Annotated in this window: 48 protein-coding genes, 3 tRNA genes and 2 pseudogenes (1 of these 53 running past the window's edge); 32 read left to right on the top strand and 21 right to left on the bottom strand. The window is 44.8% G+C overall.

The window, feature by feature from the left end; all coding sequences use genetic code 11:
- From sucD to pgaD, 5 genes are all read left to right on the top strand, one after another.
- A protein-coding gene (gene sucD / locus FTT63_RS01205; protein WP_104471739.1) for a succinate--CoA ligase subunit alpha crosses the window boundary here: on the top strand, positions 1 to 169 show its 3' portion. Its footprint begins 722 nt before the window's first position; the window shows 169 of its 891 coding nt (coding positions 723-891); its start codon lies beyond the left edge, outside the window; the stop codon is at positions 167 to 169.
- A 188-nt stretch (positions 170 to 357) separates the two neighbouring features.
- Positions 358 to 2,817, top strand: a complete 2,460-nt coding sequence (gene pgaA, locus FTT63_RS01200) for a poly-beta-1,6 N-acetyl-D-glucosamine export porin PgaA (protein ID WP_163169967.1) — start codon at positions 358 to 360, stop codon at positions 2,815 to 2,817.
- Positions 2,817 to 4,667, top strand: coding sequence for a poly-beta-1,6-N-acetyl-D-glucosamine N-deacetylase PgaB (pgaB, locus tag FTT63_RS01195; RefSeq protein WP_180191905.1), 1,851 nt, complete (start codon positions 2,817 to 2,819; stop codon positions 4,665 to 4,667). Before pgaA ends, pgaB begins: the two co-directional genes overlap by 1 nt.
- Positions 4,664 to 5,935, top strand: a complete 1,272-nt coding sequence (gene pgaC, locus FTT63_RS01190; protein WP_168396324.1) for a poly-beta-1,6-N-acetyl-D-glucosamine synthase — start codon at positions 4,664 to 4,666, stop codon at positions 5,933 to 5,935. The genes pgaB and pgaC overlap by 4 nt, the downstream gene beginning before the upstream one ends.
- Positions 5,928 to 6,413, top strand: coding sequence for a poly-beta-1,6-N-acetyl-D-glucosamine biosynthesis protein PgaD (gene pgaD / locus FTT63_RS01185; protein WP_168396323.1), 486 nt, complete (start codon positions 5,928 to 5,930; stop codon positions 6,411 to 6,413). Before pgaC ends, pgaD begins: the two co-directional genes overlap by 8 nt.
- A gap of 62 nt (positions 6,414 to 6,475) precedes the next feature.
- Here pgaD and FTT63_RS01180 read toward each other — a convergent pair whose 3' ends face one another.
- The 3 genes from FTT63_RS01180 to trpS all read right to left on the bottom strand — a co-directional run bounded on the left by FTT63_RS01180 (position 6,476) and on the right by trpS (position 10,298).
- Positions 6,476 to 8,206 carry a flotillin family protein gene (locus FTT63_RS01180; protein ID WP_168396322.1) on the bottom strand — a complete coding sequence of 577 codons (1,731 nt, stop codon included), beginning with the start codon at positions 8,204 to 8,206 and terminating at the stop codon, positions 6,476 to 6,478.
- Between the two features lie 25 nt (positions 8,207 to 8,231).
- Positions 8,232 to 8,879: a YqiJ family protein gene (locus tag FTT63_RS01175; RefSeq protein WP_005176281.1), complete on the bottom strand. Its 648-nt coding sequence runs from the start codon at positions 8,877 to 8,879 to the stop codon at positions 8,232 to 8,234.
- Between the two features lie 405 nt (positions 8,880 to 9,284).
- Positions 9,285 to 10,298 carry a tryptophan--tRNA ligase gene (trpS, locus tag FTT63_RS01170; protein WP_005176282.1) on the bottom strand — a complete coding sequence of 338 codons (1,014 nt, stop codon included), beginning with the start codon at positions 10,296 to 10,298 and terminating at the stop codon, positions 9,285 to 9,287.
- A gap of 203 nt (positions 10,299 to 10,501) precedes the next feature.
- Here trpS and FTT63_RS01165 point away from each other — a divergent pair, with 203 nt between their 5' ends.
- The 3 genes from FTT63_RS01165 to FTT63_RS01155 all read left to right on the top strand — a co-directional run bounded on the left by FTT63_RS01165 (position 10,502) and on the right by FTT63_RS01155 (position 12,848).
- Positions 10,502 to 11,428 carry a DUF808 domain-containing protein gene (locus tag FTT63_RS01165; protein ID WP_104487924.1) on the top strand — a complete coding sequence of 309 codons (927 nt, stop codon included), beginning with the start codon at positions 10,502 to 10,504 and terminating at the stop codon, positions 11,426 to 11,428.
- Positions 11,429 to 11,475: 47 nt separating this feature from the next.
- The gene (locus FTT63_RS01160) at positions 11,476 to 12,381 is read left to right on the top strand and encodes a neutral zinc metallopeptidase (RefSeq protein ID WP_005176288.1); all 906 of its coding nucleotides are present in this window, start codon (positions 11,476 to 11,478) and stop codon (positions 12,379 to 12,381) included.
- Between the two features lie 137 nt (positions 12,382 to 12,518).
- Positions 12,519 to 12,848 carry an MGMT family protein gene (locus tag FTT63_RS01155; protein WP_194088149.1) on the top strand — a complete coding sequence of 110 codons (330 nt, stop codon included), beginning with the start codon at positions 12,519 to 12,521 and terminating at the stop codon, positions 12,846 to 12,848.
- Between the two features lie 52 nt (positions 12,849 to 12,900).
- Here FTT63_RS01155 and FTT63_RS01150 read toward each other — a convergent pair whose 3' ends face one another.
- The 6 genes from FTT63_RS01150 to carA form a co-directional block, all read right to left on the bottom strand.
- Positions 12,901 to 13,338 carry a universal stress protein gene (locus tag FTT63_RS01150; protein ID WP_005176293.1) on the bottom strand — a complete coding sequence of 146 codons (438 nt, stop codon included), beginning with the start codon at positions 13,336 to 13,338 and terminating at the stop codon, positions 12,901 to 12,903.
- Positions 13,339 to 13,657: 319 nt separating this feature from the next.
- Positions 13,658 to 14,281, bottom strand: coding sequence for a CatB-related O-acetyltransferase (locus tag FTT63_RS01145; RefSeq protein ID WP_005176296.1), 624 nt, complete (start codon positions 14,279 to 14,281; stop codon positions 13,658 to 13,660).
- A gap of 42 nt (positions 14,282 to 14,323) precedes the next feature.
- Entirely contained in the window at positions 14,324 to 15,760 is a 1,437-nt protein-coding gene (locus tag FTT63_RS01140; protein WP_016659939.1) for a deoxyribodipyrimidine photo-lyase, read from the bottom strand.
- Between the two features lie 131 nt (positions 15,761 to 15,891).
- Positions 15,892 to 16,368: a transcription elongation factor GreA gene (greA, locus tag FTT63_RS01135; protein ID WP_163146045.1), complete on the bottom strand. Its 477-nt coding sequence runs from the start codon at positions 16,366 to 16,368 to the stop codon at positions 15,892 to 15,894.
- 92 nt (positions 16,369 to 16,460) lie between these two features.
- Positions 16,461 to 19,691 (bottom strand): carbamoyl-phosphate synthase large subunit, encoded by a 3,231-nt coding sequence (gene carB, locus FTT63_RS01130; RefSeq protein WP_016659941.1) that lies wholly within the window; start codon positions 19,689 to 19,691, stop codon positions 16,461 to 16,463.
- A 14-nt stretch (positions 19,692 to 19,705) separates the two neighbouring features.
- Positions 19,706 to 20,845: a glutamine-hydrolyzing carbamoyl-phosphate synthase small subunit gene (gene carA / locus FTT63_RS01125; RefSeq protein ID WP_005176309.1), complete on the bottom strand. Its 1,140-nt coding sequence runs from the start codon at positions 20,843 to 20,845 to the stop codon at positions 19,706 to 19,708.
- 310 nt (positions 20,846 to 21,155) lie between these two features.
- Here carA and FTT63_RS01120 point away from each other — a divergent pair, with 310 nt between their 5' ends.
- Complete coding sequence (locus tag FTT63_RS01120; RefSeq protein ID WP_160243447.1) at positions 21,156 to 21,647, top strand: hypothetical protein; 492 nt, start codon at positions 21,156 to 21,158, stop codon at positions 21,645 to 21,647.
- Positions 21,648 to 21,742: 95 nt separating this feature from the next.
- Here FTT63_RS01120 and FTT63_RS01115 read toward each other — a convergent pair whose 3' ends face one another.
- Together FTT63_RS01115 and yhbY are read right to left on the bottom strand one after the other, a co-directional pair.
- The gene (locus tag FTT63_RS01115; protein WP_075167187.1) at positions 21,743 to 22,282 is read right to left on the bottom strand and encodes a DOMON-like domain-containing protein; all 540 of its coding nucleotides are present in this window, start codon (positions 22,280 to 22,282) and stop codon (positions 21,743 to 21,745) included.
- Positions 22,283 to 22,291: 9 nt separating this feature from the next.
- Positions 22,292 to 22,615: a ribosome assembly RNA-binding protein YhbY gene (yhbY, locus tag FTT63_RS01110; protein WP_005176314.1), complete on the bottom strand. Its 324-nt coding sequence runs from the start codon at positions 22,613 to 22,615 to the stop codon at positions 22,292 to 22,294.
- Between the two features lie 196 nt (positions 22,616 to 22,811).
- Between yhbY and rlmE the strand changes: the two genes are divergently transcribed.
- The 5 genes from rlmE to FTT63_RS01085 all read left to right on the top strand — a co-directional run bounded on the left by rlmE (position 22,812) and on the right by FTT63_RS01085 (position 27,880).
- Positions 22,812 to 23,462, top strand: coding sequence for a 23S rRNA (uridine(2552)-2'-O)-methyltransferase RlmE (gene rlmE / locus FTT63_RS01105; protein ID WP_005176316.1), 651 nt, complete (start codon positions 22,812 to 22,814; stop codon positions 23,460 to 23,462).
- 134 nt (positions 23,463 to 23,596) lie between these two features.
- The gene (ftsH, locus tag FTT63_RS01100) at positions 23,597 to 25,486 is read left to right on the top strand and encodes an ATP-dependent zinc metalloprotease FtsH (RefSeq protein WP_005176319.1); all 1,890 of its coding nucleotides are present in this window, start codon (positions 23,597 to 23,599) and stop codon (positions 25,484 to 25,486) included.
- Positions 25,487 to 25,745: 259 nt separating this feature from the next.
- A complete protein-coding gene (locus tag FTT63_RS01095; protein WP_104471726.1) occupies positions 25,746 to 26,399 on the top strand; it encodes a YitT family protein in 654 nt (217 codons plus the stop codon).
- Positions 26,400 to 26,587: 188 nt separating this feature from the next.
- A complete protein-coding gene (folP, locus tag FTT63_RS01090; protein WP_160243446.1) occupies positions 26,588 to 27,439 on the top strand; it encodes a dihydropteroate synthase in 852 nt (283 codons plus the stop codon).
- A gap of 126 nt (positions 27,440 to 27,565) precedes the next feature.
- Positions 27,566 to 27,880, top strand: coding sequence for a DUF5713 family protein (locus tag FTT63_RS01085; protein ID WP_045796482.1), 315 nt, complete (start codon positions 27,566 to 27,568; stop codon positions 27,878 to 27,880).
- 363 nt (positions 27,881 to 28,243) lie between these two features.
- Here the strand turns inward: FTT63_RS01085 and FTT63_RS01080 are convergent.
- Positions 28,244 to 28,329: transfer RNA gene (locus tag FTT63_RS01080), tRNA-Leu, on the bottom strand.
- Between the two features lie 199 nt (positions 28,330 to 28,528).
- Here FTT63_RS01080 and FTT63_RS01075 point away from each other — a divergent pair.
- Positions 28,529 to 30,298, top strand: coding sequence for an alkaline phosphatase (locus tag FTT63_RS01075; protein ID WP_180191904.1), 1,770 nt, complete (start codon positions 28,529 to 28,531; stop codon positions 30,296 to 30,298).
- Between the two features lie 39 nt (positions 30,299 to 30,337).
- Here the strand turns inward: FTT63_RS01075 and FTT63_RS01070 are convergent, their stop codons facing one another.
- The 3 genes from FTT63_RS01070 to FTT63_RS01060 form a co-directional block, all read right to left on the bottom strand.
- Positions 30,338 to 31,069: a hypothetical protein gene (locus tag FTT63_RS01070; RefSeq protein ID WP_180191903.1), complete on the bottom strand. Its 732-nt coding sequence runs from the start codon at positions 31,067 to 31,069 to the stop codon at positions 30,338 to 30,340.
- A 91-nt stretch (positions 31,070 to 31,160) separates the two neighbouring features.
- Positions 31,161 to 31,246, bottom strand: a tRNA-Leu gene (locus tag FTT63_RS01065).
- Positions 31,247 to 31,260: 14 nt separating this feature from the next.
- Positions 31,261 to 31,334, bottom strand: a tRNA-Cys gene (locus FTT63_RS01060).
- 153 nt (positions 31,335 to 31,487) lie between these two features.
- Here FTT63_RS01060 and folD point away from each other — a divergent pair.
- Together folD and FTT63_RS01050 are read left to right on the top strand one after the other, a co-directional pair.
- Positions 31,488 to 32,336: a bifunctional methylenetetrahydrofolate dehydrogenase/methenyltetrahydrofolate cyclohydrolase FolD gene (gene folD / locus FTT63_RS01055; RefSeq protein WP_005176331.1), complete on the top strand. Its 849-nt coding sequence runs from the start codon at positions 31,488 to 31,490 to the stop codon at positions 32,334 to 32,336.
- Positions 32,337 to 32,537: 201 nt separating this feature from the next.
- Positions 32,538 to 33,206, top strand: coding sequence for a methyltransferase (locus FTT63_RS01050; protein WP_180191902.1), 669 nt, complete (start codon positions 32,538 to 32,540; stop codon positions 33,204 to 33,206).
- 30 nt (positions 33,207 to 33,236) lie between these two features.
- Here the strand turns inward: FTT63_RS01050 and FTT63_RS01045 are convergent, their stop codons facing one another.
- Positions 33,237 to 33,671 (bottom strand): hypothetical protein, encoded by a 435-nt coding sequence (locus FTT63_RS01045; RefSeq protein WP_168381648.1) that lies wholly within the window; start codon positions 33,669 to 33,671, stop codon positions 33,237 to 33,239.
- 175 nt (positions 33,672 to 33,846) lie between these two features.
- Positions 33,847 to 35,676 carry a phosphoenolpyruvate carboxykinase (GTP) gene (locus tag FTT63_RS01040; protein WP_005176337.1) on the bottom strand — a complete coding sequence of 610 codons (1,830 nt, stop codon included), beginning with the start codon at positions 35,674 to 35,676 and terminating at the stop codon, positions 33,847 to 33,849.
- Positions 35,677 to 36,092: 416 nt separating this feature from the next.
- Between FTT63_RS01040 and FTT63_RS01035 the strand changes: the two genes are divergently transcribed.
- From FTT63_RS01035 to FTT63_RS01015, 5 genes are all read left to right on the top strand, one after another.
- A complete protein-coding gene (locus FTT63_RS01035; protein WP_180191901.1) occupies positions 36,093 to 37,031 on the top strand; it encodes a diacylglycerol kinase family protein in 939 nt (312 codons plus the stop codon).
- Positions 37,012 to 37,770 (top strand): metallophosphoesterase, encoded by a 759-nt coding sequence (locus FTT63_RS01030; RefSeq protein ID WP_180191900.1) that lies wholly within the window; start codon positions 37,012 to 37,014, stop codon positions 37,768 to 37,770. The genes FTT63_RS01035 and FTT63_RS01030 overlap by 20 nt, the downstream gene beginning before the upstream one ends.
- Before the next feature lie 200 nt (positions 37,771 to 37,970).
- Positions 37,971 to 38,261: a co-chaperone GroES gene (groES, locus tag FTT63_RS01025; protein WP_004810787.1), complete on the top strand. Its 291-nt coding sequence runs from the start codon at positions 37,971 to 37,973 to the stop codon at positions 38,259 to 38,261.
- A 57-nt stretch (positions 38,262 to 38,318) separates the two neighbouring features.
- On the top strand, positions 38,319 to 39,953 hold the full coding sequence (groL, locus tag FTT63_RS01020) for a chaperonin GroEL (protein WP_127798938.1): 1,635 nt from the start codon (positions 38,319 to 38,321) through the stop codon (positions 39,951 to 39,953).
- A 202-nt stretch (positions 39,954 to 40,155) separates the two neighbouring features.
- On the top strand, positions 40,156 to 41,310 hold the full coding sequence (locus tag FTT63_RS01015; RefSeq protein WP_163146040.1) for a LuxR C-terminal-related transcriptional regulator: 1,155 nt from the start codon (positions 40,156 to 40,158) through the stop codon (positions 41,308 to 41,310).
- Between the two features lie 62 nt (positions 41,311 to 41,372).
- Here FTT63_RS01015 and FTT63_RS01010 read toward each other — a convergent pair whose 3' ends face one another.
- Positions 41,373 to 42,512, bottom strand: coding sequence for a glycerophosphodiester phosphodiesterase (locus FTT63_RS01010; RefSeq protein ID WP_180191899.1), 1,140 nt, complete (start codon positions 42,510 to 42,512; stop codon positions 41,373 to 41,375).
- A 289-nt stretch (positions 42,513 to 42,801) separates the two neighbouring features.
- Here FTT63_RS01010 and FTT63_RS01005 point away from each other — a divergent pair, with 289 nt between their 5' ends.
- From FTT63_RS01005 to FTT63_RS00995, 3 genes are all read left to right on the top strand, one after another.
- The gene (locus FTT63_RS01005; RefSeq protein ID WP_180191898.1) at positions 42,802 to 45,894 is read left to right on the top strand and encodes a multidrug efflux RND transporter permease subunit; all 3,093 of its coding nucleotides are present in this window, start codon (positions 42,802 to 42,804) and stop codon (positions 45,892 to 45,894) included.
- A 117-nt stretch (positions 45,895 to 46,011) separates the two neighbouring features.
- Positions 46,012 to 47,349 (top strand): magnesium transporter, encoded by a 1,338-nt coding sequence (gene mgtE / locus FTT63_RS01000; protein WP_163146037.1) that lies wholly within the window; start codon positions 46,012 to 46,014, stop codon positions 47,347 to 47,349.
- Positions 47,350 to 47,437: 88 nt separating this feature from the next.
- Positions 47,438 to 48,031: a DUF4112 domain-containing protein gene (locus FTT63_RS00995; RefSeq protein WP_005176362.1), complete on the top strand. Its 594-nt coding sequence runs from the start codon at positions 47,438 to 47,440 to the stop codon at positions 48,029 to 48,031.
- Positions 48,032 to 48,125: 94 nt separating this feature from the next.
- Here FTT63_RS00995 and htpX read toward each other — a convergent pair whose 3' ends face one another.
- Both htpX and FTT63_RS00985 read right to left on the bottom strand, forming a co-directional pair.
- On the bottom strand, positions 48,126 to 49,031 hold the full coding sequence (htpX, locus tag FTT63_RS00990; protein ID WP_180191897.1) for a protease HtpX: 906 nt from the start codon (positions 49,029 to 49,031) through the stop codon (positions 48,126 to 48,128).
- 115 nt (positions 49,032 to 49,146) lie between these two features.
- Positions 49,147 to 49,989, bottom strand: coding sequence for a lytic transglycosylase domain-containing protein (locus tag FTT63_RS00985; protein ID WP_180191896.1), 843 nt, complete (start codon positions 49,987 to 49,989; stop codon positions 49,147 to 49,149).
- A gap of 509 nt (positions 49,990 to 50,498) precedes the next feature.
- Here FTT63_RS00985 and ttcA point away from each other — a divergent pair.
- Positions 50,499 to 51,422: a tRNA 2-thiocytidine(32) synthetase TtcA gene (gene ttcA, locus FTT63_RS00980; RefSeq protein WP_005176370.1), complete on the top strand. Its 924-nt coding sequence runs from the start codon at positions 50,499 to 50,501 to the stop codon at positions 51,420 to 51,422.
- Positions 51,423 to 51,638: 216 nt separating this feature from the next.
- On the top strand, positions 51,639 to 52,022 hold the full coding sequence (locus FTT63_RS00975; protein ID WP_016659963.1) for an SCP2 sterol-binding domain-containing protein: 384 nt from the start codon (positions 51,639 to 51,641) through the stop codon (positions 52,020 to 52,022).
- Positions 52,023 to 52,093: 71 nt separating this feature from the next.
- Here FTT63_RS00975 and FTT63_RS00970 read toward each other — a convergent pair whose 3' ends face one another.
- Positions 52,094 to 53,209, bottom strand: a complete 1,116-nt coding sequence (locus FTT63_RS00970) for a transglycosylase SLT domain-containing protein (RefSeq protein ID WP_005176374.1) — start codon at positions 53,207 to 53,209, stop codon at positions 52,094 to 52,096.
- A gap of 366 nt (positions 53,210 to 53,575) precedes the next feature.
- Here FTT63_RS00970 and FTT63_RS00965 point away from each other — a divergent pair.
- The 5 genes and pseudogenes from FTT63_RS00965 to FTT63_RS00945 form a co-directional block, all read left to right on the top strand.
- Positions 53,576 to 53,722, top strand: a pseudogene (locus tag FTT63_RS00965) (transcription elongation factor GreB); the annotation flags it as partial.
- Between the two features lie 110 nt (positions 53,723 to 53,832).
- On the top strand, positions 53,833 to 55,086 hold the full coding sequence (locus FTT63_RS00960) for a hypothetical protein (RefSeq protein WP_160232556.1): 1,254 nt from the start codon (positions 53,833 to 53,835) through the stop codon (positions 55,084 to 55,086).
- Positions 55,087 to 55,256: 170 nt separating this feature from the next.
- Positions 55,257 to 55,466 (top strand): annotated as a pseudogene (locus FTT63_RS00955) (site-specific DNA-methyltransferase); the annotation flags it as partial.
- 90 nt (positions 55,467 to 55,556) lie between these two features.
- On the top strand, positions 55,557 to 56,858 hold the full coding sequence (locus FTT63_RS00950; RefSeq protein ID WP_227554671.1) for a tyrosine-type recombinase/integrase: 1,302 nt from the start codon (positions 55,557 to 55,559) through the stop codon (positions 56,856 to 56,858).
- 172 nt (positions 56,859 to 57,030) lie between these two features.
- A complete protein-coding gene (locus FTT63_RS00945) occupies positions 57,031 to 57,594 on the top strand; it encodes a hypothetical protein (protein WP_180191895.1) in 564 nt (187 codons plus the stop codon).
- Positions 57,595 to 57,671: the final 77 nt, after the last annotated feature.

The raw sequence follows: 57,671 nt of genomic DNA, 5'->3' as shown, positions 1-57,671 counted from the left end.
ACCAAAAGGCAAACGCATGGGCCATGCTGGCGCGATTATTTCTGGTGGTAAAGGAACCGCAGAGGAGAAATTTGCTGCCTTTGAACGTGCCGGAATGGCTTATACCCGTAGCCCGGCCGAGCTCGGTTCAACCATGCTGAAAGTATTGCAGGCCAAAGGTTTGGTGTAAAACCTACCTGACTAAAAAACCCCAGTTCTTGGGGTTTTTTATGGCAAAGAACATAGATAATGATGACGCTTCTATTGAGGAAAAAGTAAAGCATACAAAACAAATAAAATGATTGTTTTAGTAATTGTGATTTACATCGCACTTTAATAGATTATCGAGCAATAATTATCAGAAACTTGAGAATTTATATGATCAAAATAACAACGATCATGCCGATTCAGTGTCTGTCGCTTTGCTCTTTTTTATTTTTTTCTTCTGCTCATGCCAATACGCTTGATCAGCAACGTGAGCACGCGGTGGAGATGGTTCGGTCCGGGCAGGTGGTCTCTGGACTCAATCGCTTGCAGGCGTTATTAGCTCAATTTCCCACAGATCAAAAGTTAATTGCGGATTATCTAGTTTTGGCCTATGGTCAGCCTGTGGTACATCCACAGGATTTATACCGCCTAACGCAGCAGATTCAACCTAAAACCTTTCCTGCCTATGCCCAGGTCAGCGCTATCAAGGTGCTCCGTGATGCCAAGCAGTACGCTCAGGCCAAAGCGTATCTGGCCCGGTTTCAGCCTTTAAATACCCAGGCCAGCGGCAAAGTCTGGCACGCGGTACTGGAAGCCGAGTCGGGTCAGGCAGCAGCCGCTAAAACGTTGCTGAAAAACCTGCAATGGCAACAGCTTAGTGCCGATGAACTGAGTTTATTGTCTTATACCTATCGTATCCTGAATATGCCGGTACAAGCCTTGCAGGCAGCCGAAGCCGGATTAAAAAAGCAAAGCAGCATTGCAGGCCATGAACAATATGTACTGTCGCTGATGCTTAATGGCAAGCATCATGCAGCAGAGAACTATCTGCTGCAACAACAGTTAGCACAGAGCCATACTCGTTTATTATTGCAAGTCAAACAGCACCAGTTTTCTACCCGGATTCAGAATGCAGTACAGGCCTATAAAACGGCACAACTGCGCAGTGAATATGCAACAGCCTATACCGAGCTGGATGCGGTACTGGCCGATATGGCTGCACATGAACCACAGGTGGCAGCTGACGCCGAACTGCAGCGCGCATTCTATGCCGATTATCTGTATGCCTTGGGACAGCGTAAGCGTCATCAGCAGGTCTTGAAAATTGTGCAACAGCAGCATCAGCCAATTGCAAACTGGCCGGCTTATGTACGCCATGCCATTGCCGATGCCTATCTGGCCACCCGACAACCGGAACTGGCTGAACCGGTGTATTTAAGCCTGTTTCAGGAAAAGAACTATGCAGACTATACGGTGTATGCCGGTTTGTATTATGCCTATATCGAACAGGAAAAATTCAAGCAGGCTGATCAGCTGATTCAGGACATGGACCGTCAGTTACCGCGTTATCGTTATAGCGAGGCCAAAGGCGTGGACCGCAGTACCCATGAAGACCGGGAGCAGTATCTGGCTTTAAAAGGGCTGAACTATGCCTACCGCAACGAACATGCCAAAGCCGAGCAGTATTTTGAAACCCTGGTTTCAATTGCACCGAATAATCTGGCCTATCAGAACAATCTGGCACAAATTCAGCGCTGGCGTGAAAAACCACTGACTTCCCAACAAACGCTGGAGCAGTGGAATGGCCTGGATCAGGTCAGTCAAATCACCCAGATTAACCAGATGCAAAATGCCCAAGCCCTGTATGATATTAGGGGCTGGCGTCAGCTGAATCAGGCCTTGTTACAGACGGCTGCAGATGATACCGGTGTGCAATTAAGCCGCAAAGAATTAAAGGATCGCGATCATTTCAGCATTCAGCATGAAAGTTATTTTTCTGAAAGTCGTTCCGATCAGGAACAGTTGCTGAACCGTTTAAAAGGTTCAGAAGAGCGTACCCATTGGACCCGTCTTAACAGCCCGTGGCTAAATGAGCATTATCAGGTTTTTATTGACCATCAGCATCGGCAGGGGCGTTATGAAGATGGCACCCTGGATGATCCGCGTTTAGGTCTGGGTGTGGCCTGGTCCAAAGATCGCAAGTATGCCAGCCTGTTGCTGTCTCAATCTTTAGATGAAGACCGTGTAGGTGCTGCACTGGACTGGTCGCACTGGTTAAATGACCATTGGCAATATCATCTGGCGGTGAATACCCAGGCCGATATTCCGTTGCAGGCAGTGGCCAAAGCACATGAAGGACAGTCGTATCGGGCTGGCCTCAACTGGCAGGCCAACGAGTCGCGTAAAGCCGGTGCACAATTTCAATTGACCGATATTGATGATGGCAACACCCGTCAGGAATATCAGGCCTATTTTAGCCAGCAGTTTTATCAGGCCCCGCATCATCTGAGTCGTGCCACGCTCAGCGGCTATTATGGAAAAAATAAGCCCGTCGCCGTGGATTATTTTAATCCTGAATCCAGCCATAGTTTAGAGCTGAAACTGGAACATGACTGGATGACCTGGCGTCGTTATGAGCAACATTTTAATCAGCATTTTGAACTGACGCTGGGCACATTTGGACAGAAAGATTATTCCAATGAGCCGATATATAACCTGTTTTATCGCCATGACTGGCGTGTGTCACGAACCTGGAAACTGCACTATGGCATTGGTTGGGGCAGCCATCCGTACGATGGCAAAACAGAAGAAAAAACCTATGCAGTATTCGGCTTTGAAGGACGATTCTAATGCAAATGAAACCCGCTTTACTCCTGAGTGCCTGTATCGCTGCATGTGTTTATTCTCCTTTGACCGTGCAGGCCGAGACCAGCACAGCGCCAGCAGCAACTACAGCGCCGCTTGATGCGCAGGCCTATGAATTTGTTACCTTAACTTTTCATGATGTGCGTGATGACGTTGCCAAACAGGGTGACCGTGATCTATACGCCATCAGCACCCATAACTTTGCCCAGTTCCTGCAATGGATCAGGGAACATGGCTGGCAGCCTATTCGGTTAGAAGATGTCTGGCAGGCCCGTCAGCATAAGACAGCCTTACCGGAAAAAGCAGTATTAATAACTATTGATGATGGCGCACTCAGCAACTATAGCCATATTTTCCCCTTATTAAAACTGCATCAGGTTCCGGCTGTTTTTGCTATTCCGACCAGCTGGATTAATGGTAATACCAAAGATGCCTATGAAGCCTATGGGGAGGGCAACCTGATGAACTGGCCGCAGATGCGTGAAATGCAGCAATCCGGTCTGGTCGAGTTTGCCTCACACAGTGATGACCTGCATCACGGGATTATTGCCAATCCGCAGCTAAACCAGCAGCCGGCCGCGATTACCCGTGAATATTTCCCGGCCCAGCAGCGTTATGAATCTGATCGCGCCTATGCGACGCGGGTGGTGAAAGATTTACGTCAATCGAAGCAGATTCTAGATCGCGAATTAGGAATTAATACCCGTGCTATTTTCTGGCCGTATGGTGCGGTGACCAAGGAAACTGAAGCGCTGGCCCGTGAAGCCGGTCTACCAATGTCGTTTAGTCTGGGCAGCGTACTGACATTGGCTGATGCCGATACCACCTATCAGCGTGCCCTGATTACGGAAAACCCATCACCTGAAGAAGTGTTTGGTGAAATCAAAGACTTCTTAATGAATAGCCGGGCGCCGCATAAGCAGCGCAAAAGTTTATTACGCATTAACCTGGCAGATCTGGCGGGGAGCAATATCACCGCATCAGAAGCACATCTGAGTCAGCTGCTTAATCAGGTTAATGCCTTTCAATCCAATACACTGGTTTTGAATGCGGTGGCCGATCAGAATGCCGATGGTAAAATTGATGTGGCTTATTTTCCGAATCGAAGCTTGCCAGTGGCTCAGGATTTGCTGAACCGGGTGGTATGGCAGGCCCGGACCCGGATTGCTAATCGGGTATATGCAGAAATGCCGCTGAGTCTGGAAACCCGGCAAGGTTATGATCTGGCAGAATTGACCGCAGATCTGGTGAAAAACAACAGCTCGATTGAAGGGCTGATGATTGAAACCGGCGATGCGTTACATTGCGCCGTATTTCAGGCCGAATGGAATGCAAGCTGTCAGGCACAGCTGCAACAGGTATTGAGCATCAAGAACCGGACCAAAAGCCAGGGTAAATACTATGCCAATATCAGTAACAACTATCAGACTGCATTAAAGCTGGAGATTCAGAATCAGCCACTTGACGGACTGAAAAAACTGCTGCAGCAACTGCCGGATCATGCCGATTTCCTGTATCTGGCTGTCGATCCATTGGCATCACCCCAAGCCATCAAACATCTGCATCAGGCTTTAAACCAGTTAAATGAGCGGGAAAAGCAGCATTTGATGATTAACTTGCAGATTAATCCGGACAGCACTGCAACAGACTGGCGACATTATCAGCAGATATATCAGCAGCTGAGACGTCAGGGCATTCAAAAAATTGGTATTGATAATTATCAGCCGATCCATGGGCAGGCCGTGCATCAGCACCTGTACCGGGCGTTGAGCCTGAATACAAGTCCGCTGAGTTATCGTGATCCCTATGTCCTGGAACAGGGAGAGCCGCAATGATGGAAGTGTTCTGGAAATTGAGTTTTAACGATTTTTATTTTGGTTTTGCATTTTTATATCCCTTGCTGATGGCCTGGCTGTGGATTGCAGGCGGGATCTGGTTTTATTTTAAACGGGAATACCGTCAGGATCATTTCCCTGAACCGAGCGATGAAGGCTGCAGTATTATCATTCCTTGCTTCAATGAAGAAGAGCAGGTCAGACGTACCATCAAGTTTGCCATGCAAAGCCAGTATCCGGAATTTGAAGTGATTGCAGTCAATGATGGCAGTCAGGACCGGACTGCAGCAATTCTGGATGAGCTGGCCACGCAATATCCAAAGCTACGGGTGGTCCATCTGGCTGAAAACCAGGGCAAAGCCTATGCCTTAAGAGCCGGGGCAATGGTTAGTCGCTATGAATTTCTGGTCTGTATTGATGGTGATGCGCTGCTGCATCCACACGCAGTATTCTGGATGATGCATCAGCTGACCAGCTTTCCGCGTGTCGGGGCGGTTACCGGTAATCCACGGATTATTAACCGTTCCAGCGTGCTCGGTAAAATTCAGGTCGGTGAATTCTCTTCAATTATTGGATTGATTAAACGCGCGCAGCGTACCTATGGCCGGATTTTTACCGTATCAGGTGCGATTGCCGGTTTTCGTAAAACTGCGCTGGACCGGATTGGCTACTGGCGTGATGACATGATTACTGAAGATATTGATGTTTCGTGGCGTTTGCAGTTCGACCACTGGGATTTGCAGTATGTGCCCAAAGCCCTGTGTTATATCTATATGCCGGAAACCTTCAAAGGGTTATGGAAACAGCGCTTACGCTGGGCACAAGGCGGGATTGAAGTGCTGATTGCCTATGTGCCAAAACTGTTTAAATGGCGCCTTAGACGGATGTGGCCGATTGTGATTGAATCGATCATCAGCGTGCTATGGGCCTATGTGATTATGGGCATCTTTGTGCTGTATTTTTATGGGCTGTTTTTCCCCTTGCCGGGCGAGTGGGCAATTCAATCGATTCTGCCGCAGTGGTACGGGGTGATTTTGGGCCTGACCTGTTTGCTGCAGTTTCTGGTCAGCTTAATGATCGATCATCAATATGATAAAAACCGTACCTTGAGAACCTATTTCTGGGTGATCTGGTATCCGCTGTTTTTCTGGCTGATTACCGCGCTGACCACGGTGGTGTCTGTACCAAAAACTTTGCTGAAAAAGCAGAAACGGGCACGCTGGGTCAGTCCGGACCGTGGTTTTACCAAGGAGCACGAGCATGGCTAAATTTAAAATGATTGAGGATGAAGCTCAGCTGGAGCTGCCGGAATATATTGATGAGCCGCGCTATGTACGCAACAAGGCCGCAGGCTATGGACTATTCTTTCTGGGCTGGTTGGCCTGGATCTGGTTATTCCTGCCTCTGATCACCGTATTGTTGTGGCTGTTTCAGGGCTATACCGTGTATGAGCAGCTGTTTGTGATGTCGGCACCGCAAAGCTCGTTCAGCCTGTTTTATCTGGGGCTGGCGATTATGGTGTTTATTCTGATTCTGCTGATCTGGGCTGTGTATAACTGGTTACGTTTTCGTGATAATGAGCGCCGGGCTTTTCCGGAGCATATTCAGACTGAGCAGCTGGCGGAAAGTTTTCAGGTCGACACAACTGAAATGGCACATTTGCAGCAGGCTAAAAATTTGACCTTACATTATGATGAAGATGGACAGCTGGAAAAATTTGAAGTTCATCAGCCGTTATCTTCATAGTTGAGTATTGAAAAACAGCCATAAAAAACGCAGCCTTAGCTGCGTTTTTTTATTCACCTTATTTAAGTTGATGAAGTTTCCTGATTGATTTTCGGCTGAGATTTCAGGCTTTGGGTCAGACCGTTAATATCACCACCGTGAATACCCAATTCACTCATCAGGCTGTCAATTAACGGCGCTTGCGAGCGATAGCGCAGGGCACTGTTCACCACCTGATCGGACAAGGCCACCTGACCATGACCGTGTTCGCTGCCATCGACATGCGCGCTGCCCATACCGTTTAAACCATTGACGTGCAAAATCTTGATGTCATCAATATTTTCTATTGGCTTGACGCTTTCACGGATAATTTCTGGCAGGTATTTCAGCATGGCCAGACGTACCTGCATCTCCACCTGTTCCGTCGACAGGATGTTATTGGCTTCGTTGACCGCACGGGTACCTTCAGCATCAACCTGATACTGTTTTTCCATCGCTTGTGCCAGCAGGACTTTGGCATCGGCTTCACCACGCGCTTTTAAACGCAGCTGTTCTGCATTGGCTTCTGCGGTAATCCGCACCGCTTCCGCTTCATCGACCGCCGCCTGTTTGCCGGCTTCAGCAGCAACGGTAATGGCAATCGCATCTTTTTCAGCGGCCTGCTTGGCAGCCACCAGCTCGACTGCCTTGGCACGTTCTGCGCGCTGGGTTTCACGTACGGTAATCACTTCTTCTTCTGCTTTTACCGCTTGAGCACGGGCTAAATCGGCCTGCGCTTTGGCTTCAGATTCGGCACGGGATTTTTCCGCAATGGCAATGGCGCGGTCCTGTTCGGCCAGCTCAATGGTTTTCTTCTGTTCTACCTGGGCTTTTTGGACTAGCTGTTCTTTTAAAATATTTTCATTGGCGACATCACGTGCTGAGCCAATCCGTTTCAGTTCAATTTCACGTTCAGCAGCAATTCGGGCTTCTTCCGCTTCACGTTTTTTAGCTGCTTCCTGCGCTGCAATTTCAGCCAACTGTTCAGCACGGCGTACTGAAATTTCACGTTCTTGCTGTAACTTGGCATATTCTTCTTCACGTAGAATTTGCAGGCGCGCCTGTTCGGCTTCCAGGTTTTTGGCTTTAATGGCTAAGTCGGCATCCTGTTCAATGTCGTTACGTTTACGACGACGGTCTTCAATGGTTTCGGTCAGTTTGGTCAGACCTTCGGCATCGAAAGCATTTTGCGGGTTAAAGTAGCGGAAACTGGTCTGATCCAGTCCGGTTAAAGATACAGTTTCCAGTTCCAGACCGTTTTTAAACAGATCTTCCGACACCACCTGCTGTACTTTCTGTACGAAGTCGACGCGTTTTTCATGCAGTTCTTCCATCGCCATTTCTGCGGCTACGGCACGTAAAGAATCGACAAATTTACCTTCGACCAGATTTTTTAATTCATTCGGGGACATGGTTTTTTGCCCCAGCGTTTGTGCTGCGGTGGCAATAGATTCAGCGGTCGGTTTAACCCGCACATAAAATTCGGCCATGACATCGACACGCATACGGTCGCGGGTAATCAGGGCCTGATCTTCAGCACGGCGCACTTCCAGACGCAGGGTATTCATATTGACCGGAATAATTTCATGCAGCACCGGTAACACAATCGCCCCCCCGCCGAGAATGACATGCTCACCGCCAAAACCGGTACGCACAAAGGAAATTTCCTTGCTAGAGCGGCGATACAGGCGGGCCAGGATTAAACCAATCACAAATAAGGCCAGGAAAATAATTCCGGCAATAATCAAGACGTTATACATATTTGAACTTAACATTGTTATCTCTTGTGTTTTTCAGTTGTTAATTTAAATGCATGGCATAAAAGCCAATTTTGGTTCTCCCCGTTAAAATTACGGATTGACCCTGTTGAAAACTTTCGTCCTGTTCCGGTTCTACCAGAATATAGTGGGTCAGACCATGCTGATCCTGCACTTTGGCTTCTGCCGGAGAATTGGGAGTAGCCACACCTAAAATAATGGTGGCTGTGCGGCCAATCAGCTCGTCACTATAAATGGCGGTGGTTTCATCTTGCGGTAAAATGCGGGCAATCAGCATGGCGCTATAACGCACCAGGGGCATGCTCAGAAACAGACAGGCCGGTGCCATTATCCAGGCTGTAATATATTGACCGATCCATTGAAACAGCACTGATTGTAAAATCAGGCCAGACAAACCATATAAGGTCAGGAAAATAATCAGCCAGATCAGCAGCGGTACCCGGCCAATGTACAGCCAGTCCAGAAACTGGACCAACAGGCCACTAGAACCATCAATATTCACTTCTACATCTTTATGCGGAATTAAGTCATCCGGCAGAAACTGGTCCAGAATGCCCTGACTGCCGCCACCGGCCAGTAACAGAAACACTTCCAGCAGGGCAAAGAAAAACAGCAGGCAGATACAGACACTAAAAATCAGATTGGAAGGGTGAGTGAGCAAATCCCACATAACTGAATACTCTATTGTTCTGTTGTGTTTAAATTATTGATATTCATAATATATATTATTATTGAATGCGCCTAGCATAGCATTAGGCCGCGTTTTTGTCTAAAAAACCTGCATATTTTAGGCAAAAAATACGCAATGATTGGGGTGATCATTGCGTAGAACAACGAATCTGCTTGCACAGTTTCGGTAAAGGAGAAATGTTATGAATTAGGATTGCTCCTAGAACATGTGACTAGAATACGCCGGCGTTGGGCTGGGTTCAGCAGCGTTCAGGTAAATTCATGTTAAAGATTGTTGCTTCTATAAAAATTGTGTGACATTTCTCTCCATATTTTCTCCATCATTGTAAACGTGGCATAAAAAAGCCTTTCGCGAGGAAAGGCTTTTCAAGATCAGCATGGGGGGTTAGAAGCGGAACACCCCTAAACCGGCTTTAACTTCATCTAAAGTGGCTTGAGTAATATCACGGCACTTATCGGTACCGGTTTTTAAGATATCCATGATGTAATCTGGATCTTTGGCCAGTTCTAAACGGCGTTCACGGATTGGACCAATCAGCTCTTTTAAAATGCCTTCCAGACGTTTTTTCACGGTACCATCACCCAGACCACCACGGCGATAATGGGCTTTTAATTCTTCCAGTTCTTCTTTGTTCGGATCGAAAGCATCTAGGTAGGTAAATACCACGTTGCCTTCAACCTGGCCCGGATCTTCAATGCGGAGGTGGTTCGGGTCGGTGTACATGGCATTTACTGCTTTTTTAATGTCTTTGTCAGTAGCATCGAGCACAATGGTGTTGCCCAATGATTTTGACATTTTGGCTTTACCATCAAAACCAGGTAAACGGCCAACATTCGACAGCAGTGCTTTACATTCAGGCAGCAGGTCCTGACCTACCTGACGGTTAATGCGGCGTACAATTTCGTTGGTCTGTTCGATCATAGGAATCTGATCTTCACCCACGGGCACTACAGTCGCTTTAAACGCGGTAATATCGGCCGCTTGGGCAACCGGATAGCAAAGGAAACCGGCTGGAATATCACGTTCAAAACCGCGCATCTGAATTTCAGATTTAATGGTCGGGTTGCGTTCTAAACGTGCCACAGTGACAAAGTTTAAATACAGCATGGTCAGTTCATTTAATGCCGGCAGGCAAGACTGAACACAAATGGTGGTTTTGGTCGGGTCAATGCCCACCGCCAGGTAATCGGTTGCCACTTCAATAATATTGCGACGTACTTTTTCAAAGTTGTCGGCGTTATCAGTCAGGGCTTGAGCATCGGCAAGTAAAAGATGTTGATGGTGAGAATCCTGTAAACCTACACGTGAACGTAAAGAACCTACAAAATGACCGAGGTGAAGTTGTCCGGTTGGACGGTCGCCAGTCAAAATAACAGGACGATTATCTTGATTACTCATTATCTCTTCCAAGTCGTTGTTACGACATTTCTATACCGATGATTGGGCTACATTGTACGGCATAATATTTTTGAATGTCACGGGATAAGCCGAACAGAATCAACAATTGTCTGGAAATTTTAAAGATTTATTAATGAAGTAAATACAGAGTTTTGGAAGATTTCTCCTTAGAATAAGCCTAGAACACGATAAGGATAAAAATTATGGCGAGTAGCTTATTACTATTATTAGATGATATTGCCACTGTTTTAGATGATGTGGCGGTCATGAGTAAAATGGCCGCAAAGAAAACGGCCGGTGTACTCGGTGATGATCTGGCCCTGAATGCCCAGCAGGTCAGCGGTGTACGTTCGGAGCGGGAACTGCCGGTGGTCTGGCGCGTGGCCAAAGGTTCTTTTGTCAATAAACTGATTCTGGTGCCTCTAGCTCTACTGATTAGCGTGGTGGCGCCGTGGCTGATTAACCCGTTACTGGTCGTGGGCGGTTTATTCTTATGTTATGAAGGGGTTGAAAAAGTCCTGCATTCCTTGCACAAAAAAAAAGCCAAAACCGCTGAAGAAGCGCAGCAGGAATTAATTAAAACCGAAACCGATCTGGCTACATTTGAAACTGAAAAAATCAAAGGGGCAGTCCGGACCGACTTTATTCTCTCGGCAGAGATTATTGTCATTTCATTAGGGACGGTGGCTACCGCGGCCTTTGGCGTAAAAGTGACAGTGCTGAGTATTATTGCCATCGCCATGACCATTGGTGTTTATGGACTGGTGGCATTTATTGTCAAGATTGATGATATTGGGCTGCATCTTTCGGAACAGGCTTCCAACTTTAAACAGTCGGTCGGGCGCGGCTTGTTGGCCTTTGCGCCAATCTTGATGAAAATCCTGTCGATTGTCGGGACTCTGGCTATGTTCCTGGTGGGTGGCGGGATTATCAATCACGCTATTCCACTGGTACATCACTTTACCGAAGACAGTGTGGAATATGTGCAGGAGATTCCGAATATCGGCAGTATTTTTGGTGCACTCACCCCAACCTTGATCAATTTTGCTGTGGGCTTTATTGCCGGTTTGATTGTGGTGGCGCTAATTGGTCTGGTGAAAAAGGTCTGGCCGCGTTCCAAAGCCTCTTAAACTATGTAAAATTCTAGCCAAGAGATAAAGATAATAAGGAGATTGCTATGCGTTGGAAAGGTCGTCGCGTCAGTAGCAATGTAGAAGATCGTCGCGGTGGTGGCGGTGCCAAAGCCGGCGGAATCAGTATTCTGGGTCTGGTGGTGGCTTTTGTGGCCTGGAAGTTTTTTGGGGTCGACCCGCAAACAGCCTATCAGGCCACCAAACAGGTGACCAATCAGGGGCAGAGCGCGGAAACACGAGGTCTGGAAAATCCGACGCCGGAGCAGCAGGAATCGATGGAGTTTATTGGCACTATTCTGGCCGATACCGAAGATACCTGGACGCAGGTGTTTGCCCAGCAGCTGAACCAGCAATATGTGCCACCCAAACTGGTGATGTTTAATGGCGCGGTCAGTTCCGCCTGTGGCAATGCCAGCGCTGCCATGGGACCGTTTTATTGCCCGGCCGATCAGAAAGTCTATTTAGATACTGGTTTCTTTAAAGATATGCGCACCCAGATGGGAATTTCCGGCGAGCAGAACCAGACCGAATTATCGCGTCAGGATCAGGCTGGAGATTTTGCCCAGGCCTATGTGATTGCGCATGAAGTTGGCCATCATATTCAGACCATTCTGGGGATTTCCGGACAGGTACAGCAGATGCGTCAGCGTGCCAGTCAGGTCGAAGGCAACCAGTTATCGGTTCGTCAGGAACTCCAGGCCGATTGTCTGGCCGGTGTCTGGGCGCATCATAACCATCAGCGTACTCAATTCCTGGAACAGGGCGATGTACAGGAAGCGATGGATGCCGCACATAAAATTGGTGATGACTATTTGCAGAAACGTTCGAGTGGACAAGTAGTGCCGGATAGCTTTACCCATGGTACCAGTGCCCAGCGCGTGCAATGGTTTAATACTGGTCTGAAGTCGGGCAATATGAATGATTGCGATACCTTTGGACAAGCCATCTAAAGCGTTGCATCCGCTTTTTAACTCAAGGTGAATACAGGAGGATGTGCAACTGCATGTCCTCTAGTTTTTTAAGCCTAGCTTTTCTAACCAGCACAGCTTTTCATCCCAATAGATTTCAACACTCTAAGATTCTTTTTATGTCTATTCCAGCACGTCCCAGTCAGGAGTTGGCCGCTTATATCACCGCGGTGATTGCCCAGATTCCACCTGGTAAAGTTGCCACCTATGGTCAGATTGCAAAACTGGCCGGTTTGCCGAAACATGCGCGTCTGGTGGGTTATGTACTGAAACATCTGGCACCGGGGCATGTGTTGCCATGGCATCGGGTGCTAAATGCGCAAGGGAAAATTAGCCTAAGCAAAATCAATGTGCAGGGTGAAAATATACAGGCGTTAAAACTGATACAGGAGGGTGTAGTGGTCCTGAATAACAAGGTGAGCTTAAAGCAGTATCAATGGCAGCCCTAAAAATAAAAAATTCCCCATACCCGCAGGTACAGGGAATTTTCTGGAGGAAAGATTAACGTACGATGAGTACAGGAACATTACCTTCGCCCAGTACGCTTTGCGCGACGCTACCGAGGAATAACTTTTTCAAACCGGTACGGCCATGAGAACCCATCACAATCAGGTCTGCATTCATTTCAGTTGCAGCACGTGCAATTTCACGATGAATCACTTGACCTTCAAGCAGACGAGACTCAACTGCTACACCTTGTTCCTGGAATTTTGCTTTGGCTTCATCCAGTGTTTTGAGAATAGACACACGCGCACGTTCAATCAGGTCATTGGTCTGGCCTGCTGAAATGTATTCTGATGCAATATATGGATCGAGTGTTAACACCTGTGCAACGGTTACTTTACTGCCGAAAGCTTTGGCAAGCTCGACTGCTTTGGCAACTGCTGCGTAAGAAGTTTCAGAACCGTCCACTGGAACTAAAATGTGTTGAAATGCCATCGTTATTTCTCCTTATTGTGTCATTCAACAATAAAAAATTGAGGGAACACTTTCTATTGCCTTAATCTTATCTTAGCGCTTATTTTTAAATAATAAAACCCAGTAATTTCATAGGGATAATTATTTTCTTAAGGAAGTTTAAGCCTTTCTAATTTAACATGTTTTTGAGTAATTAATCAGCAGTTTACACTAAAGTTGAAGGCTTATTTCATTAAGTCTGGCTTTAGAATGTGTTTAGCTCAGGTTTTTTGAGTTTTAATATCGATTAGATGAAAGTTTTGACCTGATGCTTGGCCTAAGCAAAAGTCCAAGGGAATAATCAGCAGTCTTTGAAATAATCAACCAAAGCAGCAACATCCTCCGTCTGCAACTGTTCCCGCATCTTTAAAAACTGCTTTTCATCCATCTCGTAAATTTTAAGGGAAAGCAGTTTTTCGATATCTTCTTGTGGAAAGCGATATTTAATAATTTTGGCAGGAACTCCTCCCACCACGGCATAAGGTGGAACGTCTTTTGTTACGACCGCACCAGTTGCCACAATTGCACCTTCACCCAGCGTCACGCCTTGCATAATCATGGCACGTGAGCCAATCCAGCAACCATCACCAATAACAGTATCGCCAGCAGGTACAAAACTGCGCGTATCAAACGGAAAGGCAGAAATCCAGTCAGTTCGGTGTAACTGATTACCGCCCATCATAATCACGCATTCCGCCCCAAAACACACGAAATTGCCAATATAAAGCTGATCAATTGGCTTCTCAGGCGTAGAAGGCTTGTCATGCAAATAACGCACAACACAACGCTCAAAACCCTGATCCCAATAAGCAGAATAATAAGAATAGTTTCCCTTAATGTGAATATTAGGGTTTTTCATAGTTTTAGAAATAAATTCGAATTCACACCAATGCTTAACAGGGGAATTAATTAAGGGTTCAGCCATAAGAGCAATCAAAGAACAAGCGTAACGCCATTATAGCCGAAGTTAACTCAAATGCTTAAAGGCCTCAATTGCACGAACACGACTGCTTTTTAAATCTACAATCGGTTTTGGATAATCCAATTTTAGTTGTGGATTTTTCGCATAAGGTTCGTGAATTTGTTTCGCATTTAAATGTGAAATTTCAGGTACCCATTGACGAATATAATCGCCATTTGCATCAAACTTTTGCGACTGACTTACAGGGTTGAAAATACGGAAATACGGTGCAGCATCTGTTCCTGTAGATGCACACCACTGCCATCCACCGTTATTGGCAGCCAAATCACTATCAATTAAATGCTGCATAAACCATGATTCGCCTAAACGCCAATCTATCAGTAAATTTTTGCTTAAAAACATCGCGCAAATCATACGAACACGGTTATGCATCCAGCCCGTTGCAAGTAACTGTCGCATGCCAGCATCTACAATTGGGATACCTGTTTGCCCATGCTGCCAAGCCTGTAAATCTTCAGGAGCATTGCGCCATACAATGCGTTGAGTGTCTAATTTAAATGGTAAGTTTTTCGATACGCGAGGGTAGTCGAATAAAATATGCTGATAAAACTCACGCCAAAGGAGTTCATTTAACCAAATTTGTTGCCCATTGTTTTCAAATTCCATACAGCCGTGACTGTGGCGAAACAAAGCTTGTAAACATTGGCGAATAGAAAGAATGCCAATATTTAAATAAGCTGCAAGTTTACTCGTGCTATTCAAATTCGGGAAATCACGTTCAATATGATAATACTCAACTTGATTTTCAATAAACTCATCTAAAAGTTCCCAAGCATGATGCTCACCAATTTGCCAAAGATTCTGTAGGTTTTCGCTGATTACTTTTTCTTCTGAATCTGAGTAAATATCACTTAATTGTGGAACTTCTCTTGTAAAGTCATTGTGCTGTGGAATTGGTTTTTGAACCTCAATAGTTGGGTAGCATTGTGGCAAGCTTATGCTGAGTTTCTCATAGCATTGCTTTTTAAATGCACCAAATACTTGATATGGATGACCAGTTTTATTACGAATGCTTCCAACAGGGAAAATAGTTCGGTCATGATACAACTCAAAACGAATATTATTCTTTTCTAATAGCTGTTGAGTTTGAGCATCGCGTTTTAATTCATTTACACCCAATTCTATATCGGCATGAACAGCTTGAATATTATGATTTTGGCATAAGCTTAATAATTGATTTGGCAGGTCTTTCCATAATGGAATAGTTAAAATAACAAGTGGAATATTTAACGTGGCAAGTTCATTTTTTAGATGATTCAGTTGTCTTAAATAGAAGTCAATTTTAATTAGCGCATCATTGTGCACTTGCCATTGTTTTGGCGATAGCACGACTAAGGCAATGCAAGGGCCAGCTTCGCGAGTATGCCAAAGAGCTGCATGATCATGAATTCTTAAATCTTGACGGAACCAAATAAGCTGCATTTTAAAATTTATAGAAAAATATTGACTATTAAAGCATATACATTTGCTGTAATTTTTTCGTGAACTTTTGTTTGAAAGATAATAAAAAACCCCTCAAACGAGGGGCTTAGGCAATCTGGGCATTGAATTGATTAGATATATTCAACACTTACGATTTCGTATTCTACTTCACCTTGCGGGGTGACAATTTTTACGTCATCGCCTTCATTTTTGCCCAACAGGCCACGCGCGATTGGAGAGTTCACAGAAATCTTGTTAATTTTGAAATCTGCTTCATCATCACCTACAATTTTGTAAGTTTTACGTTCTTCTGTGTCAAGGTTTTCAATGGTTACTGTTACCCCAAATACAACACGACCATTTTGCTCTAATTCTTTCACATCAATAACCTGAGCCGCGCCCAGTTTACCTTCGATGTCTTGAATACGCCCCTCACAGAAACCTTGCTGCTCACGTGCTGCATGATACTCTGCATTTTCTTTTAGGTCGCCGTGTTCACGTGCTTCTGCAATCGCAGCAGTAATACGTGGGCGTTCAACAGTTTTTAACTGGTGTAATTCTTTCTCTAAGGCGACTTTGCCTTCAGGAGTCATAGGATAACGTTGCATTGTTGTCCCTCAAGTTGAATATTAGAAAAATACAGCTCTATAAATGAAAAAAAGCCCGCCACCGAGAGGTGACGGGACTTCTCGGTAGACAATTAACCTTTGCTTAAATCTTGCAAACGATAAACATCCATCGGCAATTTAATGGCTAACGCTTGGCATACCGCATCGGCACCATTCAGGGTAGTCGTATGATAGACCTTACCTTGCAGGGCAGAACGGCGGATTGAGAATGAATCCTGCTGCGCTTGTTTGCCTTCAGTGGTATTGATAATGAGGTGAATTTCGCCATTTTTCAAGCGGTCCACAATATTCGGACGACCTTCAGTTACTTTATTCACACGTTCACATTCAATTCCTGCGGCTTTGATCACATCATAAGTACCGCCGGTAGCGATAATTTTGAAGCCAAAGTCTGCAAGCTGTTTGGCAATACCTGCTGCACGTGGTTTATCAGAATCACGTACCGAAATGAATGCATGCTTGATTTCGCCTTCGGTTGGCAAACCTGGTAAGCGTTCATTCGAGCCTAACACAGCTTTGTAGAATGCTTCACCAAAAGTTTTACCCACACCCATTACTTCGCCTGTAGATTTCATTTCAGGGCCAAGGATTGGGTCAACACCCGGGAACTTGTTGAATGGGAACACCGCTTCTTTAACAGAGAAGTGCTCAGGAATAATCTCGGTTGTGAAGCCTTGTGACTCCAGAGATTGACCCGCCATACAACGTGCAGCAATTTTCGCTAATGATTCACCGATACACTTAGATACGAACGGCACGGTACGAGAAGCACGTGGGTTCACTTCCAGAATGTAAACGTCATCGCCTTTTACCGCGAACTGTACGTTCATTAAACCGATAACGCCCAGCTCTTTGGCCATGGCTACGGTTTGACGACGCATTTCGTCCTGTACTTCGTTTGATAACGAGTAAGGTGGAATCGAACATGCAGAGTCACCTGAGTGAATACCCGCCTGTTCAATGTGCTGCATGATCCCGCCGATCACCACATCTTTACCGTCAGATACGCAGTCTACGTCAACTTCAATCGCATCATCCAGGAAGCGGTCAAGAAGAACAGGGGCATCATTCGACGCCTGAACGGCATCACGTAAGTAACGCTTCAATTCTTCTTCGTTGTACACGATTTCCATCGCACGGCCACCTAGTACGTATGATGGACGTACCACCAGTGGATAGCCCACTTTCGCCGCTTCAGCAATACCTTCTTCAGCAGATTTTACGATGCTGTTGTTTGGTTGACGCAGTTGCAGACGTTGAATCATTTGCTGGAAACGTTCACGGTCTTCGGCACGGTCAATCGCATCTGGAGATGTACCAATGATTGGTGCACCAGCCTCTTCTAACGCACGCGCCAGTTTCAGCGGTGTTTGACCACCGTACTGTACGATAATGCCTTTAGGCTTCTCGGTACGCACGATTTCAAGCACATCTTCCAAAGTAATTGGTTCGAAGTACAGACGATCTGAGGTGTCATAGTCAGTAGAAACCGTTTCAGGGTTACAGTTCACCATGATGGTTTCATAACCGTCTTCACGCATCGCAAGCGCCGCGTGTACACAGCAGTAATCGAATTCGATACCCTGACCAATACGGTTAGGACCACCACCGATGACCATGATCTTGTCTTTCGCAGATGGATTCGATTCACATTCTTCATCGTAAGTTGAATACATATAAGCGGTATCAGATTCGAATTCTGCCGCACATGTATCCACACGTTTGTAAACCGGAGTCACGCCCAGGTTCCAGCGGTGTTTACGGAATTGTTTTTGTGAAATACCCATCAGGTTGGCGATGCGCAGATCCGATAAACCTTTGCGTTTGAACGCACGGATATTGTCTGCGTTTAAATCACCGAAACCTAAAGTTTTGATCTGGTTTTCAGTATTGATAATGTCTTCAATCTGAATCAGGAACCAGCGGTCAATTTTGGTCGCTTCAAACACTTCGTCTAAAGTGAAGCCATGACGGAAGGCATCGGCCACGTACCAGATACGCTCTGGGCCTGGAACTTTAAGTTCTTGCAGGATTTTCTCGCGTGCGCCTTCAGTACCCACTTCGATTTTTTCATCAAAACCAGAAGCACCGACTTCTAGACCACGAAGGGCTTTGTTGACAGATTCCTGGAAGTTACGGCCAATTGCCATTACTTCACCCACAGATTTCATCTGAGTCGTCAGTGTTGCATCTGCTTGCGGGAATTTTTCGAAGTTGAAACGTGGAACCTTGGTTACAACGTAGTCAATTGATGGCTCGAACGATGCAGGAGTTGTACCGCCAGTGATGTCGTTTTTCAGCTCATCCAGGGTATAACCCACTGCCAGTTTCGCTGCGATTTTCGCAATCGGGAAACCTGTTGCTTTAGACGCAAGGGCAGATGAACGCGATACACGCGGGTTCATTTCAATGATAACCATACGGCCATCTTTCGGGTTAATACCGAACTGAACGTTAGAACCACCGGTTTCTACACCAATTTCACGCAGTACCGCTAAAGACGCGTTACGCATGAGTTGATATTCTTTGTCGGTCAATGTTTGTGCCGGAGCAACTGTGATGGAGTCACCAGTATGCACGCCCATTGGGTCAAAGTTTTCGATTGAACAGACGATAATACAGTTGTCGTTTTTGTCACGAACAACTTCCATCTCGTATTCTTTCCAGCCAATGAGTGATTCATCAATCAATAACTGGTGAGTCGGAGACAGGTCGAAACCACGTTCACAGATTTCAAGGAATTCTTCGCGGTTGTACGCGATACCGCCACCAGAACCACCCATGGTGAATGATGGACGAATAATCACAGGGAAACCGAAGCGCGCCTGAATGTCCAGCGCTTCTTCCATAGATTCCGCAATCGCAGCTTTTGGACATTCCAGACCAATTTTACGCATTGCTTCGTCAAACAGTTTACGGTCTTCTGCTTTTTCAATCGCTTCTTTAGTCGCGCCAATCAGCTCAACATTGTATTTTTCTAAAATACCGTTGGCATCCAGAGCAAGGGCACAGTTCAGTGCAGTCTGGCCGCCCATGGTTGGTAAAACTGCATCTGGACGTTCTTTTTCAATGATCGCTGCAACGGTTTGCCAGGTGATTGGCTCGATATAGGTTGCATCCGCCATTGCCGGGTCAGTCATAATCGTCGCCGGGTTCGAGTTCACCAGAATGACGCGGTAACCTTCTTCACGCAGTGCTTTGCAGGCTTGAGCACCCGAGTAGTCAAACTCACAGGCCTGACCGATAACAATAGGACCAGCACCAATAATTAAGATGCTTTTAATATCCGTACGCTTTGGCATTATTTGCTCCTTAATTACTTCTTAGCTGCTTCAAGAAGTTCGATGAAATGATCGAACAGTGGGGCACAGTCGTGTGGACCTGGGCTGGCTTCAGGGTGACCCTGGAAGCTAAATGCCGGCTTGTCTGTACGGTGGATACCCTGGTTAGTACCATCGAACAGTGAACGGTGGGTAACACGCAAGACTGCTGGCAGGTTGCTTTCATCCACTGCGAAGCCGTGGTTTTGCGAGGTAATCATCACTGTACCATCTTCGATGTTTTGTACAGGATGGTTGGCACCGTGGTGACCGTGCGCCATTTTCATGGTTTTTGCGCCAGAAGCCAGAGCAAGAATCTGGTGACCTAAACAGATACCAAACACAGGGAGATTGGTGGTTTCAACAATAGTTTTTACAGCTTCAATTGCATAATCACAAGCAGCTGGGTCGCCAGGGCCGTTCGACAGGAACACGCCATCTGGATTTAACGCAAGTACGTCAGCAGCAGGGGTTTGTGCAGGCACAACGGTCAGTTTACAGCCGCGGTCTGCCAGCATACGCAGGATGTTGGTTTTGACACCGTAGTCGTATGCAACCACATGGAATTTAAGTTCAGGTTGAGTAAAGCCTTTGCCAAGTTCCCATGAGCCTTCGGTCCATTCAAAACCGTTCGGGTCACAGCATTCTTTTGCAAGGTCTAAACCGTTTAAGCCGCCAAATGCACGTGCTTTTGCAATTGCTTCTTCTTCAGTGATATTTTCACCAGCCAGAATACAACCGTTTTGCGCACCTTTTGCACGTAAAATACGAGTCAGTTTACGCGTGTCGATATCGGCAATGGCAACCACATTGTGTTGCTTCAGGTAATCCGCTAAAGACTGTGTAGAACGGAAGTTGCTATGCAATAAAGGCAGATCACGAATGATTAATCCGTTGGCCCATACTTTATGAATACGACCAGATTCTGCGTCTTCTTCATTACAACCTGTGTTACCAATATGCGGGTAAGTTAAAGTCACAAGTTGCTGTGCATAACTCGGGTCAGTCAAAATTTCTTGATAGCCAGTCATGGCAGTGTTAAAAACGACTTCACCAGTCGTACTACCCGATGCACCGATTGACGTTCCTTTGAAGATCGTACCGTCGGCAAGGGCTAAAATGGCGGGGGTGCTCAAACCAAAGCTCCTGAAATTTAGGCTGTAAAAAAGCGAGTAGACGAAAAAAAAGGAAGGCTACTATACAACCTACCCTCCTCACATCTGCTCGCTTGAACTTAACAGCGCATTATACGCACCAACTCTGAAAAAGTCCACGTTCTTGAAGCGGAATATCCAATAAAAAAGTATTCTTTTGGTGCAAAAGCATGTTTGTCACGCAATGTCACAGAAATGTAAGCATTTAATAATTGTCTAACAAATCAAAACTTAAATTTTATCTGTTTCTACTATGCTGTGGTCTTTCATAATAACAGGCGGGTGAACGGCAATGACAGCAGAACAAAAACAGCCAGCGGCTAAAAACTCCTTAAAAGACGTGGTGGCAGAAGGCACTGAAAAGCTTGAACAGGCAGCGCAAGAGGCCAAGCAGCAGGTTACTGAAGCAGTCGGGGAGACCCAGGAAAAACTGCAGACCGAAGCGAAAAAATTTAATGGCAGCGTGCAGGAGCAGCTCAGTCAGCTCAAGAAGGAGCTACTGCAGAAAATTGAATCGCTCAAGGGGCATTTTGGCAGCTCACAAAAAGATCTTGGTGAACTGAAAGAGTTCGTGAAAACCGAGTTTAATGCGGTGATTGAAGATTTGAATAAAATTGGCAAAGAGCTTAAAGCCGATGTCAGCCAGATTTCAGTCAAGCATAAAGACCAGTTAACTGAAACCTTCAAGCGCTCCAAAGAACATACCTTGGAAACCTGGAAAAAAGTTGTACCAGCAAAAGAGGCGGCACCTGCTTCTGAAACCGACACCACCCTTAAAAGCTAAGGCGTGTTGTAGCGGGTGCGTGCGATGCAGGCAATAAAAAAGTGAGGTCATGTGCCTCACTTTTTTTATACTGCGTTTTAGTTCAGACATAATGCCTAGAACTGATGCAGCCAATCGCGCTTGTTATGAAAATCGGCCTGTGGGCTGCTGTGCTGCATGGCGTAATAGTGTTCACCTTCAGAAGTGTTTAACACGGCAGTTAAACCAATGAACAGATCCGACCACTTTAATTTATGCTTGGCCATGAATTCGCCCAAGTCCAGACTGACATTCAGTCCATAATGGGTGCGTTTCAGCTGGTTGAGCTCAATATCATAGGCGGCTTGCGGCGGCATATCTTCCGGATAGCGATATTCCTCAAACTGATAGGCCTGCCAGGCTTGAGATGGAGAAAGATTAATTTCACGATAAAAATCTTCCCCATGAACCCCAATAAACACTTCAAAACAGGTGTTCTGCCAGAGAAAATCCTGACGCGGATGCGCAGACACCAGATCGGGCCACTGCACATACTGGTTCGGATCACGCAGCCAGTAACCAATATTCAGGTTAAACGGGCTTTGCTGCTCAATCGCCCCGACCAGGGAGATGGCCTGAAAACGGCGATCAAAAGCACTCAGTTCATAACTTGCCATAAGGAAAAATTATTTTGCCAGATGCGCGTGACGAACCAGGTTCGATAATTTTGGATTTTGCGGTTTGGCTTTTTTATACAGCAGGGCAATTTTACCAATGGTCTGTACCACTTCTGCACCAGTCGCTTCTGCAATTGCCTCAATTACAGCTGCACGTGCTTCACGGTCTTCACCGCCAATTTTCACTTTAATCAGTTCGTGGTCGTTTAACGCACGCGTGGTTTCTTCAATGACATTTTCAGTAAGCCCTTGTCCGCCAATCATCACAACCGGATTGAGTGCATGACCGATTTGACGTAAACGCTTGCGTTCCTGAATAGATAAAGCCGCCATAAAAATAACCTGATTTTAAAAACGGCTTAGTATAGCAAATCCCAATTTGAAACGCTGTAAAATCTGCGCAAATAATCGATGCAAATAATAGAAAAAATCACACCCTCTAGGTCCATTTAACTACACATCTGTACTGCAAGCGCGGCAATTTTCACGTACAATTATAAATTAGAAGGTTTTTAATATTTAGAGAGTTATGGCAACACGCATTACCAACCAGAAATTATCCAAAAGTAGTCGTGCGTGGATGAGAGAGCACCTGGATGACCCTTTCGTGAAAAAAGCCCAGAAGGAAGGTTATCGTGCGCGTGCTGCGTATAAACTGCTAGAGATTCAGGAAAAATATAAAATTATCAAACCCGGCATGACGGTGGTCGATCTGGGTGCTGCGCCCGGCAGCTGGTCGCAAATTGCCGGCAAACTGGTCGGTGACAAAGGGCTGGTGATTGCATCGGATATTTTGCCTATGGATGCCTTACCAGATGTGACCTTCCTGCAAGGTGACTTCCGTGAGGAAGAAGTTTTTGAAAAATTGTTAAATATTTTAAATGGCCGGACTGTAGACGTTGTAATTTCCGATATGGCCCCCAATACATCAGGTAATAGAGCGGTAGATCAGCCACGACAAATCTATTTATGTGAACTGGCTTTGGACTTTGCGCAAAAAGTGCTGGGGCCAAACGGACAGTTTGTTGTGAAGGTGTTCCAGGGTTCTGGCTTCGATGAATTTCGCAAACAGGTCGTCGACAGCTTCGATGTATTAAAGACTGCAAAACCGGCAGCTTCTCGTGCACGTTCGAAAGAAGTGTTTTTGATCGGACAGGGCCGGAAGAAGGCATTCAAATAAAGTTTACTTGCCAAGCCGTTAAAAATTGTGCATTTTGTACGTTTTTAAGAGTTTTGTAGGCTGATCTTCAGCTTTAACATTAAGGTCACCCTGTAAAGGGCATGATCAAATTAGATTGATATGGGAATAAAGCTTTGAGCGATCTCTTCAAGAATGCCGTATTGTGGCTAATTATACTTGGTGTACTGATTCTGATTTTCAGTAACATCAATGGCAGTGATAAGCCAACGTCAATGAACTATTCCGAGTTCGTTGCGGCGGTGGATGCTGGTCAAATTAAAAAAGTTACAATTGATGGCGAAAGAATTAGTGGTGAAAAAGCCAATGGCTCACCATTTGAAAGTATTCGTCCGGCGGTTCAAGATCCTGAACTCATGCCGAGCCTCATTGAAAACAACGTTGTTGTTGAAGGTACTGCACCTCAACGTCAAGGTTTGTTGATGCAACTACTCATTGCTAGTTTCCCTGTACTTTTAATCATTTTGTTATTCATGTTCTTTATGCGCAACATGGGTGGCGGTGCAGGTGGTAAAAACGGCCCAATGAGCTTTGGTAAGTCCAAAGCGAAAATGCTGTCTGAAGACCAGATTAAAGTAACCTTTGCCGATGTTGCAGGTTGTGATGAAGCCAAACAGGAAGTGGTTGAAATTGTCGACTTCCTGAAAGATCCGGCCAAATTTAAACGTTTGGGGGCAACCATTCCGAAAGGCGTGTTAATGGTTGGTCCTCCGGGTACCGGTAAAACTTTGCTGGCAAAAGCCATTGCTGGCGAAGCTAAAGTGCCATTCTTCAGTATTTCAGGTTCTGACTTCGTAGAAATGTTCGTGGGTGTGGGCGCCTCTCGTGTCCGTGACATGTTCGAGCAGGCGAAACGCCACGCGCCATGTATTATCTTTATTGACGAGATTGATGCGGTCGGTCGTCACCGTGGTTCAGGTACCGGTGGTGGTCATGATGAGCGTGAGCAGACCTTAAACCAGATGCTGGTCGAAATGGACGGTTTTGAAGGTAATGAAGGTATTATTGTCATTGCTGCAACCAACCGTGCCGATGTACTGGATAAAGCTTTATTACGTCCAGGTCGTTTTGACCGTCAGGTGATGGTGGGCTTACCCGATATTAAAGGTCGTGAGCAAATCTTGAATGTTCACCTGAAAAAATTGCCTTCAACCACAGGTGTGGATGTAAAAGTCCTTGCACGTGGTACACCGGGCTTCTCGGGTGCACAGTTGGCCAACTTGGTGAACGAAGCAGCGCTATTTGCTGCACGTCGTAACAAGAACACGGTCGACATGCATGACTTTGAAGACGCCAAAGACAAGCTGTACATGGGTCCTGAACGTAAATCAATGGTGATTCGTGAAGAAGAACGTCGTGCGACGGCTTATCATGAAGCAGGCCATGCCATTGTGGCAGAAATGCTGCCGGGTACGGATCCTGTGCATAAAGTCACGATTATGCCGCGCGGTTGGGCGCTGGGTGTAACCTGGCAGTTGCCTGAGTTTGACCAGACCAGCCATTACAAAGACAAGATGCTGAAAGAAATTTCAATCCTGTTTGGTGGTCGTATTGCTGAAGAAATTTTCATTAATCAGCAATCTACCGGTGCATCGAACGACTTTGAGCGTGCAACCAAAATGGCGCGTGCCATGGTGACCAAATACGGTATGTCGGACAAACTAGGTGTGATGGTTTATGAAGATGATTCACAGCAATCCTTCATGGGCAGCCTGGGTAGCCGGACCATTTCTGAAGCGACGCAGCTGGAAGTGGACCGTGAAGTGCGCCGCATTCTGGATGAGCAATATAAAGTGGCCTGGGATATCCTGGAAAACAACAAAGATATTGCCCATGCTATGGTAAAAGCGCTGATGGATTGGGAAACCATTGATCGTGAGCAGATTCGTGACATTATGGAAGGTCGTGAACCACAGCCACCAAAAGTATATGTTGCAGAAAATCCGGTGATTGATGTAACCCCAAGCAATGGTCCAAGCACACCGCCACCATTGCCAGCCAACTAAGAATATTTTAAGAAAACCACCTTCGGGTGGTTTTTTTATGCATGAAATTTGCATGTATTTATCGGTACCTGACCCAATTGGTTAGATGAAAGGTCTATGCAAGCCATAAACCCGGACAGGAGAAAAGACAACAATTAAAGATTGTAGAAATTTTTATCCTTTGTCATATTAAAAACGCAATAAAAATACCACGTGCCACAAGCACACACATGCTATTCACCACAGACCACAAGTACAGGGTGAACAGGGGATTCTCAACATGAATAACCAATCTAATCCAAGCGCGCTAAAAGCTGCACCTCTACCATCGATGCATCCGCTTAAACATAGTTATATGGATGACAGCCTAGCACTGTTCTCAGGAACGCTGTTTGTCGGAATTACCCTAATTCTGTATGAACAGGCAGGTCTGCTGACCGGCAGTACCGCAGGGATTGCCTTTGTGGTGCACTATGCAACTGGCTGGTCGTTTAGTTTGCTGTATTTCCTGATTAATCTGCCATTTTACTGGTTTGCGTGGCGCAGACTGGGCAAAAGCTTCACGCTGAAAACCTTTATTTGTGTGGCCTTACTTTCTTTATTGACCTATATTGTGCCGCAATATCTGGACATTCATTATTTGCATCCACTTTTTGCCGCGATTGCTGGCGGCTTAATGCTGGGAACCGGTATTCTGTTTTTGGCCCGGCATCAATCGAGTTTGGGTGGCGCCACCATCTTGTCGCTGTATTTGCAAGATAAAGCTGGCATTAGTGCGGGTAAGGTACAAATGGCCATTGATTGTGTGGTCGTTGCATTGGCTTTTGGGGTGATGCCATATCAGCAGGTGTTGTGGTCTATCTTGGCAGCGGTGATTATGGGTATCTTTTTGGCCCTCAATCATCGGCCGGGGCGTTATCAGGGTCAGTCATGATCTCCTGTCTTCAATAGGGGATCTATCAGCTGTTTTGTCGGACGAAAAAAATGATCCCTTTTGTGAAATTAAGGCGACCGTGCAAGCTGCTGCAATATGCAAATAAGCCGCAGTTTGCTATCTAAGGCTTTACTTTATTGAATTATCCATAAGACAATATTTGCCTTATTGTGAATGAGGATAAAAACATGCAGCTGATGCCATTACCGCAGCGTCAATGGAGCTTTGGAGCTTTAACTTTGGATCTGTCTCAGCCGCATGTGATGGGAATCTTGAATGTAACCCCGGACTCGTTTAGTGACGGGGGGCAGCACAATGAAAAAGAGCAGGCGATTGCCCGTGCCAAACAGATGATTGCTGAAGGTGCTACCGTCATTGATGTGGGGGGTGAATCGACCCGTCCCGGTGCAGCGGTGGTGGAAATTGAGGAAGAAATCCGCCGGGTGGTGCCTGTGGTCGAGGAGCTGGCCAAACTAAATGTGGTGATTTCAATTGATACTTCACAGCCGGAAGTGATTCGTGCAGCAGTAGCGGCCGGTGCACATATCTGGAATGATGTGCGGGCTTTAACCCGTCCTCAGGCGCTGGAAACCGCAGCTGAATTAAATATTCCGGTGATCATCATGCATATGCGCGGTGAGCCAACCACCATGAATAATCTGGATCAATATGAAGATGTCACTACAGATGTTATTCGTGAACTCTCGCAACGGGTTCAGGATGCACTGGATGCCGGGGTCAAGGCTGAAAACATTATGATTGATCCGGGCTTTGGTTTTGCCAAAAATGCCCAGCAAAATCTGCAATTGCTAAATGAGTTCCATAAACTGACTGACATGGGTTATCCAATTTTATCTGCCTTGTCGCGTAAACGTTTTATTGGCAGTGTGCTGGATGCCGCAGAGCCACAGCAACGTGCAGTTGGTTCAGCTACTGCGCATTTGCTGAGTATTCAGCAGGGTGCCTGTATGGTGCGCGCGCATGATGTGAAAGCTACCGCCGATGCCATTAAAATCTGGCAGGCGATGCAATTGGCTTAAGGGCTGCTCTATACCAGCCTGCTTTATATCATATAGGTATTCAAATCTCGCTCAGTTTGGCTTTTCAGGGGCTTTGTGCTATATAGCCTGTCTTGAATTTGACCTTTTGTAGTTTTGAGTGCCTGTATGTTTACAGATTTACTTCTCCCCATGTTTGACGATGACTATTATCCCGATATTCTGGTCGCTGAAATCAAACAGTCCATTGAACAGTTTGCGAAAAAAGTCGCCAAGCCGAATTTATCCGAGGCGGATATTTATCACTTCGCACATGAAACGGTAAACGTTATCAACAAGATGAAACCACAATTTGAAGATCTGGATTCATCACTGGATGATACTGCGGCAGATTATATTGCCGAAGCGATGATGATGGTGCTGCAAGATGCCGGCTATTTCGAGCTGGAAATGGAAGAACTGGTATCCAATCGAGAGTGGTAAGCCGCTCTCTTTTTTTATGATGGAATGATCTGGGTTTGAGATGATTCCATCGCTCAATCTTACAGGGTGTCCAGTAAATAGCAGCTCTGTTTCGGATATGCTTTAGTCCTCTCATCTACCTGCACGACCTACTCAGTGTGTTGCTCTGCTGTGCGGGCGTTTCTTGATCATATTAAATGCTTGATTCATCGGCGGCATAAATGCTTGAAAAACAGCTTGGCAAGGTGAGTAGGGTGACCTGATATTTCATTCTTCTTTTTATATTTCTTCTCTTTCTATTCAATCTGTTTTATTAAATTTCGGGCATAAAAAAACCAGCTTGACGCTGGGTAATTTATTGCACCATTTTAAGATCTATTAAAATGGTGCCCGAGGCCAGACTCGAACTGGCACGCTTTGAGGGCGGGGGATTTTAAATCCCCTGTGTCTACCGATTTCACCACTCGGGCATGTGCGCAATAATAGAGGAGGATGGAAAACTTGGCAAGTAAATTTGCTTACAATTGCTTTCTTTTCAAGCAAATCATTGTATTAGCCTAAACTCGAAGCAGGCTGGATGTCGACTGTCATCATTTTTTCATCAAAATGAGATCAAAGCTAAACCTCGGTTTTCTAAGGTAGTGCAAATAAAAACAACAGGAAAACCGTATGACAACGCACATGAACCGTCGCGAACTGATTCAAAAAACCATTGCAGGTTTTGGGGCACTGTCTTTGCCACTCAGCTTAACTGCCTGTGGCGATGATGATCCAGAGCATTCATCTCCTGATGCGCCACAAATACAATTTTTACATGGTGTGGCCAGTGGTGACCCATTGGCAGACCGGGTGATTCTATGGACCCGTCTTAGCCCCGAAGATACGGCCATGCGTCTGGAAGTACAATGGGAAATCGCGACCGATCAGGCGTTTCAGCACATTGTAAATACGGGCAAAGTGCTGACCACACAGGCGCAGGACTTTACCGTCAAAGTTGATGCAGACGGTTTAGAAGCCAATCAGACCTATTTCTACCGTTTCCGCTATGGCGCACAAAGCTCACTGGTGGGCCAGACCAAAACCTTGCCGCTTGATACCGCTGCCGTAAAGTTTGCAGTCTGTTCTTGCTCTAACTATCCGGCCGGTTATTTCCATGTCTATAAGGAAATGGCCAAGGAAAATCTGGATGTGGTCATCCACCTGGGTGATTATATTTATGAATATGGCGCCGATGGTTATGCCACTGAAGATGCAGAAAAACTGGGACGTACCCTGGCCGCCGATAACAATCAGGAAATTATCCGTTTAGATGATTATCGCAAGCGTTATGCTCTGTATCGTGGGGATGCCGATTTGCAGGCAGTGCACCAGCGTCATCCGTTTATTGTAATCTGGGATGACCACGAGCTAACCAATGACACTTGGATGGAAGGGGCGGAGAATCATCAGGACAACGAAGGTGATTTCTTTGCACGCAAGTTGGCTGCATTGCAGGCCTATTTTGAGTGGATGCCAATTCGTCCGGTCTCTGAAAATGACCATCTGAATATTTACCGCCAGTTCAATTTCGGTCAGCTGGTGCAGTTGAATATGCTGGATACGCGGGTACTAGCACGTCACAAGCAGCTGGATTATGCCCATTATTTAACCGCGACCGGTCTGGATGCCGCCCGATTTAGCGCAGATTTAACTGACACTAACCGTACCTTGCTTGGACGTACTCAGTTTGCCTGGCTGGCCCAGCAGCTGACTCAATCTCAAGCCACCTGGAATGTGCTGGGGCAACAGGTGCTGATGGCGAAAATGCTGATTCCGGCGGAAATCTTGCAGGTGCTCGGGCAAATCACCAGTGGTCAGGCAACCGTAGAGACCTTGGCCAATGTCGAGCGGATGCTGGTAGAACTGGTCACATTGAAAAGCCGTTATTTACAGGGCGATCCCACTTTAACCGCACAGGAAAAGGCCCGTATTTTGACCGTGGTGCCGTATAATCTGGATGCTTGGGATGGCTATGCTTACGAGCGTGAAGCACTGTATAGCATATTGGGTCAACTGGGTAAAAAAGTGGTGGTGCTGGCGGGCGATACTCATAATGCCTGGTCTGCACAGCTGTATGATGCCCAGCAGAACTTTGTCGGGGTGGAGCTGGCCACCAGTTCGGTGTCCTCTCCGGGGATGGAAAAATATCTGCAGATTCCGGCGGCCAAGCTGTACGAATTTGAATTTGCCTTTAATACCCTGATTGATGAGCTGAGTTATTGCAACCTGAATCAGCGAGGTTATCTGACCGTCAGCTTTACGGCAGATGAGATGCTGGCCGAGTGGAAATTCGTGAACACGGTCAAAGCAGCAGATTATCAACTGGATGATGCGCGTTATCACCGTCTGCAATACACGCCGGCTCTGGTGGAAATTAAAGACCTGCCGGCCAGTGCTTAAACCCTGTTTCTATAAAAAACCGGGATTGTCCCGGTTTTTTTATTGGCTGATTTCGTTGAGATAACTGTCCAGATCAATAAATTTAATCTGCTGCGCAAACTTGTGTTCAACCTGTATGATTTGCTGATGCAGATTGGCATATTTCATCCGCTGTACCGCCAGGTCTGCATAGCGTGCCGAACTTTTGGGATAAAAGTACATTTTTAGGTGGGTATTACGAAGCTGACGATATGACCAGTACGCTGCACGGCGAATCTGCTGCAAACAGTATTGCTGTTCTGGTGTAGCCTCATGACGAAACAGGTTTTCTTTATAAAAACGTACAAAGCCAAAACTCAGGGCAAAAAAGAACAGTATCCCTTGCAATAGCACGCTTTGCCAGTAATAGACATTTAGCGCCTGCACTAAAATCACGATCGCCAGTTTGATTGGGGTATGGCGGAGCATGCGATATAAGGCCGCTGCACTGTGTTTGAGTTGATAAATCACATAGGGTGTCGTGAGCATCAACAGCAACATGAGCGCTAAAATTGCCATACTTTTGCTTTGTGCGGCATCAAACTGTGGCAAGTGCTGCTGAATCACATCTGCAAGGACCATCGACAGCGGAATAAAAATCAGCAGGGCCAGCACCCAGGGGAGGATTTCTTTCCACTCATCCAGCATGCCTTTGATTTTTATTGCGCCATACAGCAGAAAATTGCGTTTAAATGCAGCCGGATGGTGTTGTTGTAGCTGTTGTAGAAAAAGCAGGGGCTGTTGTGGGGTCATGGACAGGGTCAACGCAGAAGCTAAATTGCAGGCATAAAAAAACCAGCTTGACGCTGGATTCTTTACTGCACCATTTTAAGATCTGTTAAAATGGTGCCCGAGGCCAGACTCGAACTGGCACGCTTTGAGGGCGGGGGATTTTAAATCCCCTGTGTCTACCGATTTCACCACTCGGGCATTTTTACCAAGATTGGAGGCGGAGGTCGGAATCGAACCGGCGTCCACGGAGTTGCAGTCCGCTGCATGACCACTCTGCCACCCCGCCACGTCTTGGTGATGCACATATTAGCAAGCTCTGGAAAAAAAACAATACTATAAATCGCGCATATGCACATAAATTCGGCATATGAAAGAAAATTGCCTAAATTATCATGTATTATTTGCAAAATTGATTCCTATCAACATTTGGAGATGTGCCGTGGCATTAGTTTTGGATGGTCGTGCATTAGCAAAGCAAATTGAAGCTGACTTGTTAACACGCGTAGAAGCATTAAAGGCGAAAACAGGTCGTACCCCAATTCTGGCGACTATTTTGGTAGGTGACGACGGTGCATCTGCAACTTATGTACGTATGAAAGGGAATGCCTGCCGCCGTGTCGGTATGGACTCTTTAAAAATCGAGCTTCCACAGGAAACCACCACTGAGCAGTTACTGGCTGAAATTGAAAAACTCAATGCCAATCCTGATGTACACGGTATCCTGTTACAGCATCCGGTACCGGCACAAATTGATGAGCGTGCCTGCTTCGATGCCATTTCACTTGAAAAAGATGTCGATGGTGTGACTTGTTTGGGTTATGGTCGTATGGCGATGGGTGAAGCGGCCTATGGTTCGGCAACACCAGCGGGCATCATGACTATTCTGAAAGAAAACAACATCGAAATCGCGGGTAAACATGCAGTGGTGGTTGGTCGTTCGGCTATTCTGGGTAAACCAATGTCGGCGATGCTGCTAGAAGCCAATGCAACCGTAACCACCTGCCACTCACGCACACAAAACCTGGCTGAATTCGTGAAGCAGGCAGACATTATTGTGGGCGCAGTTGGTAAAGCTGAACTGATTCAGAAAGACTGGATTAAGCCAGGTGCAGTGGTCGTTGATGCGGGCTTCCACCCACGTGAAGGCGGCGGTGTTGGTGATATCCAACTCGTTGGTATCGAAGACATCGCTTCTGCTTACACACCAGTGCCAGGTGGTGTTGGTCCGATGACGATTACAACCTTGATTCGTCAAACCGTAGAAGCGGCTGAGAAGGCTTTGGGTTAATAAATTGACCTCTCCCTGACCCTCTCTTGCGCTTCGATTTAAAAGCAGTGCTTTAAATCTTGCTCAGGAGAGGGAAAATTCATTGTAAAAATAATGGATACTCCTTCTCTTGCGCCGTATACGGCTCAGGGAGAAGGTTGGGATGAGGGTAAAACCTCTAACATCAGATTTTTGCTGAAATACATAAAGAATAAAAACCCAATGAGCTGCACCTTTCAATTTCCTAAAGCCCCTGAACATCTATTAAGTGCTTTGCATGATGTGATTCCACATTGTGAACTGCAGGCACAGCAATTGCCTGAAACACCGATTTCACTTTGGTTGATTCCGCCGGTTTTTCCCACCGATAAACTCGATGATGAAGTGATCCGCCGGATCTGGAATGATACGCCGTACTGGATTTTCTGCTGGGCCTCAGGATTGGCGATGGCACAGTGGTTGCTAGCTGAGCCGCATCATGTGAAAGATAAAGTAGTGCTAGATTTTGGCGCAGGTTCAGGTGTGGTGGCCATTGCTGCCAAAATGGCGGGTGCTAAACGGGTGATCTGCTGTGATATTGATCAGGTCAGTCTGGATGCCTGTCGGGCCAATGCCGAACTTAATGGCGTCGAGCTGGAATATCTGGATGATCTCTACAAAGCCGAGCAGGTTGATGTACTACTCGCAGCGGATGTGCTATACGATCAATGCAACCGTTTTTTCCTGGATGAGTTTTTAAAATTTGCCCCAGAAGTGTGGGTGGCGGACAGCCGGGTGAAAAACTTTAGCCATCCCAAATATGAAAAGCTGGATGAGCGTAGTGCCACCACTTGGCCCGATTTAGATGAGTCGCCCGAATTTCGTAATGTCAGTTTTTATAAGACGCTGTAAACAGCGTCTTTTTTATTGGCTTGCAGAAGCTTAAGAGCAGGTATAGCGCACCACAGTTAAAGTGCTTGGGCGGGCAGTGAGGGCATCACGTGTGGCCGGATTTTCACTGCTGTGCAGGCCAGGGGTATTCGACAGGCTGAAGGTGGCACGGGTATCGCCAATTTGACGTCCTGGAGCAGTAAGATTATTACCGGCCGCCGGGTTGGCAATTTCATTGACGCTGAGAATATTTAATTTAAAGACTTTATTGCTGGCCAGCACTTTCTGGCAGGCACGTTGTAGGCGCTGTTCATCTAATTGCTGATTGTTGCGTGTTGCAAGGGTGTAAGCCAGGGTGGCTGTGCTGTCAGTGCGGCTTTCGATCTGATAACCGACATTGCCATTAAATTCGCGTGGCCCACTCTGGCAGGCAGTGAGCAGGGTAACCGTACAGGCAAGTCCTAAAAGTTTATAAGTATTGTGCATTGCTATTATGGCTCATGATCTCTAATTTATACTTTCAAGTATGCCATAAAAGCCTGACCTAGGGACGACTGCTTTCCTCAATGATGTGTTGAAATTTATTGCCGGTAAAATGTAGCGTGTATAGGCAGGCAATAAAAAAGGCCGCTTTCGCGACCTCTTTCATGTTAATCAGCAATTAAGCAGATTTAACCGCTTCTAAAAGCTCGGCTTGACGTTTTTTCAATGCTTCTGGTAAACGCTCACCCAGTTTATTGAATAACTCAGTGTGGCTTTCCAGTTCTTTGATCCATTGATCTTTGTCTTGTGCTGTCACAGTTTCAAATTGCTCTTTAGAGAAATCTAAACCAGTCCAGTTCAGCTGTTCGTAAGTTGGAACGCGGCCAATTGGAGTGTCTACAGCATCTGCACGACCTTCACAACGGTCAATGATCCACTCAAGTACACGCATGTTTTGACCGAAACCAGGCCATACGAAGTTGCCTTCAGCATCACGACGGAACCAGTTCACGTTGTAGATACCAGGCAGTTTGTTACCTGCAGCTTCAGCTTTCGCACCCACTTTCTCACCCATTTCTAACCAGTGAGAGAAGTAGTCCGCCATGTTGTAACCCGCGAATGGCAGCATTGCGAATGGGTCACGACGAACGATACCTTGTTGACCTACCGCAGCAGCAGTGGTTTCAGAACCCATGGTTGCCGCTTTATACACGCCATCAACCCAGTCAAATGCTTCTGAAATTAGAGGCACTGTGTCTGCACGACGACCACCGAAGATGAATGCAGAGATTGGAACACCTGCTGGATTTTCCCAGTCAGCATCAATTGAAGGACATTGACCTGCAGATACGGTGAAACGCGCGTTTGGATGCGCTGCTTTTTCTTCGCCAGTATGTGGTTGACCTTTCCAGTTGGTCAGGTTTGCAGGTGCTTCTTTAGAAAGACCTTCCCACCATACTTCGCCATTGTCAGTCACAGCAACGTTGGTATAGATCACGTCTTTGTGCAGCGTCGCCATACAGTTCGGGTTAGTTTTGGTGTTTGTACCAGGTGCTACACCGAAGAAACCAGCTTCAGGGTTGATTGCGTATAGACGACCATCTTCACCTGGTTTGATCCAGGCAATATCGTCACCTACAGTTTCAATCTTCCAGCCTTCATAACCTGCTGGTGGAATCAGCATCGCGAAGTTGGTTTTACCACATGCAGATGGGAATGCCGCTGCGATGTAGTGTTTTTCGCCTTGAGGATTGGTTACGCCAAGAATTAGCATGTGTTCAGCTAACCAGCCTTGTTGACGACCCATGAACGATGCAATACGTAATGCCAGGCATTTTTTACCTAACAATGCGTTACCGCCGTAACCTGAACCGTAAGACCAGATTTCACGTGTTTCTGGATAGTGCACGATGTATTTTTCTTTGTTGCAAGGCCATGCAACATCTTTTTCACCTTCGGCAAGCGGAGCGCCTACAGTGTGTACACATGGAACGAATTCGCCATCTGTACCTAATACGTCATAAACAGCTTTACCCATACGAGCCATTTTAGACATGCTTACTGCAACATAAGGAGAGTCAGTTAACTCGATCCCGATGTGTGCAATGTGTGAACCGAGTGGACCCATTGAGAATGGAACCACATACAGCGTACGACCTGCCATTGAACCGTCAAATAAACCGTTCAATTTTTCGCGCATTACTGCAGGCGCTTCCCAGTTGTTGGTCGCACCGGCATCTTCCTGGTTTTCAGAGCAGATGTAAGTACGGTCTTCAACACGAGCTACGTCAGAAGGATCAGAGTTTGCAAGATAAGAACCAGGGTGAGTTTCTTGGTTAAGCGCTTGCATTGTGCCGTTAGCGATCATCAAGTCGATATAACGTTGATATTCTTCTGCGCTACCGTCACACCATTCAATTTTTGCTGGTTTTGTTAATTTAGCAATCTCTTCCACCCAAGCAATAAGCTTAGGGTGACGAACGAATTCTGGTGCGTTCACTTGGGTCATGGTGAGGCCTATCTAAAATGTGTACAAACTGTTGTACAAAGTACAATCTGAGAGATGAAATGAACCGCTCAGATGAAATATGAAAAAAAAGTGGCTGTATTAAAGCACAAAATGACGAAAAAAATAAGACTAAAGGACTAAAGGAATTATTTTGGTAGTTAATGCAATCTAAATAATAAGTTTATAAAAAACAAAAAGATAATGTTTAAATAAGGGCTGGTCTTATTTATTTTTTATATTTATGTATATTATTTAATTTATTTATTTCTTTTTAAAACAATAATTTATATCTAAATTTTTTCTGAGAATCATTATTGATTAAATAAATGGTGGTAATTCGATTTTTACATAAAGGTGCTTTAAATTTCCACTTAATTGGCTGAAATTAGAACAAATGCTTTAAAGATGTGGACAAAATGTCTGAACAATTCAAGCCATTGTCTATTGTGTATAACAAAAAATCAGGCTTTCATGCGACCCATAAAACCGAGGTATATGAAGAGCTGATTCAGATTTTTTCCCAATACGGTTTTGAAATCCAGTCCTTTGATATCGAACAGTATGCCAGTTTTGATGAGTTAATGGCGCAGGTATTTTTGCGTCATCAGGACCCGGACAATTATGGCGTGGTGGTAGCTGCAGGAGGAGATGGCACCTTGAATGCTGTGGCCGCCAAACTGCTTTATACCGATATTCCCATGGGCATTTTACCTTTAGGTACCTTTAACTATGTGGCCCGCGTATTTGATATTCCGGTGGATATTATTCAGGCTGCGCATGTGATTGCAACCGGCCGGCCACGCAAGGCGCATATCGCGCGGATCAATGAACACATCTATTTAAACAATGCCAGCCTGGGGCTGTATCCTTTATTTATCCAGAAACGGGAGCTGTATAACCGCTATCTGGGCCGTTTTCCTTTACATGCCTATACCTCCGGTCTGGATGTAATGATTCGCCATCGCAAGGAGCTGAAATTAAAAGTTGAAGTCGATGGCAAGCTGTTTCCGGTGAAAACTCCGCTGGTATTTTTTGGCAATAACCAGCTGCAATTGTCGGAGATGAATTTGCGTATTGCTGCAGCGGTGGCACAGGGCAAGGTGGCCGGCATTGTGGTGGCGAAAAGCGATAAGCTGACCCTGTTTAAAATTTTATGGCAGCTGGTGAAAGGGGAAATTGAACAAGCGCCCGATGTATATACTTTTGCTGCAGATCAGGTGGTGATTCATGCACAACTAAAAACCATGCAGGTGGCCATTGATGGTGAAATTGTCCGGATGCGACCACCGCTAATAGTCACAGTGGAAAAAAATGCCTTAAATATGATGGTGCCTTATGATTCTGCATCTGTCTGATTTGCATTTTGGCACCGAAAAGCCGGCCTGCATGGCAGCCATCCGGCAATTTTGCCTGGAGCATCAGGCTGAAGCGATAGTGGTCAGTGGTGATTTAACCCAGCGTGCGCGTTTTAAACAGTTTTATGACTGTAAGCAGTTTCTCGACAGCCTGGAGCGGCCGTATCTGGTGGTGCCGGGCAATCATGATATTCCGCTATTCGATTTATGGACCCGTTTTGTTAATCCATTTGCGCGTTATCAGCTGTTTTTTGGCAAGATGGAAACTGTGCTGGAAACCGAGCATTTTTTTCTGATTGGTTTAAACAGTATCCGGCGGCGTTACCATACCCGCGGGCATATTTCGCTGGCGCAAATCCAGCTGGTCGATCAGATTCTGGCCGCGGCGCCGGTGCATAAAATCAAGCTGATTGCTGCGCATCAACCGTTTTATACCCCGCCGGATGATCCGCATGGGGTAAAAGACTGTCCAATGCTTGGCAAAATGGCGCTGGAAAGCTGGAGTCAGCATGGCCTGTTCGGGCTGTTGCATGGTCATCTGCATCAGTCCGCAGTCTATGATTTAAACCAGATTTATCATTTGCAGGCCAGTCATCCGGTGCTGGATATTCATGCCGGCACGGCGCTGTCTTATCGTCTGCATCATCGTTTTAATAACAGCTTTAATGTGATTCATGACAGCGGTGAAATTCAGGCCTATTTTTTTAATGAACGCACACAAAAATTTGAACCGTATTAGAAATATGGGGAATAAAGCGACAGTGGTCTGATGGCTGGCGAAAAAAAAGACAAAAAACAGATTTTTTTTCATTTTTCCCCTTGAAGCGTTTTTTTCCATCCCCACAAAAGTGACATCTAAAATTCATTTTGATGATGACCAAAGGAATAAATAAGTCGTCATCAGTTATCTAACGAAGACTTAGTCTGATGGAGTTATTTATGAGCAACATTCGTCCATTACATGACCGTGTAGTAATTCGTCGTGTCGAAGAAGAAACAAAAACTGCTGGCGGCATTTTATTGCCAGGTTCTGCTGCTGAAAAACCTGCTCAGGGTGAAATCATTGCAGTTGGTAATGGTCAAATCACAGACAATGGCGTACGCGCATTAGATGTGAAAGTTGGCGATAAAGTATTGTTTGGTACCTATGCCGGCACCACTGTAAAAGTAGACGGTGAAGAACTGCTTATTATGAAAGAGTCTGACATTTTAGCTGTTTTAGAAGGCTAATTTCTCACTAACTCAATGGTTATCAGATTTAGTTAAGATTTAAAATTGGAGTAAATCATGTCAGCTAAAGACGTAAAATTTGGTGATTCAGCTCGTAGCAAAATGATTGCGGGTGTCAACATTCTTGCAGATGCAGTGAAAGTAACGTTAGGTCCTAAAGGCCGTAACGTGGTGATCGACCGTTCTTTCGGCGCACCGCACATCACTAAAGATGGTGTTTCTGTTGCGAAAGAAATTACTTTAAAAGACAAGTTCGAGAACATGGGTGCACAACTGGTTCGTGAAGTGTCTTCAAAAACCAATGACATCGCAGGTGACGGTACCACAACTGCAACTGTATTGGCGCAAGCTATCCTGAACGAAGGTATCAAGTCAGTGACTGCGGGTATGAACCCAATGGACTTGAAACGTGGTATCGACATCGCGGTGAAAACTCTAGTTGCTGAAATCAAATCAACTGCACAACCTGCATCTGATTCTAAAGCAATTGAGCAAGTGGGTTCGATCTCTGCAAACTCTGACACCACTGTAGGTGCTTTAATTGCGCAAGCAATGGAAAAAGTGGGCAAAGAAGGCGTCATTACTGTTGAAGAAGGTTCAGGCTTCGAAGATGCGCTTGACGTTGTAGAAGGTATGCAGTTTGACCGTGGTTATATCTCGCCATACTTCGCCAACAAACAAGACACGCTCACTGCTGAACTTGAAAACCCGTTCATCCTGCTGGTAGACAAGAAAGTCAGCAACATCCGTGAACTGATTACGGTTCTTGAAGCAGTTGCAAAAACCGGTAAGCCATTATTAATTATCGCTGAAGATGTTGAAGGTGAAGCGCTTGCAACGCTTGTTGTGAACAACATGCGCGGCATCATCAAAGTATGTGCGGTGAAAGCACCTGGCTTCGGTGACCGTCGTAAAGCAATGCTGCAAGACATCGCGATTTTAACTGGTGGTACTGTGATTTCTGAAGAAATCGGTATGCAGTTAGACCAAACAACGCTTGAACACTTAGGTACTGCACACAAAGTAACTGTATCTAAAGAAAATACCGTGATTGTGGATGGTGCGGGTAACGCAGGCCAAATCGCTGAGCGTGTTCAACAAATCCGTGCGCAAATCGAAGAATCGACTTCTGAGTACGACAAAGAAAAACTTCAAGAACGCGTTGCTAAATTGGCAGGCGGTGTAGCAGTGATCAAGATCGGTGCTGCAACTGAAGTTGAAATGAAAGAGAAAAAAGACCGCGTAGACGACGCACTTCACGCAACTCGTGCTGCAGTTGAAGAAGGTGTGGTTGCTGGTGGTGGTGTTGCACTGGTACGTGCTGCCAAAGCACTTGACGGTGTAACAGGTGCCAACGATGACCAAAACGTAGGGATCAACATCCTGCGCCGTGCAATCGAAGCGCCGCTTCGTCAAATCGTGGCAAACGCAGGTGATGAACCATCTGTTGTGATCAACGCTGTGAAAAATGGTGAAGGTAACTTCGGTTATAACGCTGCAACTGGTGAATACGGCGACATGCTTGAAATGGGTATTCTTGACCCAGCGAAAGTAACCCGTTCTGCACTTGAGCATGCTGCATCTGTTGCGGGCTTAATGCTCACAACTGAGTGCATGATCACTGAAATCCCGGAAGAAAAACCAGCAATGCCTGACATGGGCGGCATGGGTGGTATGGGCGGCATGATGTAATACATCTGCTGGTCATTCGATCATAAAAATCCCCGCAATTGCGGGGATTTTTTTATATGAAGGCCAATAAAAAACACAATACAGTAAAACTAAACTTAATGCATAAAAAAGTAAGAAATAGATAAATGGTTCAAAAATAATTAAATGTATGATGAGCTTTTGTATTAAATTGGTAGGGCTTAATGATTAAGCTGGGGGAGAGATGAAAGAACAAGAACACCAGATCATTGGGTTAATTTATGATGCCGCGATGGATACGCGTTTATGGCCGCAAGTAATTGAAGCCATTGTGCACTACACCAACAGTAAAACCGCGATTTTTACCGCTCTGGACCAGTTAAGTCCAAGTTATGACTTTGTGCATACCTATAACATTCCGCAAGCCTGTATTGATGCCTATCAGGATGAACGGATTAAAGTCATTGATATGAAACTGCATGCGCCGTTATGGCAGCAAACCGGGGTGGGGGATACCATTGAGCAAAACTTGCAGTCGTATGGCCAGATGCCGGGCACAGATGAATATATCTTTTATGAGCGCTGTCTGGAACCAACCGGGATTTGTCATATCGCAGCTGTTTTACTCGATCAGGGGCAACATCGTTGGGCGGTCTTGGGTATTCACCGGGTGCCCGATGCTCAGCCTTATAGTCCGGAAGAGCATGAATTTCTTAAGCGGATCGGTAAGCATTTACGCCGGGCACTACAAATTCATCGGCAGCTTTGTCAGGCCAAGCAGCAGAAACTGGCTTTAGGCCATATTTTAGATCACTTAAAAACGGGCGTGCTGCTACTCGATCAGCAGTCCTGTTTGATCTATTCTAATAAAAAGGCTCAAGCAATTCTTAATCGCTCCAGCCTGATTGAGCTGGACCGTTATAATCATTTAAAAGTGGGCCGCGGCTTTCAGGCCAAACTCGATCAGCTCATTGAGGGGGCAGGTTCGAATTTAAGTCAATGGAACAAAGAGCCGGGTGGGGTTATGGCCTTGTCTGCTCCAGATCAGACGACATTAATGCTCACCATTATTCCTTTTAATTTAAGCCAGCTAAAGAATACTGAAGGACTACCAGAACAGGCCTATGTCGCTGTTTTTGTGACTGAAACCGAGCAAAAATATTATTTAGCTGCAGATTTTTTAAAACAGCAATATCACTTGTCAAACCGGGAAATTGAGTTATGCGAGTTATTTATTAATGAGCATGATTTAGAAAAGATCGCTGAATATTGTCAGCTCAGTTTAAGTACCGTTCGAACCTATTTTAAAAATATTTATGCAAAAACCCAGTGTAATTCACAGGCCGAGTTAATTCATTTACTGATGGGCATTACCGTAAATTTTGAGCATATCGTATAGGCTGTTTTGTTTGAGAGTAGAAAAAAGACGCATGCCGCGTCTTTTTTAATATATGAGAATTTTTACTGTTTTAAAAACAGGTCTGCAGCCTGACGTCCTAGTCCAGGATCATCTGTAAAGACACCATCAACACCGGCTTTAAAGAAGATTTCAAACTCGGCCAACGCCCCTGTTTCACACTTCTCAGCAGGATTTGGACTACAATCGAGGCGATCAGGTAAAAATTCATTTTCTGGGCGCAAGGTATAAGGATGTACTTTCAGGCCCTGTGCATGTGCCAGACTCACAAAATTGGTGATTACTCCCTGATTACTGACGATATAGGTTTTACTTGGTCCCACACCATCAGCATATTGCGCAACCGTTTTAAGTCCTTCTGCACTGGCCAATTGACCATAAGTAGTCCCCAGACCTGCTTTTAGTGCATCAGCAGGCTGAGAACTCTGTCCGCTGTAGAGCTGAATGATTTTTGCATGTTGCAAGGTGTTTAAACGATCTAGCTGACTGCGTAGATATTGCAGATTTTTAACTTCAAAAGATTGTAGATAGACCGGGGCAATACTTCGCGAATATTCATATTTCGCCAAGCTACTCAATAAACGGTCTTCCATGGCCAGATTTAAATCCTGGAAATAGGTTGGGTGTTTAGTCTCAATATACAGCCCAATAATTTTTCCTGTTTTTTGATAGTGCTGATCAGCCAGTTCAATAATTTCTTCTATCGTCGGCACTAAAAACTGATCATTATATTGAGTGTTTTGTGGCCGAATATCTGGAATACGTTCGCGGGCTTTCAGCTGCTTCAGTTCACTTAAGGTGAAGTCTTCGGTAAACCAGCCTGTTAAGCTGACTCCATCAATGATTTTGGTGGTTTTACGATCTGCAAATTGTGGCAGTTCACTGACATTGGTCGTACCGCCAATTTCATTTTCATGACGAGCAACCAAATAACCATCTTTGGTTGGAACCAGATCAGGCTCAATAAAATCTGCACCATCCTCAATGGCTTTTTGATAAGCCTCCAAGGTATGTTCAGGACGCAAGGCACTGGCGCCTCGATGTCCGACAATAATAATTTCAGGTTCAACATAGGCCGGTGGTGTCGGCGTTGGAGTGGGATTATGCGTTTGATTATCACGATGATCACTATTACAAGCAGTTAAAGTGAGAATGCTGGTCAGTATCAGTGTTTTTCTTAGCATGCGGTCCTCTGATGATGCTGTTATTTTATTTGACGCATGCGTAGTGTTGAAGGAAAAACTTGCATTCTCATGACAGGTTGCAAAATAGCGACAATGTAAATGATGCTAGAGCGAGATAAATCTTTTATCTCCACATTTTCTCCTTATTTTTCGTTCAGCACATCTTTATGTAATATTTTCTTGTATTTTGGGCTTTAGTCACTGAATATCAATATAAATTTGCTAGGGTAAAGCGCCTTCAGAAGTGCTCAACCAAATCTTGGCTCAACCCCATCATGTGACCAAATCTATGCTGTCAAAATTTTTTATTGAACGTCCTATTTTTGCTGGAGTCCTGGCCATTATTGTCATGGCGTTTGGTATTTTTTCCACTTTAGGTTTGCCGGTCGAGCGTTATCCAGATATTGCACCACCCCGCATTACCGTGAGTGCCACTTATACTGGAGCTTCGGCAGAAACAGTGGAGGAGAGCGTGACCCAGGTGCTGGAGCAGCAGATTCGAGGGCTGGATCATCTGCTGTATTTTAGCTCGAGCAGTGATTCTTCGGGGCGCAGCCGTATCAGTATCAGTTTTGAAAATGGCACAGACCCAGATACCGCACAGGTGCAGGTGCAAAATGCGATTAACAGCGCCATTAACCGTTTGCCTGAAGATGTACAGCGCCAAGGCGTGAATGTGTTCAAATCTCTGGGTGATACCCATATGGTCATCGGGTTGTATGACAGCGCTGGTCACAGTTCCAATATTGAACTGTCCGATTATATGATGACCCATCTGGAACAGGATCTGGCGCGTATTGAAGGCGTGGGTGAGGTGGATGTCTTCGGTTCGCAATATGCCATGCGAATCTGGTTGAATCCTTTAAAACTGAAACAGTATGCCTTGATGCCAAGCGATATTCGGGCCGCTGTTGAAGCCCAGAATACCCAGGTGGCAGCCGGCAGTATTGGCGATTTACCCACCGCAACCGATCAGTATTTAAATGCCAAAGTCACCTCCGGTTCACGTTTAAAAACTGTCGAAGAATTTGAAAATGTAATTTTAAAGTCGGCCCAGGACGGCAGTTTTGTTTATTTAAAAGATGTGGCGCGGGTCGAGCTGGGGGCAGAAAATTATCAGTCCTTTAATACGATTAACGGCTATCCTTCAGCTGCGCTGGGCATCTCCCTGGCCTCTGGCGCCAATGCACTGGCGACCTCGGCTTTAATCCAGCAGGAAATTGATCATCTCTCCAAACAGTTGCCTGAAGGCTACAAGATAGTCTATCCACGCGATAATACGCCGTTTGTGAAGGAGTCGATGAAAGAGGTGGTAAAAACCCTCATTGAAGCGATTATTCTGGTAGTGATCGTGATGTTCCTGTTTTTACAGAACTGGCGCGCTACCTTAATTCCGACCATCACCGTACCGGTGGTGATTTTAGGTACCCTGACAGTGCTGTATGTGCTGGGCATGACCATCAATACCTTAACCCTGTTTGCGCTGGTACTGGCGATTGGCCTGCTGGTCGATGATGCGATTGTGGTCGTAGAAAATGTTGAGCGTTTGATGCATGAGCAGCAGCTTTCAGCCAAACAGGCGGCAATCCAGTCGATGCAGGAAATTAGCGGGGCACTGGTCGGGATTACCTTGGTGCTGACCGCGGTGTTTATTCCGATGGCATTTTTTGGTGGCTCGACCGGGGTCATCTACCGTCAGTTTTCCATCACCCTGGTGGCCGCGATGTCCTTATCTTTGCTGGTGGCACTGATTTTAACCCCGGCCTTATGTGCCTTAATTTTAAAGCCAAAGCAGAAAACCGCCCGATGGGCCGCCTGGTTTAATCAGAAACTGGAAAATCTGAAACAGCATTATCTGCGTTCTTCAAGCTGGACCCTGCAACATCGCACCATCTGTCTGGTGATTTTTGTGGCTTTAATCGGGGTATTTGCCTTGTTCTATCGAGCCTTGCCGACCAGCTTTATTCCAAGTGAAGATCAGGGCATGCTCACGGTGCAATTTAAGTTGCAAGAAGGCGCACCCCTGTCAAAAAGCCGTGAAGTTGGTGAAACGATTCGTGCCTATTTTATTGCACAGGAACAGGCCAATGTTGATCTGGTGATGATTCGCTATGGCCGTAACTTCTCCGGCACTGGCCAGAACTTGGGGCAGGGCTTTATTGCGCTGAAACACTGGGATGATCGTCCGGGCAGTGACAATGCTGCGCAGGCAATTCGTGAGCGGGCCATGCAGCATTTCCAGCGTCATCCAGATGCGCAGATTATGATTGGGATGCCGGCCTCGGTGCGCGGTTTAGGCCAGACCGATGGCCTGCAGTTTTGGCTGCGAGATTTAAATGGGCAGGGCCGTGATTATCTGGAGCAGCAATTCCAGAGCCTGCGCAGTCAGGCCGACCGTTATTCCAGCTTTGCCAATCTGGATAAAAAAGTTAATCCGGAAAAAGCCGAGCTGAATGTCAATATTCATCAGAAACAGGCCATGGCCAATGGCCTGAGCCAAGGCGCGATTAACAGCACCTTGTCGGCGGCATGGGGCGGCAGTTATATCAATGACTTTATTGATCGTGGCCGGATTAAACGGGTGATTATGCAGGGTGATGCCGAGTTCCGTGCCACCCCGGAAGATTTGCAGGCCTGGTCGGTCCGTAATGCCAACGGGCAGATGGTGCCGTTTGGTAATTTCTCTACCCTGAGCTGGGGCGGCGGACCAGAAGTGGTGAACCGGTTTATGGGCTATACCGCACTGGAAATGGAAGCCGATACCGCAGCCGGTGCCAGCTCTGGTCAGGCCATGCAGGATATTCAGCAGCTGGTTGACCAGCAGGACGGTGTTGATCTGGCCTGGAGCGGCTTGTCCTTTGAAGAAAAGCAGTCCAGCAATCAGGCTTTATTGCTGTATCTGGTATCAATTGGTTTTATCTTCCTGTGTCTGGCAGCGCTGTATGAAAGCTGGACCATTCCAACTGCGGTGATGAGCGCGATTCCACTGGGTATTGGTGGTAATATCTTGTTCAGCTACCTGGCCGGGTTCCCGAATGATATCTATTTCCAGATTGCACTGCTGACCACCATCGGCCTGTCCTGTAAAAATGCGATTCTGATTGTCGAGTTTGCTTCGATGGCGCAGCAGCAGGGGCGCAGCGCCGTGGAAGCCGCACTGGAAGGAGCGAGTCTGCGTTTACGTCCTATTCTGATGACCTCGCTGGCCTTTGGGGCCGGGGTCATTCCGCTGGTATTTGCCTTTGGTGCCGGTGCGGTCAGCCGTCAGGAAATTGGCGTGAGTGTGCTGGGTGGGGTGATTTTCGGTACGGTTCTGGTGCTGATTTTTATTCCCTTTATGTATGTGCTGGTGCGTTCGATCTTTAAACTGAAACAGGCCTGATCCGCCGGGTTTATACAGAGAAAAATGCTGCTGCTTCAGGGACACTGCGGCAGCACGCAGATGCAGTGCAAATCACTTTACATTTTAAAAAATAACCAAGAATAATGATGAGAGTTTATGCTGAATCCTTTTGAACTTCAGGCACTGGAACAGGCCATTTTGCAGCAGCATCCAGAGCGGGTACAGACCCTGATTGCGCATATGAATCCGGCCGATTTGGCGGGATGGATTGAACAGCTGTCGCTAGAAGCGCAGGTTCGATTGATTCCCACCCTGGAGCAGGCCGCGCTGATCTTTGAGTTTTTGCCAAAAACTGTGCAGGCGCAAATTGCCGAACAGCTGGACCCAGCCGATTTGTTGCAGCTGATGAGTGCCATGCATTCAGATGACCGGACCGACCTGTTTAAAGGTTTGAGTCCGACGCTACAGCCGTGGATTCTGGCCGAGCTGGCCCCGGAAAAACGTCAGCAAATTCAGCAGCTGGCGGCTTACCCGGAAGAATCTGCCGGGGCGATCATGAGTTCGGATTTTGTGACTTTATCCCCAGAGCTGACGATCCAGCAGGCGATTGAACAGTTGCGTCAGGTGGCGGCAGACCGGGAAACCCTGTACCTGATTTATATTGTCGATGCGCTACAGCATCTGCTCGGTGTGGTGTCCTTGCGGCAGATTATTCAGGCCGCGCCAGAGGTACAGCTGCAGCATCTCATGACCACGGATCTGGTGATGGGCCAGGTCGATGAAGATCAGGAACAGATTGCCTGGAAGCTGGCGCATTATGATTTTCTGGCCTTGCCGATTGTTGATCAGGCGCAGCGTCTGGTCGGGATTGTCACCTATGATGATGCCATGGACATTGTCGAGGCCGAAACTACTGAAGATATTTTAAAATCCGGTGCGATTGAATCCTTGCCCAACCTGAGCCTGAAAAATGCACCAATTTTATCTTTATATCGCCAGCGCGTGTTCTGGCTGGTATTTCTGGTGTTTGGCAGTTTGCTGTCCGGTTTTGGGATTGCCCATTTTGAAGAGATTATTGCCGCGCATATTGTGCTGGTGTTCTTCTTGCCCTTGCTGGTCGGTAGTGGCGGGAATGCCGGGGCGCAATCGGCGACCTTAATGGTCCGTGCTTTAGCCACCGGCGATGTGCATTTTCGTGACTGGTTCTATCTGCTCGGGCGGGAAAGTCTGGTGGCGCTTTGTTTAGGTGGCACCATGGCACTGGCCGTGTCGGTACTGGGTTATGTGCGTGGCGATTTGATGGTGGCGGTGGTGTTGGCCTTAAGTATGCTGGGCATTGTGCTGATGGGCTGTCTGGTTGGCATGAGCCTGCCGTTTATTCTCAATAAGCTGAAACTGGACCCGGCCAGTGCGTCGGCACCTCTGGTGACCTCAATTTGCGATGCCAGCGGGGTGGTGGTTTATCTGTTTATTGCCTCACAGCTGTTGTTTTAGCCTGTATTTACAAAGCAGTAAAACGTTTGAGCAGCGCGCTCGAGTATAGTAAAAACATGACATAAATAGATAAAAATCAGGTTGATTCATGACAGAGCTGCACAGCACCAAACCCAAACTTTCCCGGCAAGAGGTGATTCGCCTGGAGCGTGATCTGGCCAAGTTTGCCAATATGATGGATTCGGTGGTGCGGATTCCGTTTACCAAACAGGGCGTGGGCGCTGATGCGGCTTTAAGTACCATTCCGGTGGCCGGCGATCTGGCCGGTTTTGTGCTGACCTGTTATGCAATTTATAAAGCCAAACAGGTCGGCGTGCCACAAGCCAAACTGAATCCGGTCATGAAGCTGGCGGTTATGGATGCGGTGGTGGGCTTTATTCCGATTGCCGGGACGATTTTTGATATTTTTATTCGCCCTAGCCGTAAGGCGCTGGATATTGTGCATGATCATATCCGGCAGGAATATGATATCCAGAGTGACCATCATGTGGTGCATCCTTTCTTGCATGAAAAACTGGAGCAGAAGCAGCAATATTCGGCATTCTGGCGTAATCCTGTGGTGGCCTGGCTGTGGATTCATCTTCCTGATTTATTAGGCCTGTTGTTCCTGATCATTCTGGTGGTGGCGACCTTGGCCGGGCTGCAATGGGTCTGGCAGTGGATGCAGGGTTTAAATCTTTAAGTAAGCTGTCATCATTCCAACCAGTATCTATCACACATAAAAACAAAAGCCTCCATATGGAGGCTTTTGTCTATTTAACGGTTGGGCATTATTATTAAGGCAGGTTTAACTGCTGTAATGCTGCCACACGCTGTTCAATGGTCGGGTGGGTCTGGAATAACGCTGCCAGACTAAACCCTTGTTCTTTACCTGCAGAAATTGCAAAAGCTTTCATTTCTTTTGGCATTGCATCTGGCATCTCAGACTCTGCTTGTAAACGCAATAACGCAGAAATCATGGCTTGTTTACCTGCTAAACGTGCACCTGCTTCATCTGCACGGTATTCACGTTGACGCGAGAACCACATCACAATTGAAGACGCCAAAATACCAAAGACAATATCTAATACAATGGTAATCACGAAGTAGGCAATGCCTGGCGCTTCGCCATCTTCACGGCCAAATACGTTACGATCAATGAAATCACCGGCAACACGGGCAAAGAACATCACGAAGGCGTTGACCACACCCTGGATTAACGCCAGCGTAACCATGTCACCATTGGCCACGTGACCAATTTCGTGCGCCAGTACGGCACGTAATTCATCTTTGTTCATACGCTCCAGCAGACCGGTTGAAACCGCCACCAAAGCATCATTCTTGTTCCAGCCGGTTGCAAAGGCATTCGACTGATAAGAAGGAAAGATACCCACTTCTGGCATTTTAATGCCAGCACGTTGCGACAATTGTGCAACTTCATTTAATAACCACGCTTCAGCCTGGTTACGTGGGGCATTCGGGTCAATCAGCTCTGTACCGGTGGTTTTTTTCGCCATCCATTTAGACATGAACAGGGAAATTAAAGAACCGACCATACCGAAGACAAAACAAATGACCAACAGGTTGCCTAGATTTAAGCCACCCGCGCCATGGTAACTACCGACACCGAAGAGTGACAAAATAATGCCAGCTACAACCAGTACCGCGAGGTTGGTTAGCAAGAACAAACCAATCCGCATCATTGAGTAAATCCTCTTAAAATGAAAATGTAATCTGATTCATAAATCATGCAAGTAAATATGCGGTGAATGTATTAAAAATTCAAGAAAAAATCGTGAAAATCAACAAAAAATCGTCTTAGTCCGAAATGGTGATTCGGGCTGCAGCAGAGGCATGTGCCGTGGCATAGGAGCGGACCGGTGCATCGGTAAAGCTGCCATCTGCGGCAACAATAATTTCACGCGATGGGCGTGCAGGCTGGGCTGCAGTTAAATGCGAACCAGAAGAAAGCGTATTGGATTGGGCCAGTAACGGTCCCTGATCGCTACTGCTGACACCACCGGCATACAGATTGTGATAACGGCTGGTCACGCGGCGCACATAGTCCTGAGTTTCACGGAAGGGCGGAATGCCACCGTATTTGGCGACATTGCCTTCACCGGCATTATAACCGGCCAATGCTAAGGATGTATTACCGTTAAAACGTTTTAGTAACCAGGCCAGATATTTGGCCCCGGCCATAATATTTTCATAAGGATCGTAGGCATTAGAAACCTGAAAACGTTTGGCAGTGGCCGGCATCAGCTGCATTAAGCCTTGGGCCCCGACCGGAGAGCGAGCATTGACATTAAAGCCGGACTCGGTGTGCATGACGGCTTTAATCAGCCCAGACGAAATACCGTGGCGCTGCGCGGCCTGCTGGATAATATGGTCAAAGGCATTTTTATTGCGGCTATAGCTTGGTAAGACCGATGCTTCAGAGCTGCCCCAGTTGCTATAACGATGAATATTGCTGTCGGGATAATACGTCACTTTGACTTTTTTCAGGGACTGGTCTGAACTTTTACGATTGGTCAGCAGGGTAGAGCCATTATTGTCTTTATAGACATAAATCTGTCCGGCATGACTGTGCGATGCAACCGCAAGCAGCGTCATACATCCCCAAAAAGCCAGTTGTTTAAAATGTAATCTTTTATACATTATCGTATTCATTATGGTAACGAAGTTCATACTGTCCCCAAACAGGTGGTTTGAGTTTAACAAAAAAAACATTGATGAAAAGAGTCTTTACATTTATTTCCCCGTTTACTTTGTAAAAATCAAGCCCTGTTTGCTGACAGAACAATCAAAAAAAATATTTATTTTTTTTTATTCTGGTCTGCTTGACACACTTAAACCATTGATTTTAATTATAAATAAAATTGATTAAAAAATGATCAATTTAAATAGAAGCCTTCAATTGCAGGCAAGTGACCTTGTCAAGTTGTTTTAAATCCACAAAGTTATCCACAGCTTTTGTGGAAAACTGTGGAAAAGTCCAAAAGATAAGCATCTTGCTTAAAAGATGAACGCAAACGTTCAAATTAGCATAAAAATAAAGACAGCGAGATGACAAAAAATGACAAGCAGGAAATTACATTCTTTTGATGCGTGCCGGGACTGAATCGGCTAAAATTGCGCGGTATTTTTTTTATGGGTAAATCTCGTCTATGTTCTCGCCAGTTGAGTCCGATCAAGGATTTAATTTTAAACCAGAACTGCCAACCAGCTCTGCGTATTACCGTTTGCTGAAAAAGCTGCGTCGCCAGGTGGGTCATGCCATTCGTGATTACAAGATGATCGAAGACGGTGACAAGGTCATGGTGTGTATTTCGGGTGGTAAAGACAGTTATACCTTACTGGATATTCTGTTGCAGTTTAAACGTATTGCCCCGATTCATTTTGATGTGGTGGCGGTGAATCTGGACCAGAAACAGCCGGGCTTCCCTGAAGATGTGCTGCCGCGTTATCTGGAAGAAAATAATATCCCGTATTATATTCTGGAAAAAGATACCTACAGTATTACCAAGCGTCTGACCCCGGAAGGCAAAACCTACTGTGCAGTGTGTTCGCGTCTGCGTCGTGGTTCACTGTACGGCTTTGCCCAGGAAATTGGGGCAACCAAGGTGGCATTGGGGCATCATCGTGATGATATTCTGGCGACTTTCTTCCTGAACCTGTTCCATGGCGGCAGCTTAAAGGCGATGCCACCGAAGCTGTTATCTTCCGACAAGAAGAATATGCTGATTCGTCCACTGGCTTATGTGGAAGAAAAAGACATCATCAAATACGCGCAAATGCGCCAGTTCCCGATTATTCCATGTAACCTGTGTGGTTCGCAGGAAAATCTGCAACGTGCGATTATCAATGACATGCTGCGTGAATGGGACAATGCCCATCCAAAACGTCTGCACAGTATTTTTGGTGCATTGCAAAATGTATCACCATCGCAACTGGCAGACCGCGAGCTGTTTGACTTTGAAGCACTCGATAGCGAGCGCGAGTTTGACTTTAAAGGCAGTTATTCGCACGAGAATGAAGATGGTCAGTCCAACCGCATCAACATGGTCAATTTAGGCTATGCAGCTGACTAAATAGTCAAAAAAAGCATTGAACTTCAGTTCAGTGCTTTTTTTATATATTTGAATTATTTCAATATTGTATTAAAAATATAAAATTTGAACGCATCGTACAAAAAATCTTAGCCATCTTTTATGATTACATGCTATAACAGGTCACAAGCATCATTGCTTCACAAAAATGTTGTCTGGACAGGCGACACAAATGAACAAATAAATTGAGGAATAATCATGCCTGCTTTTTTATCTGATGATTGGTTTGCAACCGTAGAGAACCTGACGGCTCAAGCTGGTGACTTAAATTTACCACCTGCGCTTGCGAATCTTGCAATTAATTTGGTTGTTACGGATGCTTCAGGCAATACAGAATTAGCTTTAGACGGTGGCAAAATCCAGAAAGGATTGTCTGCAAATGCAAAAACAACCCTGAATATGGATGCTGAGACCTTACGTAAAGTGTTCCTGGAGTTTGATATGGCTGCAGCCATGCAAGCCTTCATGACCGGTAAAATCAAAGTACAAGGCGATATGTCTCAATTAATGGCATTGCAAACTGCAAAACCAAGCCAAGAGCAAAAAGACCTGTTCAAAAACGTTTTGGCGCAAACCACCTGATTGTGACCCGACACAAAAAAGCTTACCCGAAGGTAAGCTTTTTTTTGCCTTGAAGATCAACGGTGAAGCATTTAAATATTCACCAGCTGCGGCGTGGTCTTGATGTGTTCCAGATAGGCACGGATACGGGTCACGTATTGTAAGGCCTGACGATAACGTCCGTTCTTGGCTTTATTGCCGTCTAAGTAAGCATACAGGTTGACCCAGTTGTTCGGGTTTTTACCGGTGGCCTGAATACGCTTCTGAATCTGGCTCACGGCACCCGGACCCATGTTATAGGCCACCAGTGCATACCAGTTACGGTCTGGAAACGGAATATGCTTATAACGGTTCAGCATCAGGTTGTAATACTTGGCACCGCCCTGAATGCTCTGGGTTGGATCGGTACGGTTACTGACGCCCATGGCTTTGGCTGTGCTGTTAGTCAGCATCATCAAACCACGAACACCGGTTGGTGAAACAGAGTTCGGCTTTAAGTACGATTCCTGATAACCAATGGCCGCCAGTAAATGCCAGTCCAGATCATACTGCTGCGCAGTGCGCTGGAAGCTGGCCTTATATAAAGGCATGCGATTGCTTAAGTCACGCTGGATAGTATTCCAGGATTCCTGCTTAACCACATTCTGGTTATAGAACGAGGCCAGCTGGTTGATGGCACCGCTTTGTTTGCCACGGCAGACAAAGGCACTGGCGGTCTGGCTCAGCGGATCATCGGCATGTTTAAATACCCAGTTTAAATTGCTGTTTAGGCCATTTTTCTGCAAGGTGTTTAAATCGCCACAGGTGGCCGAAAAACCGGTCAGATGCTTGTTTTCAATGCTCTGAATACTGGCAGTGGTCATGGCAAAGTTGGCTTTACCTGACGCCACCCATTGCAACGCTGTCGCATTGTCCGGTACGGTTTTAAACTCGAGTTTGACATTCAGGCTATGCGCATAGTTGCGCACCAGGTCATAACCAAAGCCATGCAGATGCTGACTGTTCTGAAACACGGTGGTCGGATTCGAAACAGAAACCACGGTCAATTTATTGTGATTGACCACGCGATCAAACTGATACGCTGCTTTACTTGCATTAATACTATGAAACGGAATTAACGCACTGCTTAATACTAAGACTTTTAAAGGGAGAGAGTTGAAAAAAGAGTGAAGGCCAAGCCTCGACCCAGAAGTTGAACTACTGTGCATGTTGTCTCCGCTACAAGTAATTTATGCCCTACAAAGCAGGAGGCAAAAGGCCTCAGACTTTTTCAAGTTTGATAAATTCAATAAGAGGGTGGGCACTCATGACGTCATTCAAAATGACATGGGATGAAAGATAAAAAATGTGGCTACGCCACACAGGTTAAAAAATGATCACAATTAAAAGATGTGCGCATAATAAAGACCAAAATTTGAGTTGTCAAATTTTGTCCATAAAAAAATAAAAAACTGTTTCATAAGTAAATGATTCTATTTAGGAAAAATATTTTATAAACTTTAAAAGTGGAGTAATTGGGGAGAAGGCAGCAGTTTTTGGTAAGCTACAGGCATATTTTTCTGCTGTTAAAGGCCATGAAATCGAGCTTAATTACCCGTGGTGGACATGACAAACTGGTCGCGGAACTTCAGCATTTGTGGCATGAAGAACGCCCTGAAATTACCAAAAAAGTGAACTGGGCGGCCAGTCTCGGCGATCGTTCGGAGAACGCCGATTACCAATTATAACCCTATTATTTATACTATTTTAATTTTTTTTACTATTAAACAACAGTATATGAATAGTATTCATACTATTAAGATATACTAAGATTAAAAGGATGCTAAAAATTATGAATAAAGAATTTAAAATAATTTTAAAGAATGATTTAAGCACTAGTGAAGAAGAGCTTGTGAAGATTTATTGGGATTTTTGTGAAAATCTTCAAGATTTCTACTATTTACCTAAGCAATTGACTAATGAAAATTTAAGTAAAAGTATTGATGTAACTAAATTTGTAAAAGCAAATAGCTATATTTTATGTGAGAATCTAAAATGTATCGATTGTAAAGAAAATTTTTATTTTAATACTAGACAGAGTTATATAGATTTTATTAAAAAAGATACTCAATATTGTTCAAAATGTTTTGATAATATAGTTGCTTTAAAGGCAGATGAAATTATTTTTAAATTGAGAAGTATAATTTATAATAAAAATACCATAAAAATAAATAAAATAAACAATCTAACCTATATGGAAAAAGTTTTTTTATATTATATTTTTTTGAAATCAGATGTTAGTAATATTGATATTCCTATTAATATTAAAAATATTTTTCCAGATTTAGATTCTAATATTATTAATGATATTTATTCTGTTTATATTGATAGATTGATAAATAATAAAATCTTATATTATATTGATTGTCAGGAAGTTACAAAGTGCTGGAATTCATTTTCCCCTTATTGGGGAGCAGTTCAAGAAAGGCTTACACTCGATAAAATTAGAGAAATAGCTCAGCTTAGTGAGTATAGATATTCTTCATTGCTATTATTTAATGAATTTGAAATCGCTTATGATTCTTCTGATTATGTTGAAATTTTACGTGATAGTATTTACTCACACGTATTAAATGAAAATGATTTTAGAGATATTGAAAATTTTGTTATTAATTATAAGTTAAAACAAGTTGATGTCTTTGTTTTGGAGATTCAAGATAATTTTGAAATCGCTATTAATATGAAATTATTTTTAAGACTTGAAAGTATTTTATTAAGTATGATAAGAGAAACAACACTTCCTAAAATATACTTTTCACTTTTTTGGGCTATGGATAATTTGAATTCATTTTTATATAAAAAAATTAATAGTTTAAGCTATTTAACCAAGTCTAAAAAAAGTACACTTTATATTAATAATTTAGAGTATTTTTTAAATAAATATAGGGGTAGATACGATGAAATTTATGATAAAAAAATACCAGTAGATATTATTTTTGAGGATGATTTTATTGATTTTATATCTTATAATTTTATTAAAGATAGTTGGAATGGTATTAATGGGAATGCTGTGATATCTAAATGGATAGAGAGTATAGAAAAATAATTGTTTTTTAGAGAATTGTTTATTATTGATTTTTGTTATATCTGCTCACGGATTATTTATAAAATTATAGTGTTTTGTGGATATTTCCTATACAGATAATTTTTTGATTAAGAGGGATCTCTATATGCTATTCTAACTATAATTTGATTTATTAATTATTCAGTATTGTTATGCCATTATTAGATTGGGTGAACCGAAACCAAGCTGAAGAAACAGCAACAAGTGTTCCGTACCATTTGCTAAAATTCGAACAAGCCTATGGTGATGAAGAGCAAGCGAAAGAGAATCTCATCATTCAAGGTGATAACCTTCAAGCTCTGAAGGCATTATTGCCACTGTATGGTGGACAAGTAAAATGTATCTTTATTGATCCACCTTACTTATATACACCAATGATGAAAATGTAAAAATTAGTTCATAAGTATTTAATATTTTGAATTATATTTAAAAACTAAAAGTAAAAATAATAATTGAATAAATTTGGTAATGATATACCATGTAATTATGTAAATTTTGTAGTCATAACAATGAAACTCATCAGGACTAAATTTAAGTCAGGTGAACGCTACTCACTGTTGGTAGATGACAAAGGAATGCCTATTTGGTATCCAACACTTTTTGCTACGAGCAAACTCAGGAATTCCGCAAAAGCACCAAATACAATAGAAGCACATCTAAATGCCATAAAGTTGCTAATAGAATGGAGTCATTCATCAAATATTGTTCTAGAAGAAATTTTCTCAGCAAAGCAGTTTTTAACAACTGAACAGATAGAACATCTCTGCATCTATCTGAAAGGGAAAAAAGATGAAAAAATTTATGAAGGCTTTAAAAGTTGTAGGAACCAAAGAAAAGAACTGCATAGAGCTAAAATTCGAAGTGAAGAATCAATTTCTAGCTCAACTGCTTATATAAGAATATCTTATGTTGCTAATTATATAGATTGGCTTGCAAAACACGTTATAAGTGAGAGAAACCAAATTATAAATAGTGATATATCGCTCGGTATCTCACGCATGGTAAGAAGCTTGAAAGCTAGGAGACCAACAAGATCAATTTCTTCTCGAAATCCTAAAAAAGGATTAGCAGACAATCAAAGAGATATAGTGCTAAGAATTATTAATCCAAATAGCATAGATTTACCTTTCTCCACGGAGACAAAAGAGCGTGATAGCCTAATATTTGAAATCTTGTATAAGACAGGAATACGGCTAGGAGAGCTTTTATCAATAAAAATTTCAGACTTTAATTTTCAAAACAACACACTGCATATACATAGACGTCACGATGATGTTTATGATCCAAGGTTAAAACAGCCAGTTGCTAAAACTTTTGATAGATTGTTGCCTATTAGCAGAAAGCTAGCAGAACGAACACATGACTATATACTTAGAGAAAGGTCTCAAGTAGTTGGAGCTAATAAGCATGACTTTCTGTTCGTTACTTACAAGTCTGGGCCATATTGTGGAAAACCATTATCATCAAGTGGGCTTTATAAAATCATAAATCAGGTTCGTGAAAGTATTGATGAGCTGTCCGATTTAACACCACATATATTTCGCCACACTTGGAATGATATGTTCTCAGAGAAAGTGGATGAGCAAGGTATATCTGAAGCGGAAGAAGAAAAGCTAAGATCTAATCTCATGGGGTGGGCAGAAGGTTCTGGTACCTCAAAGACTTATACCCAAAGACATATAGAGAAAAAGGCACATCAGGTAAGTATATTATTACAAAAGGAAATTGATGATGGAATAAATAAAAATAAGTAGTAAAGCTTCCTCCTTATCCATTCACAATACAGAAAAGCTGTTATCTAGGAATGGGTATGAATTTAACTATCATGATGAACGTTGGGTTGTATCTAAGGTTTGTGCAGTAAACTTTAATTGGATTTATTCTGTACTCGAATTTAAGTTTCATGAAAGCTATAAGAGAGTTTTATTGCATTATGTTCAGAATAATTCTGCTGGGTACGCTAAAGCCATAAATCACTATACAAAATTATTTTTTCAGTTTTGTGCGAATGCTGACGGAAGATTAATATCTTTAGTTTCAGGTCGGCATGTTATTAATTACTATTCTTCGCTCGATCCTAATAAAAAACATAATATAGCCCAAGTGCTAACTTTTCTGAAGAAATGGCATGAATTTGGTTATGAGGGCATAAATACCGATGTCCTTGAGGTAATCAAAGAGTTACGAGTTAAAAATGCTGAAAAAGGTAAGGCCGTTAGACTACTTTGCCCATATGAAGGTCCTTTGTCTGATTTGGAGTATGAAGGACTATACAGTGGGTTATCTAAAGAATTTGAAGAAGGCAAGATTAGTCTGAAAGAGATGGTGATTGCCAAACTATTTTTAGCAACTGGTAGGCGTCCAATCCAGATAGCAAATTTGAAAGTTAAAGATTTTGTAGGTGTTACCGTTATTGATGGAAATAAGTTTGACTTATTAAGTAAGCGTCCGCTGAGCCCCACTTTTTCTAACTCATTAATACCGCGATAGTGTCCACTAAATTTTAAGTGGACACCTATTTATGGATTTAAAGACAGTTATAGACACTGCACCAACGCTAAAAAAGC

The organism is Acinetobacter sp. C15, assembly GCF_013420645.1.
In the GTDB taxonomy this organism is placed as follows: Bacteria; Pseudomonadota; Gammaproteobacteria; order Pseudomonadales; family Moraxellaceae; genus Acinetobacter; species Acinetobacter indicus.
The sequence above is the reverse complement of the archived record's forward strand: the minus strand, read 5'-3'. Positions and strand labels throughout refer to the sequence as shown.

Excerpts from the sequence above, each read along its gene's own strand:
- pgaA (WP_163169967.1), top strand. The coding sequence starts at position 358 with ATGATCAAAATAACAACGATCATGCCGATTCAGTGTCTGTCGCTTTGC.
- pgaB (WP_180191905.1), top strand. The coding sequence starts at position 2,817 with ATGCAAATGAAACCCGCTTTACTCCTGAGTGCCTGTATCGCTGCATGT.
- pgaC (WP_168396324.1), top strand. The coding sequence starts at position 4,664 with ATGATGGAAGTGTTCTGGAAATTGAGTTTTAACGATTTTTATTTTGGT.
- pgaD (WP_168396323.1), top strand. The coding sequence starts at position 5,928 with ATGGCTAAATTTAAAATGATTGAGGATGAAGCTCAGCTGGAGCTGCCG.
- FTT63_RS01180 (WP_168396322.1), bottom strand. The coding sequence starts at position 8,206 with ATGTTAAGTTCAAATATGTATAACGTCTTGATTATTGCCGGAATTATT.
- FTT63_RS01175 (WP_005176281.1), bottom strand. The coding sequence starts at position 8,879 with ATGTGGGATTTGCTCACTCACCCTTCCAATCTGATTTTTAGTGTCTGT.
- trpS (WP_005176282.1), bottom strand. The coding sequence starts at position 10,298 with ATGAGTAATCAAGATAATCGTCCTGTTATTTTGACTGGCGACCGTCCA.
- FTT63_RS01165 (WP_104487924.1), top strand. The coding sequence starts at position 10,502 with ATGGCGAGTAGCTTATTACTATTATTAGATGATATTGCCACTGTTTTA.
- FTT63_RS01160 (WP_005176288.1), top strand. The coding sequence starts at position 11,476 with ATGCGTTGGAAAGGTCGTCGCGTCAGTAGCAATGTAGAAGATCGTCGC.
- FTT63_RS01155 (WP_194088149.1), top strand. The coding sequence starts at position 12,519 with ATGTCTATTCCAGCACGTCCCAGTCAGGAGTTGGCCGCTTATATCACC.
- FTT63_RS01150 (WP_005176293.1), bottom strand. The coding sequence starts at position 13,338 with ATGGCATTTCAACACATTTTAGTTCCAGTGGACGGTTCTGAAACTTCT.
- FTT63_RS01145 (WP_005176296.1), bottom strand. The coding sequence starts at position 14,281 with ATGGCTGAACCCTTAATTAATTCCCCTGTTAAGCATTGGTGTGAATTC.
- FTT63_RS01140 (WP_016659939.1), bottom strand. The coding sequence starts at position 15,760 with ATGCAGCTTATTTGGTTCCGTCAAGATTTAAGAATTCATGATCATGCA.
- greA (WP_163146045.1), bottom strand. The coding sequence starts at position 16,368 with ATGCAACGTTATCCTATGACTCCTGAAGGCAAAGTCGCCTTAGAGAAA.
- carB (WP_016659941.1), bottom strand. The coding sequence starts at position 19,691 with ATGCCAAAGCGTACGGATATTAAAAGCATCTTAATTATTGGTGCTGGT.
- FTT63_RS01120 (WP_160243447.1), top strand. The coding sequence starts at position 21,156 with ATGACAGCAGAACAAAAACAGCCAGCGGCTAAAAACTCCTTAAAAGAC.
- FTT63_RS01115 (WP_075167187.1), bottom strand. The coding sequence starts at position 22,282 with ATGGCAAGTTATGAACTGAGTGCTTTTGATCGCCGTTTTCAGGCCATC.
- yhbY (WP_005176314.1), bottom strand. The coding sequence starts at position 22,615 with ATGGCGGCTTTATCTATTCAGGAACGCAAGCGTTTACGTCAAATCGGT.
- rlmE (WP_005176316.1), top strand. The coding sequence starts at position 22,812 with ATGGCAACACGCATTACCAACCAGAAATTATCCAAAAGTAGTCGTGCG.
- FTT63_RS01095 (WP_104471726.1), top strand. The coding sequence starts at position 25,746 with ATGAATAACCAATCTAATCCAAGCGCGCTAAAAGCTGCACCTCTACCA.
- folP (WP_160243446.1), top strand. The coding sequence starts at position 26,588 with ATGCAGCTGATGCCATTACCGCAGCGTCAATGGAGCTTTGGAGCTTTA.
- FTT63_RS01085 (WP_045796482.1), top strand. The coding sequence starts at position 27,566 with ATGTTTACAGATTTACTTCTCCCCATGTTTGACGATGACTATTATCCC.
- FTT63_RS01075 (WP_180191904.1), top strand. The coding sequence starts at position 28,529 with ATGACAACGCACATGAACCGTCGCGAACTGATTCAAAAAACCATTGCA.
- FTT63_RS01070 (WP_180191903.1), bottom strand. The coding sequence starts at position 31,069 with ATGACCCCACAACAGCCCCTGCTTTTTCTACAACAGCTACAACAACAC.
- FTT63_RS01050 (WP_180191902.1), top strand. The coding sequence starts at position 32,538 with ATGAGCTGCACCTTTCAATTTCCTAAAGCCCCTGAACATCTATTAAGT.
- FTT63_RS01045 (WP_168381648.1), bottom strand. The coding sequence starts at position 33,671 with ATGCACAATACTTATAAACTTTTAGGACTTGCCTGTACGGTTACCCTG.
- FTT63_RS01040 (WP_005176337.1), bottom strand. The coding sequence starts at position 35,676 with ATGACCCAAGTGAACGCACCAGAATTCGTTCGTCACCCTAAGCTTATT.
- FTT63_RS01035 (WP_180191901.1), top strand. The coding sequence starts at position 36,093 with ATGTCTGAACAATTCAAGCCATTGTCTATTGTGTATAACAAAAAATCA.
- FTT63_RS01030 (WP_180191900.1), top strand. The coding sequence starts at position 37,012 with ATGATTCTGCATCTGTCTGATTTGCATTTTGGCACCGAAAAGCCGGCC.
- groES (WP_004810787.1), top strand. The coding sequence starts at position 37,971 with ATGAGCAACATTCGTCCATTACATGACCGTGTAGTAATTCGTCGTGTC.
- groL (WP_127798938.1), top strand. The coding sequence starts at position 38,319 with ATGTCAGCTAAAGACGTAAAATTTGGTGATTCAGCTCGTAGCAAAATG.
- FTT63_RS01015 (WP_163146040.1), top strand. The coding sequence starts at position 40,156 with ATGAAAGAACAAGAACACCAGATCATTGGGTTAATTTATGATGCCGCG.
- FTT63_RS01010 (WP_180191899.1), bottom strand. The coding sequence starts at position 42,512 with ATGCTAAGAAAAACACTGATACTGACCAGCATTCTCACTTTAACTGCT.
- FTT63_RS01005 (WP_180191898.1), top strand. The coding sequence starts at position 42,802 with ATGCTGTCAAAATTTTTTATTGAACGTCCTATTTTTGCTGGAGTCCTG.
- mgtE (WP_163146037.1), top strand. The coding sequence starts at position 46,012 with ATGCTGAATCCTTTTGAACTTCAGGCACTGGAACAGGCCATTTTGCAG.
- FTT63_RS00995 (WP_005176362.1), top strand. The coding sequence starts at position 47,438 with ATGACAGAGCTGCACAGCACCAAACCCAAACTTTCCCGGCAAGAGGTG.
- htpX (WP_180191897.1), bottom strand. The coding sequence starts at position 49,031 with ATGATGCGGATTGGTTTGTTCTTGCTAACCAACCTCGCGGTACTGGTT.
- FTT63_RS00985 (WP_180191896.1), bottom strand. The coding sequence starts at position 49,989 with ATGTATAAAAGATTACATTTTAAACAACTGGCTTTTTGGGGATGTATG.
- ttcA (WP_005176370.1), top strand. The coding sequence starts at position 50,499 with ATGTTCTCGCCAGTTGAGTCCGATCAAGGATTTAATTTTAAACCAGAA.
- FTT63_RS00975 (WP_016659963.1), top strand. The coding sequence starts at position 51,639 with ATGCCTGCTTTTTTATCTGATGATTGGTTTGCAACCGTAGAGAACCTG.
- FTT63_RS00970 (WP_005176374.1), bottom strand. The coding sequence starts at position 53,209 with ATGCACAGTAGTTCAACTTCTGGGTCGAGGCTTGGCCTTCACTCTTTT.
- FTT63_RS00960 (WP_160232556.1), top strand. The coding sequence starts at position 53,833 with ATGAATAAAGAATTTAAAATAATTTTAAAGAATGATTTAAGCACTAGT.